Annotated in this window: 48 protein-coding genes and 2 riboswitches (1 of these 50 running past the window's edge); of the genes, 10 read left to right on the forward strand and 38 right to left on the reverse strand. The window is 27.4% G+C overall.

The features are described from left to right. The 4 genes from H8891_RS09765 to hcp all read right to left on the reverse strand — a co-directional run. Positions 1 to 893 (reverse strand): glutamate decarboxylase (locus tag H8891_RS09765; RefSeq protein WP_187006309.1); only part of this gene is annotated, 893 nt, incomplete at its 3' end. Positions 894 to 956: 63 nt separating this feature from the next. Continuing rightward, positions 957 to 2387, reverse strand: coding sequence for a glutamate:gamma-aminobutyrate antiporter (gene gadC, locus H8891_RS09770; RefSeq protein ID WP_187006310.1), 1431 nt, complete (start codon positions 2385 to 2387; stop codon positions 957 to 959). A gap of 256 nt (positions 2388 to 2643) precedes the next feature. Continuing rightward, complete coding sequence (locus H8891_RS09775; protein ID WP_147546630.1) at positions 2644 to 2835, reverse strand: ferredoxin; 192 nt, start codon at positions 2833 to 2835, stop codon at positions 2644 to 2646. Between the two features lie 153 nt (positions 2836 to 2988). After that, positions 2989 to 4647: a hydroxylamine reductase gene (hcp, locus tag H8891_RS09780; protein WP_187006311.1), complete on the reverse strand. Its 1659-nt coding sequence runs from the start codon at positions 4645 to 4647 to the stop codon at positions 2989 to 2991. 211 nt (positions 4648 to 4858) lie between these two features. On the opposite strand from hcp, the gene H8891_RS09785 reads away from it, so the two are divergent. Beyond that, on the forward strand, positions 4859 to 5413 hold the full coding sequence (locus H8891_RS09785) for a hypothetical protein (RefSeq protein ID WP_187006312.1): 555 nt from the start codon (positions 4859 to 4861) through the stop codon (positions 5411 to 5413). A 117-nt stretch (positions 5414 to 5530) separates the two neighbouring features. On the opposite strand, the gene H8891_RS09790 is transcribed toward H8891_RS09785, so the two are convergent. The 6 genes from H8891_RS09790 to H8891_RS09815 all read right to left on the reverse strand — a co-directional run bounded on the left by H8891_RS09790 (position 5531) and on the right by H8891_RS09815 (position 11370). Continuing rightward, entirely contained in the window at positions 5531 to 5716 is a 186-nt protein-coding gene (locus tag H8891_RS09790) for a DUF1858 domain-containing protein (RefSeq protein WP_147546632.1), read from the reverse strand. A 1-nt stretch (position 5717) separates the two neighbouring features. Beyond that, entirely contained in the window at positions 5718 to 6395 is a 678-nt protein-coding gene (locus H8891_RS09795; RefSeq protein WP_187006313.1) for a nitrite/sulfite reductase domain-containing protein, read from the reverse strand. A 6-nt stretch (positions 6396 to 6401) separates the two neighbouring features. Next, the gene (locus tag H8891_RS09800) at positions 6402 to 7046 is read right to left on the reverse strand and encodes a hypothetical protein (protein WP_187006314.1); all 645 of its coding nucleotides are present in this window, start codon (positions 7044 to 7046) and stop codon (positions 6402 to 6404) included. Between the two features lie 185 nt (positions 7047 to 7231). Further along, positions 7232 to 8992, reverse strand: a complete 1761-nt coding sequence (gene dhaK, locus H8891_RS09805) for a dihydroxyacetone kinase subunit DhaK (RefSeq protein ID WP_187006315.1) — start codon at positions 8990 to 8992, stop codon at positions 7232 to 7234. 1 nt (position 8993) lies between these two features. Next, the gene (locus H8891_RS09810) at positions 8994 to 10130 is read right to left on the reverse strand and encodes a glycerol dehydrogenase (RefSeq protein WP_147546640.1); all 1137 of its coding nucleotides are present in this window, start codon (positions 10128 to 10130) and stop codon (positions 8994 to 8996) included. Positions 10131 to 10335: 205 nt separating this feature from the next. Beyond that, complete coding sequence (locus H8891_RS09815) at positions 10336 to 11370, reverse strand: PocR ligand-binding domain-containing protein (RefSeq protein ID WP_187006316.1); 1035 nt, start codon at positions 11368 to 11370, stop codon at positions 10336 to 10338. A 205-nt stretch (positions 11371 to 11575) separates the two neighbouring features. Here H8891_RS09815 and H8891_RS09820 point away from each other — a divergent pair, with 205 nt between their 5' ends. Beyond that, positions 11576 to 12064: a spore coat protein gene (locus tag H8891_RS09820; protein ID WP_187006317.1), complete on the forward strand. Its 489-nt coding sequence runs from the start codon at positions 11576 to 11578 to the stop codon at positions 12062 to 12064. A 149-nt stretch (positions 12065 to 12213) separates the two neighbouring features. Next, positions 12214 to 12383: riboswitch (Lysine riboswitch) on the forward strand. Positions 12384 to 12528: 145 nt separating this feature from the next. After that, positions 12529 to 14001, forward strand: coding sequence for an amino acid permease (locus H8891_RS09825; protein ID WP_187006318.1), 1473 nt, complete (start codon positions 12529 to 12531; stop codon positions 13999 to 14001). Between the two features lie 233 nt (positions 14002 to 14234). Here H8891_RS09825 and H8891_RS09830 read toward each other — a convergent pair whose 3' ends face one another. The 6 genes from H8891_RS09830 to H8891_RS09855 form a co-directional block, all read right to left on the reverse strand. Beyond that, positions 14235 to 15065, reverse strand: a complete 831-nt coding sequence (locus H8891_RS09830; protein WP_187006319.1) for an aldo/keto reductase — start codon at positions 15063 to 15065, stop codon at positions 14235 to 14237. A 291-nt stretch (positions 15066 to 15356) separates the two neighbouring features. Continuing rightward, positions 15357 to 16832 (reverse strand): basic amino acid/polyamine antiporter, encoded by a 1476-nt coding sequence (locus tag H8891_RS09835; protein ID WP_147546651.1) that lies wholly within the window; start codon positions 16830 to 16832, stop codon positions 15357 to 15359. A 94-nt stretch (positions 16833 to 16926) separates the two neighbouring features. Continuing rightward, positions 16927 to 17889: a histidine decarboxylase, pyruvoyl type gene (gene hdcA, locus H8891_RS09840; protein WP_187006320.1), complete on the reverse strand. Its 963-nt coding sequence runs from the start codon at positions 17887 to 17889 to the stop codon at positions 16927 to 16929. A 218-nt stretch (positions 17890 to 18107) separates the two neighbouring features. Further along, the gene (locus H8891_RS09845) at positions 18108 to 18827 is read right to left on the reverse strand and encodes a DUF434 domain-containing protein (protein WP_187006321.1); all 720 of its coding nucleotides are present in this window, start codon (positions 18825 to 18827) and stop codon (positions 18108 to 18110) included. A 265-nt stretch (positions 18828 to 19092) separates the two neighbouring features. Continuing rightward, positions 19093 to 20214: a DUF975 family protein gene (locus H8891_RS09850; RefSeq protein WP_187006322.1), complete on the reverse strand. Its 1122-nt coding sequence runs from the start codon at positions 20212 to 20214 to the stop codon at positions 19093 to 19095. A 289-nt stretch (positions 20215 to 20503) separates the two neighbouring features. Further along, positions 20504 to 21412, reverse strand: a complete 909-nt coding sequence (locus H8891_RS09855; RefSeq protein WP_187006323.1) for an SDR family oxidoreductase — start codon at positions 21410 to 21412, stop codon at positions 20504 to 20506. A 220-nt stretch (positions 21413 to 21632) separates the two neighbouring features. On the opposite strand from H8891_RS09855, the gene H8891_RS09860 reads away from it, so the two are divergent. Together H8891_RS09860 and H8891_RS09865 are read left to right on the forward strand one after the other, a co-directional pair. Then, positions 21633 to 22523 carry a TetR/AcrR family transcriptional regulator gene (locus H8891_RS09860; protein WP_187006324.1) on the forward strand — a complete coding sequence of 297 codons (891 nt, stop codon included), beginning with the start codon at positions 21633 to 21635 and terminating at the stop codon, positions 22521 to 22523. Further along, entirely contained in the window at positions 22513 to 23934 is a 1422-nt protein-coding gene (locus H8891_RS09865) for an MDR family MFS transporter (protein ID WP_330604974.1), read from the forward strand. Before H8891_RS09860 ends, H8891_RS09865 begins: the two co-directional genes overlap by 11 nt. Before the next feature lie 113 nt (positions 23935 to 24047). On the opposite strand, the gene H8891_RS09870 is transcribed toward H8891_RS09865, so the two are convergent. Beyond that, on the reverse strand, positions 24048 to 24974 hold the full coding sequence (locus H8891_RS09870; RefSeq protein ID WP_187006325.1) for a chemotaxis protein: 927 nt from the start codon (positions 24972 to 24974) through the stop codon (positions 24048 to 24050). Between the two features lie 193 nt (positions 24975 to 25167). Then, positions 25168 to 26352 (reverse strand): hypothetical protein, encoded by a 1185-nt coding sequence (locus tag H8891_RS09875; RefSeq protein WP_187006326.1) that lies wholly within the window; start codon positions 26350 to 26352, stop codon positions 25168 to 25170. A 211-nt stretch (positions 26353 to 26563) separates the two neighbouring features. Here H8891_RS09875 and H8891_RS09880 point away from each other — a divergent pair, with 211 nt between their 5' ends. After that, positions 26564 to 27421 (forward strand): patatin-like phospholipase family protein, encoded by an 858-nt coding sequence (locus H8891_RS09880; protein ID WP_187006327.1) that lies wholly within the window; start codon positions 26564 to 26566, stop codon positions 27419 to 27421. Positions 27422 to 27529: 108 nt separating this feature from the next. On the opposite strand, the gene H8891_RS09885 is transcribed toward H8891_RS09880, so the two are convergent. Together H8891_RS09885 and H8891_RS09890 are read right to left on the reverse strand one after the other, a co-directional pair. After that, entirely contained in the window at positions 27530 to 29596 is a 2067-nt protein-coding gene (locus H8891_RS09885) for a methyl-accepting chemotaxis protein (RefSeq protein ID WP_187006328.1), read from the reverse strand. 237 nt (positions 29597 to 29833) lie between these two features. Beyond that, positions 29834 to 29912, reverse strand: a riboswitch (cyclic di-GMP riboswitch). A 316-nt stretch (positions 29913 to 30228) separates the two neighbouring features. Beyond that, a complete protein-coding gene (locus H8891_RS09890; protein ID WP_187006329.1) occupies positions 30229 to 31701 on the reverse strand; it encodes a protein adenylyltransferase SelO in 1473 nt (490 codons plus the stop codon). A 327-nt stretch (positions 31702 to 32028) separates the two neighbouring features. Here H8891_RS09890 and H8891_RS09895 point away from each other — a divergent pair, with 327 nt between their 5' ends. The 3 genes from H8891_RS09895 (at position 32029) to H8891_RS09905 (ending at position 35218) form a co-directional block, all read left to right on the forward strand. Next, on the forward strand, positions 32029 to 33948 hold the full coding sequence (locus H8891_RS09895; protein WP_187006330.1) for an OPT family oligopeptide transporter: 1920 nt from the start codon (positions 32029 to 32031) through the stop codon (positions 33946 to 33948). Beyond that, entirely contained in the window at positions 33941 to 34279 is a 339-nt protein-coding gene (locus H8891_RS09900) for a PqqD family protein (RefSeq protein WP_187006331.1), read from the forward strand. The genes H8891_RS09895 and H8891_RS09900 overlap by 8 nt, the downstream gene beginning before the upstream one ends. Positions 34280 to 34456: 177 nt before the next feature. Continuing rightward, positions 34457 to 35218: a SagB/ThcOx family dehydrogenase gene (locus H8891_RS09905; RefSeq protein WP_187006332.1), complete on the forward strand. Its 762-nt coding sequence runs from the start codon at positions 34457 to 34459 to the stop codon at positions 35216 to 35218. A 229-nt stretch (positions 35219 to 35447) separates the two neighbouring features. On the opposite strand, the gene H8891_RS09910 is transcribed toward H8891_RS09905, so the two are convergent. The 18 genes from H8891_RS09910 to H8891_RS09995 all read right to left on the reverse strand — a co-directional run bounded on the left by H8891_RS09910 (position 35448) and on the right by H8891_RS09995 (position 57427). Then, positions 35448 to 37958, reverse strand: a complete 2511-nt coding sequence (locus H8891_RS09910) for an ABC transporter permease (protein WP_187006333.1) — start codon at positions 37956 to 37958, stop codon at positions 35448 to 35450. Further along, positions 37958 to 38638: an ABC transporter ATP-binding protein gene (locus H8891_RS09915; protein ID WP_187006334.1), complete on the reverse strand. Its 681-nt coding sequence runs from the start codon at positions 38636 to 38638 to the stop codon at positions 37958 to 37960. Before H8891_RS09915 ends, H8891_RS09910 begins: the two co-directional genes overlap by 1 nt. A gap of 110 nt (positions 38639 to 38748) precedes the next feature. Continuing rightward, positions 38749 to 39780, reverse strand: coding sequence for a sensor histidine kinase (locus tag H8891_RS09920; protein WP_187006335.1), 1032 nt, complete (start codon positions 39778 to 39780; stop codon positions 38749 to 38751). Next, complete coding sequence (locus H8891_RS09925; protein WP_187006336.1) at positions 39773 to 40471, reverse strand: response regulator transcription factor; 699 nt, start codon at positions 40469 to 40471, stop codon at positions 39773 to 39775. The genes H8891_RS09920 and H8891_RS09925 overlap by 8 nt, the downstream gene beginning before the upstream one ends. A 402-nt stretch (positions 40472 to 40873) precedes the next feature. After that, positions 40874 to 42253, reverse strand: a complete 1380-nt coding sequence (locus tag H8891_RS09930) for an MATE family efflux transporter (RefSeq protein WP_187006337.1) — start codon at positions 42251 to 42253, stop codon at positions 40874 to 40876. A gap of 81 nt (positions 42254 to 42334) precedes the next feature. Next, on the reverse strand, positions 42335 to 42778 hold the full coding sequence (locus tag H8891_RS09935; RefSeq protein WP_187006338.1) for a MarR family winged helix-turn-helix transcriptional regulator: 444 nt from the start codon (positions 42776 to 42778) through the stop codon (positions 42335 to 42337). 208 nt (positions 42779 to 42986) lie between these two features. Further along, positions 42987 to 43397, reverse strand: a complete 411-nt coding sequence (locus tag H8891_RS09940; protein WP_147546697.1) for a peptide deformylase — start codon at positions 43395 to 43397, stop codon at positions 42987 to 42989. 248 nt (positions 43398 to 43645) lie between these two features. Continuing rightward, positions 43646 to 44077 carry a DUF3221 domain-containing protein gene (locus H8891_RS09945; RefSeq protein WP_187006339.1) on the reverse strand — a complete coding sequence of 144 codons (432 nt, stop codon included), beginning with the start codon at positions 44075 to 44077 and terminating at the stop codon, positions 43646 to 43648. A 99-nt stretch (positions 44078 to 44176) separates the two neighbouring features. Next, on the reverse strand, positions 44177 to 44842 hold the full coding sequence (locus H8891_RS09950; RefSeq protein ID WP_187006340.1) for a hypothetical protein: 666 nt from the start codon (positions 44840 to 44842) through the stop codon (positions 44177 to 44179). Continuing rightward, positions 44832 to 45305: an RNA polymerase sigma factor gene (locus tag H8891_RS09955; RefSeq protein WP_187006341.1), complete on the reverse strand. Its 474-nt coding sequence runs from the start codon at positions 45303 to 45305 to the stop codon at positions 44832 to 44834. Before H8891_RS09955 ends, H8891_RS09950 begins: the two co-directional genes overlap by 11 nt. 371 nt (positions 45306 to 45676) lie before the next feature. Then, positions 45677 to 47047, reverse strand: coding sequence for a hypothetical protein (locus tag H8891_RS09960; protein ID WP_187006342.1), 1371 nt, complete (start codon positions 47045 to 47047; stop codon positions 45677 to 45679). A gap of 124 nt (positions 47048 to 47171) precedes the next feature. Next, positions 47172 to 49013 (reverse strand): CDP-glycerol glycerophosphotransferase family protein, encoded by a 1842-nt coding sequence (locus H8891_RS09965; RefSeq protein ID WP_187006343.1) that lies wholly within the window; start codon positions 49011 to 49013, stop codon positions 47172 to 47174. Between the two features lie 232 nt (positions 49014 to 49245). Beyond that, positions 49246 to 49812: a hypothetical protein gene (locus tag H8891_RS09970; RefSeq protein ID WP_187006344.1), complete on the reverse strand. Its 567-nt coding sequence runs from the start codon at positions 49810 to 49812 to the stop codon at positions 49246 to 49248. A gap of 237 nt (positions 49813 to 50049) precedes the next feature. Next, complete coding sequence (glpT, locus tag H8891_RS09975) at positions 50050 to 51378, reverse strand: glycerol-3-phosphate transporter (RefSeq protein WP_187006345.1); 1329 nt, start codon at positions 51376 to 51378, stop codon at positions 50050 to 50052. 637 nt (positions 51379 to 52015) lie between these two features. After that, positions 52016 to 53620 (reverse strand): VapE domain-containing protein, encoded by a 1605-nt coding sequence (locus H8891_RS09980; RefSeq protein WP_187006346.1) that lies wholly within the window; start codon positions 53618 to 53620, stop codon positions 52016 to 52018. Between the two features lie 18 nt (positions 53621 to 53638). Further along, complete coding sequence (locus H8891_RS09985) at positions 53639 to 53839, reverse strand: helix-turn-helix domain-containing protein (RefSeq protein WP_187006347.1); 201 nt, start codon at positions 53837 to 53839, stop codon at positions 53639 to 53641. Between the two features lie 244 nt (positions 53840 to 54083). Next, complete coding sequence (locus H8891_RS09990) at positions 54084 to 55520, reverse strand: 6-phospho-beta-glucosidase (protein WP_187006348.1); 1437 nt, start codon at positions 55518 to 55520, stop codon at positions 54084 to 54086. Positions 55521 to 55552: 32 nt separating this feature from the next. Continuing rightward, positions 55553 to 57427 (reverse strand): beta-glucoside-specific PTS transporter subunit IIABC, encoded by a 1875-nt coding sequence (locus H8891_RS09995; RefSeq protein WP_187006349.1) that lies wholly within the window; start codon positions 57425 to 57427, stop codon positions 55553 to 55555. A 197-nt stretch (positions 57428 to 57624) separates the two neighbouring features. Between H8891_RS09995 and H8891_RS10000 the strand changes: the two genes are divergently transcribed. After that, on the forward strand, positions 57625 to 57671 hold the 5' end (the start) of the coding sequence (locus tag H8891_RS10000; RefSeq protein ID WP_187006350.1) for a GntR family transcriptional regulator. Its footprint extends 661 nt past the window's final position; only the first 47 of its 708 coding nucleotides appear in the window; it begins with the start codon at positions 57625 to 57627; the stop codon falls past the right edge of the window.

Here is a 57671-nt window from a genome sequence, read left to right on the forward strand (position 1 = left end):
TTTGGTAAGTACTCTTCGTCTTTCCATATTACCCATCCTATACCTGGGTAAACTAATCCGTATTTATGTCCTGATGTACTTATTGATACTACATTTTTTAATCTAAAATCCCATTCCATCTCTGGATTTATAAATGGTGTAAATAGCCCACCTGATGCAGCATCAACATGTATTGGTACTGTTATTTTAGCTGTTTTATTGTATTCTTCAAGTAATGCATCTAATGCTTTTATATCATCAAATTTTCCTGTATATGTTATACCTTGTAATGCTACAACACCTATTGTGTAATCATCTACATAATCTAAAACTTTGTCTATATTCAAGCTCATATGTTCTTCGTCCATTGGAACTAAACGCATTTCTATATCCCAGTATACACAGAATTTTTCCCAACAAACTTGAAATCCTGAAGATACTACTAAGTTTGGTTTTCTACTTGTAACGTCCATTCCTAATTTTTTTGCTCTATTTCTCCATCTGAATTTCATAGCCATACCACCAAGCATACATGCTTCTGATGATCCTACTGTTGATGTTCCTATATAATTTAAATCTTTTGGTGCATGCCATAAATCAGCTATCATATTAACACATCTATTTTCCATTTCTGTTGTTTGTGGATATTCTGATTTATCTATTGCATTTTTTTCTAATGTTTCTGCCATAAGCTTAGTTGCTTCATCTTCCATATATGTTTGACAGAATGTACATAAGTTAAGTCTTGCATTTCCTTCGTTCATTAATTCATCTTTTATTAATCTGTAAGCTACATTTGGTGCAATAGAATCTTTCCCTAATACATCTTTAGGTACACTAGAGCCAGATTCTGTTGTCCCAAATATTGGCGTATTGTATTTATCTCCTAGTCTATCTTGTTTTCCGAATAACATTTTTAAAGCCTCCTATTATATTTGAATATATTAATTTTTTAAAATTAGATAATAAATTAAAAATTATTTAGTTGCTTTTACATCTCTTTTTTTAGATGTAATAGCATATATTACAAATGGTATTAATACTGTTATAATAAAACTTATAATTAATATAGTTAAATATTCATGTGCACTTTTGCTATTTAATTCACTTGGAGGAACAAAAGAAATAGCTAATGCAAATATTGAAGTTAAGAAACCACATGCTGCTACTATTAATTTAAATGTTTTTCCTCCTGGTACGTGATAAGCACGTTTTAAATTACCTTTTTTAAGTACTAATATAAAATATCCTATGAAGAATAATAAGTATCCAACTAAGTATATAACAACTGTTAATGATATAGCTGTAAGGAATGATACGTTATTTCCTCCACCACCGAAAGTAAGTACTGCTGCCCATATTGTAACTATTATACCTTGTACGAAAACTAAGTTAATAGGAACATTATGTTCATTTGTTTTTGTTAGAGATTTAGGTAAAATACCTTTTTGAGCTGCTGCATACATACCTCTTGAAGGTCCTACAACCCATGCACTAACTTCACCCATTACTCCTAGTGCTAATAATATAGCAATTAATTTTACAAGCCATGTACCATTAGGTGCAAAATGTAAAACTAAAGCTTTAAATGTTTCAACAACTCCTGCACTTAAACTTAATTTACTTTGTGGAACTACAGCTGCAACAGTTAAACCACCTATAGTATTTAAAATTATTGCTAACACAACTAATATAATCATAGCTAATGGATAGTTCTTGTGAGCATCCTGTAACTCATTTACATGTGAAGCTGATGCTTCAACACCCATATAAGCAAGTATAAATGAAACAAAAACAACTAATGTATCTACTTTTGAAAAATCAGGTACAAAGTATTTTGCTCCTATTTTTACGTCTACAGGATTTCCTTGTACTATATAAGCTATTGATAATGCAAATAAAATTATTGCTGGTATTAATATCCCAAATATAAATCCAGCTTTTGCTATTTTAGCTGTATTTTTAGTACCACCTAATTGTGAAAATGTTAATGCCCAAAATATTACTAATACTCCAATAAATTTTATAAAAGGAACATTGTTTAATGAATTCCAATTAAATATGTATGAAACACAACCTAGTATAAAATAAATCATTGTAACAAATCCAACTGTTATTTGAAACCATTGGAAGAATATCGCTGCAAAACCAAATTTTTCTCCTAATGTGTTTCCAACCCATGCAAATATACCTCCTTCTTGCCAGCCTTCAACTGTAGCCATTTCTGCGGCACATAAAGCAACTGGTAAGAACCATAATATACCCCCAAGTAAAAGGAAGAATACTAAATGGAATCCTGAAGTTGCGAATGTAGGGTATTCGTAAACTGTCATAACCATTGATGCGGTCATTGCAAAGAACGCAAATAAAGTAAGCGAATTCTTTTTAGCCGCTTGTACCTCTTTCATCTTAATCATCTCCTGTATATTTAATTTTATAATATTAATTATGCTACCCCTAGAATAATTGATATTACTTATGTTTATGTTATCTAGATACCCAGTATTATTAGGTTAAAACTTATAGAAAAAATGTTGTAAAAGTCTAAAAATTCTCTTTAGACAGATAATATAATTATGTATTTTTATAAATTTAATAGCTTAATCTTATAAATAAAAAAGAACTAATCTTAATTTTAAGATTAGTTCTTTTTTATTTATAAGATTATTCATGTATGCTTATAGCATCTACTGGACAAGCATCTCTTCCTTCTTGAGCTTCTTCAAGCTTATCTTCAGGTATATCTCCTTCTATTGCAACTGATTTACCATCATCATCCATACTATATATTTCTGGTGATATACTAGCACAAGCTTCACACCCTATACAAGTTTCTTTATCCACAAAAGCTTTCATAACTACCTCCTGATTGTTTTAAAATATTATTGTAACAAGAAAAGAACTAAACTATCTATCTTTCAATTTATGTTCTACTCTTGTATTAAACTATAAAAAATTATCTGGATTTAAAATAAATTTTTATCCAGTTTTAAATACCATATCTATACTTTAATTTATAGGAACCTCTAAGCATGATGCTAAATCTTTTTCAGGTGTGCTTATAGGCTTTATATTAAATCTATCAATTAAATATTGAAGTACATTTGGACTTAAAAAAGCAGGTAATGAAGGTCCAAGATATATTCCTTTTATATCTAGTGATAATAAAGCTAATAAATCAGCTACTGCTTTTTGTTCGTACCAAGATAATATTATAGAAAGTGGTAAGCTATTTACATCAGTGTCAAATGCATCTGCTAAGGCCAATGCTATCCTTACTGCTGAATATGCATCATTACATTGACCAACATCAAGTAACCTTGGAAGTCCTGCAACCTCACCAAATTCTAATTTATTAAATCTATATTTACCACATGCTAATGTAAGTATTATACAATCCTCAGGTACTTTCTTTGCAAACTCAGTATAATAATTTCTTCCTGGTCTTGCTCCATCACATCCACCTATTAAGAAGAAATGTCTTAGCTTTCCTGACTTAATTGCATCTATTATAGCAGGTGCATTACTTAAAGTTGCATTATGTCCAAATCCAACTAGTATTTCATGTGGTTCTTGATCTTCTTTAAATCCACCAAGCTCTAATGCTTTATTGATTATTTCACTAAAGTCTTTTTGACCATCTTCAGTTTTTCCTATATATTTGACTCCATCCCATCCAACTACACTAGTTGTAAATATTCTATCTTTATATGAATCTCTAGGTTTCATTAAACAATTAGTTGTCATTAATATACACCCAGGTATGTTGTCAAATTCTTTTTGCTGATCTTGCCATGCTCCTCCAAAGTTTCCTACTAAATGAGGATATTTATTCAGCTCTGGATATCCATGACAAGGTATCATCTCACCATGAGTGTATATATTTATACCTTTTCCTTCAGTTTGTTTAAGTAACATTTCTAAATCTTTTAAGTCATGTCCTGATACTACTATAAATGGGCCTTTTTTTACATTGACATTTACTTTATGAGGAGAAGGGTTATTATATGTAGTTGTGTTTGCTTCATCTAATTTTTGCATAACAGCAACACTCATATCTCCTGTTCTCATAGTCCATGTTATTAAATCTTCAACTGTTAATTTATCATCTGTAGTAGCTGCTAATGCTCTAAAGTAAAATTCATCTACTTGATCATTATAATATCCTAATTCTCTAGCTTGATGTCCATATGCTGAGATTCCTTTAAGACCATATATTATTGTTTGTCTTAATGAACGTATATCCGCATCTAGTTCTTGATCATACATTATTCCAGCCTTTTTAGCATCTTCTAACATTTGATTTCTAGTATTACTTAAATTATATGTAGCTTGATCACAGCAAACTTTATTTGCCTTTACTTTACTTCTTAAATTTTGTTTTATTTCTTGAGATTTTCTAAGCATATTCTCATGAACATCACCATCGAAGTTAACATTAGTTAAAGTTGTAAACAGACTATTTTCAACAAAGCTAACTATATCTTTGTCTATTTTCTCGCCTTTTTCTATAAGTTCTTTTGCATAACAACTAATTCCTTTTACTTGATATATTAGTAAGTCCTGAAGTGCAGCTATCTCTGGACTTTTTCCACAAACACCTATTTTAGTACAACCTTTACCTCCTAATGTTTGTTCACATTGATAACAAAACATTGGATAATCCATTATTTCATCCTCCCTGTATTAATTTGTTATTATTATTTCCAAAATTAATATAAATTATTTCTGAATATGGATTTAATTATAAATTTTCATATTTCATCTCTTTAATTATATTGTGCCCGTTATAAAACACTTTATTCGTAACTTAGGTTACTTACAAATAATGTTATTATTTCTATTATTATAAGTATAGAATTAAAAAGGAGTGGTAAGAATGCAAAATAATAACAATCAATTAACAAAAAGTGTAGAATTAGAAGAACAATTATGTAACTTTACAATTGAATATACTATTATTCAATTAAAAAAACTTATAACAAAAGCTTCAGAAGAAGAAAGAAATTTTGATGAAAATCTAATAAAAGATTTAAAAGAGATAACTTTCTCATATAATTATATTGATGAAGTTGAAGAACTTGAATTAGACTTCCCTCTTCACAATAAAAAACAAGATTTAACAGAATTTCTAAATAAAATAAAAGATTCTAAAAATCTAACTCAAAAAGAACGTTACTTAGCCCAAGTATATGATGCTTATTCTAATTATTGTGATAAATGTGGAAGTAGATATGATTATCTAAATCATGAGGAATTAAGAAAATATTTATTAACTAAAATTTTATCTTTTGATAATATTGATAATTCATCTGTGATATCTAATGAAATAAGTTCAGTAGTAAATGTATGGATTTCAACTTTAAATAATTTTAATCCTAATAATAAAAATAATCTTTCTGATGAATTTCAAAAAGAATTGGCTAATTTATAATATTTAAAATATGTATATTTTCTTATTTATAACTAATCTATAATTATAGATAATAAAATTTACATATTAAAAAATGCCTTAACTAACTTTAAAGTTAGTTAAGGCATTTTCTATTTTTTAATTTTCATTTAATTTTTTTAAAACTTCTTCTAAATCTAATCCATGTATTTCACAAGCTTGCTCTAATTTTTCCATTTGTGCTGATGGGCATCCTATACATCCCATTCCATAGCTCATAAGTATTTGAGCTGCATCAGGTCTCATTTTTATTATATCTGCTATTATTGTATCTTTAGTTATCATATTATAAACACTCCTTTAAATTTGATATTTTAAGTACATCTTCTCTAAATTTCTCTATTTTAATTCTGTCTACAAAGTCTCCAAGTTTTTCACCCATTTGTCCATATTCATTATAATAATCTAGTATTACTTTTACTAAGTTATAAGCTTCTTCTTCACTTAAACCCTTAGTTACTATATCTGAACTTCTCGGGTAAAATCCAGCACTACCTCCTACTGTTACAAAAAACTTTCCATCTATATCTACTATTACTCCAATATCTTTAGAATATACACTAGTACATGCATTTCTACATCCTGCTACACCGATTTTGGTTCTATTTGGCAATATCATACCATGAAAATTCTTGCTTATTTTCATTCCTATTCCTATAGTAGGATATTTTGAACGTTTACAAAAGTTAGCTGGACAAATCTCTACATTTTTAACTGAATTTTGGTTTTTAACAGCAGGCTCCATCCCTAACTCATCCCATATACTCTCTAAATCTTCTTGTTTTAAATTAGTTATAAGTATTCTTTGACCTGATGTTAATTTAATTACCCCTTTATATTTCTTAGCCACTTCAGCTATCTTTATAAGAGTTTCTGGAAGTACAAACCCACCTGGTATATGAGGAGTTATAGCATAAGTTCTTTTACCATCTTTAATTTTTTGTAGATTTCCATAATTACTCATATAACTTTATCCCTTTCTTATTGTATTAATAGTTATTTTACCATTTATTTGCTTTTCGTATATATATTTTATTTCTAAGTTTTCTATGAACGTATTTACCCATAAATCTCTAAGTTGGCTCATATAATCTAAATTTGCTTTTCCTAATTCATAATTAGCTTTGTGTATACATCCTTCTTGTTCATAAACTATATAGCTTTCATTTCTTTCAGTAACAGAATTTGCTCTATCACAAGGCATACCTGATAATATATAATTATTTAAAGATATATAGACATCTTCTGGTGAATCAATTTTATTATTTTCATATTCTGCACATCTTTTTGCTTGATTAACATATGCACTTTGTGTTATTTCTTCACTTTCATCTTTAAAGATCTCATAATACTTAGTTATTATATATGAACTTCTACTTTCTACCTCTTTTATTTTTTGCTGTAGCCATCCATGTATATTATTAGTATCTATTAAATCTTCTAAAGGTTTTTTAGGTATATAGTTTCCATATAACCTAATAGATTCTTCTTTTACCTCTTTAGCTTCATCTTTATATTTATCTATGTGTAATTTTATTATATCTTTTTCTAAATCTTGTGCTAACATAATTTTATTAAAAAGCCATGTGTGTATTGGTGCTAAAAATTTACTCATTTGATTTTCTTCCTTTCATCTTTTTAATAACCTTATTATAACCTTTAACTAAAGTTAAGTATGTAACATACGTTATAGATTTTAAATTTTTTAAATATTAAGTGTAATTTATATATATAAAAAAGAGTTACTCAACTTTTTTTATTTATTGAGTAACTCTTTCTAATTTGAAATTTATGAGATATCTATTTTAAGTTATTTGCTATTTCTGTAAATATAACACCTAATCCATATGCTCCTGCATCTGGATATCCTAAACTTCTATCGCCTACAGTTCCTGCACGCCCCATACGTGCTACTATGTTCTCAGTTGCTTTTGCACCTCCAACAGCTTTTTTAGCTCCCTTTTCAAAAGCTACCTTGAAACTATCATTTTCATTTGCACTTAATTTCCATGAATCTGCACATGGAACTAATGCATCTATTAAAGTCTTATCTCCAACTACAGCTCCACGACTAAAAGATCTCTCTCCTGTAGATTGAATTCCATTAACTGCTGATTGCATCATATTTGCAAAATCTGAAACTGTAAGTTCCATTTTTTCTCCTGTGGATTTCCCTGCTGCTCTAAATGCAGATCCCCATATTGGGCCTGATGCTCCACCACAGTGTTCCATGATTACCATAGAGCATTCATTTAAAAATTCACCTATATTTAAATTTTTATGTGAAATTATATTTTTCCACTCTCTTTTTAATTGTTTAAATCCTTTTGCTACACTCATACCAAAGTCCCCATCTCCTGCATGAGAATCTAACTCACAAAATGGAACTTCATTTTTTATAATAACTTCACTCATTTTATCTACAATATACATCATATTTTGTAAAGTTAATTTATTATCTTCAATTTTTGAAAAACTTTCATTAGTTTCGACTTCAAAAGATACTTCTTTAGAGTTTTTATCACATTCATCTATATCTACATATTCTACAGTATCAACAGGTCCTGAAACTTTAAAAGCTGGTGCTTCACTTATTTCAGATAATAAATCTTTTAATTGTTCATCTACTTTCATTATAGATACAGATGCTCCAGCCATATCTATACTAGTCATATAGTTTCCAACAAAAGTTCTATATATCTTAACATTTCTTTTATTTAACTCACGAGAAACTGAATTGTTTAGTAAATATAATTCTTGTAGTGGAGTTGCTCCAAATCCATTAATCATTAAAGCAACTTCTTCTTGTTTTTTACCATCTATATTCATATCTTTTAATAAAGCATTTACCATTTTAATTGCTAATTCATCTGCTGAAGCTATTTTTTCTCTTCTTATTCCTGGTTCTCCATGTATTCCAACTCCAAATTCTATCTCATCTTCACCTAATTCAAAAGTTGGAGTACCTTTTGCGGGAACAGTGCATGATGTAAGTGCAAATCCTATACTTCTAACACTATTTGCTGCTTTTTCAGCAATAGTTTTAACTTCTTCTAAAGACATTCCTCTTTGTGCAGCTGCCCCAGCTATTTTATGTACTAATACAGTTCCTGCAACACCACGTCTTCCTACAGTATATAAACTATCTTCAACAGCTATATCATCATCTACTTTTACATAATCAACCTTAATACCATCTTCACTTGCTAAATAAGCAGCATTTTTAAAGTTCATCATATCTCCACTATAATTTTTTATAATTAATAATGTTCCCTTATCACTTGCTGTAGCTTTTATAGCTTGATAAATTTGTATTTGAGATGGTGAAGCAAATACATCTCCACAAACAGCAGCATCTAGCATCCCTTTTCCTACAAATCCTGCATGTGCGGGTTCATGTCCACTTCCTCCACCACTTATTAAACTAACTTTATTTTTATTTATATCTTTTTTCTTTATTACTTTATATTTTTTTATAAATTCAAGTTCTGGATGTGCCATAGCTATTCCATTACACATCTCCATAACTATATTTTCTGGTTTATTTATTATCTTTTTCATATTACATACCTCTGTTGTTTTTATATGTTTTTCCTATTTTGTCAGCTGTAATAATAGCTGCAGCTACAGATTCTATATCTATTGGAAATGGCATAGCATATATTGATTCCTCTGGAATACAAGCTTTTTCTGCAACAGCAATAGCTTCTTCTTCGGTAATACTATCTACTCCTATATCTTCCAAACATACAGGTAATCCTATTTCTAAGCAGAAATCTAATACTTGATTTATTTCTTCTGTTGGAGCATTTTCTAACACTAATTGTGCTATTGTACCAAATGCAACCTTTTCCCCATGGAAATACTTATGTGTTCCTTCTAACATAGTTAATCCGTCATGAATTGCATGAGCTGCTGCTAATCCTCCACTTTCAAATCCAAGTCCTGATAAAAGTATGTTTGTTTCTATAATATTTTCTAGCGCTTGAGTTACTAAATTACATTCACATGACTGCTTTGCTTTTACTCCATCTTTTAATAAAGTTTCATAGCATAATTTAGCAAGTGCTAATGCTGCATTAGTTCCAATAGCTGTTTCACATTTACCTTCTCTAACACCACAAGGTAATCCTGCATTTACTTTTGTAAATGAGCTTGATGTAGCCCTTGCTTCAAAATATGTTGATAATGCATCTCCCATTCCTGAAACTAAGAAACGAGTAGGAGCTTTTGCTATAACTGTAGTATCAACAAGTACTACACTAGGACTTTGTTTGAAATATGCATAATCATCAAATTCTCCTTCTGGTGTGTATAATACTGCTGAATGACTTGTTGGAGCATCTGTGGCAGCTATAGTTGGAACTATAATTAAATTTTCACCTTGTGCAACACACTTAGCAGTATCTATTGCTTTACCACCACCAAGACCTATTGTACAAGCACATTTATTGTTCTTAGCTATTTCTTGTAATCTAGCTACTTCTTGTCTTGAACATTCTCCTTTGAAGTTACTTTCTACAAAATTTATATTAAATTTTTTTGCAGTTGCATCTAATTTATTTTTAACACGTTGTATATCATCTTTATGAGCAATTAATAAAGCTGAGTCCCCAAATACTTTTACAAAATAACCTAAATTTAATAATTCATCTTGTCCCTGTACATATTTTGTAGGGCATATAAATGCTTTTCTCATCTTAATCTCTCCTTCACATTTTATTAAATGTTATTATTTTTTAAGTTATTTTCATTGTAATATCGTTTTCACAAAATTACATTGGACTCATATGTTAAAAAGTTACGATTTAAAACCGTAATTTTTTGACCTAAATTTGTATAATTGTATTTTTGATACTTTTCGTAATTTTTTTAACGATATAATAGTGTTAAACTAATTATATTTATTTTCTAAATTGTTTTCTATAAGAAAATGGTGTAACTCCCTCATACTTTTTAAATATTTTTATAAAATATCCAGCTTCACTAAAACCAAGTTCCTCACTTATTTCATTAATAGGCATATCGGTTTCTTCTAAAATACTTTTCGCCCATTTAATTTTTAACTTTGATATATAACTTGAGAAATTTTCTCCTATCTCTTTTGAAAATAACCGGCTAAAATAACTAGGACTTACGTGGCATAAGTTTGCCATCTTTTCCATAGATATATTTTCACTTTTATTTTTATAAATATATTCTATTGCTGGCCTTAAAGTTTTGCTTACAGAGATTTTATCAAAATCGTTATCTTGATTTTCTGTAATATAGCTATTTATAATAGCATTAGATATCTCTTTTTGTACATTTTTGATATTTTTTATACTATATCCTTTAAACATTTTAGAATTTATTTCCGATTCATTTTTTATGGATTTTTCATACATTTCCAAAATTAAGTTTTTGTCTAGCGCTTCTTCAACTATGTAATTAGATAAGTAAAATAACATATTAGAAATATTTTTTACTTCACTATAAGATAAAACTGGCAATTCTTCATAATATTCTTTTAATACTTCTGTATTATATTCATCTAATGACTTATGTGATATATTTAATATTTGTTCTAAATCATCGCAAGAGTTAGAATCTGACAATTTTACTTGACCTGCCATAATAGCTCCAATATATTTACCATCTATTATAATAGGAATTGCAACATCAACTATATTGTAATGACATAAATATATATACGGTTTGTTTAATCGTACTGCTTCTAATCCTCCTCTTGAATCACACTTTTGACAATGTTTTGCTAGATTTGAGTTAGCTCTTACCCTTTCACAAAATTTATGACAGCCACTGTGCTTCGTAACTGGATTTCCTTTATAATCTACAATAACAATTGCCATTTTAGTAACTATAGAAAGATAATCTTGAAGATTATTCCACTTTTTAGAATCTATTATTTTATTTAAACTTAAGCTTTCATTTCTCACTTTTTATACTCCTTTAAAAGTAATTTTTCTAACTTAATATATAATAATTTTAACACATATAATTTTTATAAGATAAAAATTATATACTAATTATCTTAATTGTATATAAAATGTATATTAAGTTTCTATTTTTATTTGTATATTTACTATATGTTTTTGAATAATATCTCATTTATGATACAAAATAACGTTGGAGGTGTATTTTATGTTAAATTTAACTACTAAAGAAAGAATGTTATTAGAAGATGAAAAAAGTCATGAAGAATTATGTGTTCAAAAATATAAGGATTATGCTCAAAAAGCTTCTTGTTCTGAGCTAAAAAATTTATTTAATCAACTTGCTCAAAAAGAACAACAACACTTGGATTCTATAAATCAATTGTTAAGTGGTACTGTACCTAACGTAAATCAAGGTCAAAGCCAAGGAAATCAAAATTCAAATAGTCAAACTAATTCAGCTATGCCTAACCTTAATTCACAAGCGTCTCAAGGTATGCCATTTAATCAACATGATAAAATGCTGTGTCAAGACACACTTAGTACAGAAAAATATATATCATCTACATATGATACAGCTATATTTGAATTTAAAGATAAAAATGTAAGACAAGTTTTAAACCATATTCAAAAAGAAGAACAAGAACATGGTGAAAAAATTTATAATTATATGAGTCAACACAATATGTACAACTAGTTTTTTAATAATTATTACTCCTAAAAAATCATGACTATTTGATTTAATATAGTTGATATTAAATATCTGAAAATAATTAACTTTATAACTATAATTTTTAATATTGACTTATTTTAAATTTTATTTATAATTGAATACAACAAGTAGATAACTGAGATAGAGGCGCGAAACTTAAGATTAGTATTATGGAGGTAAGCTCGATGAAGTAATATGAAAGGAAATTTCGCCGAAGTAAATAGTTAATAGCTTTAATACTATTTACTGGGCTTATATAGAATATATATAAGACTGTCACATTTTGTGGAGAGCTATTTTCAATGAAAACATACGATAACCTCGTACTTTTTGTATGATCTTTTTGTATTTATGTCATGGGTATAGTCTCATGACTTTTTTATTGGTAAAAATATTTTTATTATCTTAGTTACTTATTTATAATTGACACCATAAGGAGGATAATTTAAATGAGTGAACAAAATCACGAATTAAAAAGAGGATTAAAGGCAAGACACTTAAACATGATAGCTTTAGGTGGTTCTATAGGAACAGGTATATTTCTTGCAATGGGAGATACGCTTCATCAAGCAGGACCTGGAGGAGCATTATTAGCTTATGGTCTAATAGGAGTAATGGTTTATTTTTTAATAACTAGCTTAGGTGAAATGGCAACTTATATGCCTATATCTGGTTCATTTAGTTCTTATGCAACTAAGTTTATAGATCCAGCACTTGGCTTTGCACTTGGATGGAACTATTGGTACAACTGGGCTATAACAATAGCTGCTGAAATGGTTGCAGGTTCTTTAGTTATGAAATACTGGTTCCCTCATGTTCCAGGATTTTATTGGAGTATATTATTTTTATTTATAATTGTTGGATTAAACTTTTTATCATCAAAAGCTTATGGAGAATCTGAATATTGGTTTGCTGGAATAAAAGTACTTACTGTAATTATATTTTTAGTAATAGGAGTACTAATGATTCTTGGAATAATGGGTTCAGATGAAATAGGCTTTCATAATTATTTTATAGCTGATGGACCATTTCATGGTGGAGCTAAATCTATATTTGCAATATTTTTAGTTGCTGGTTTTTCATTCCAAGGTACAGAACTTATAGGAGTTGCTGCTGGTGAAAGTGAGAATCCTGAAAAAACTATACCAAAGGCTATAAAATCAATATTTTGGAGAATATTAATATTTTATTTAGGAACTATAGTAGTTTTAGGTGCTATAATACCTTTTACACAAGCAGGAGTTTCAGAAAGTCCATTTACTATGGTTTTTGAAAAAGCTGGAATAGCTGGTGCTGCTTCTCTTATGAATGCAGTTATATTAACTTCTGTATTATCTGCTGGTAACTCTGGTATGTATGCATCAAGTAGAATGCTTCACTCTATGGCAAAAGAAGGACTTGCTCCTAAGATGTTTGCAAAAACTAATAAAAGGGGCGTTCCTGTAAATGCTTTAGTTTTAACTACTATAATAGCTTCTGCATGTTTCTTAACAGGTATATTTGCAGAAAGTACTGTTTATGTTTGGCTAGTTGCTGCATCTGGTCTTGCAGGATTTATTGCATGGGTTGGTATAGCAGTTTGTCATTATAGATTTAGAAAAGCGTATATTCATCAAGGTCATGATTTAAAAGAATTAAAATATAAAGCTAAATGGTATCCTTTTGGACCTATCCTAGCACTTTTAATGTGTCTTATAATAATAATTGGTCAAGGTTATTCCTGTATAAAGCCATCAGGTATCGATTGGAAAGGTTTAGTAGCTTCTTATATAGGTATTCCTTTATTCTTCGCTTTATATATATATTATAAGATTAAACATAAAACTAAAGTTATTCCTTTAGATAAAGTAGATTTAACTTATGTTGAATCTAGAGAAAAAGCTTCTGAAATCATAGAAAAAGACATTCAAGAATTAAACTAAATATATAAAAAATAAAAAGATATTTTCATTAAATATATGAAAATATCTTTTTTGTATTTTTAATTTATTTTAAATTTCATATTTTATTTATTACACAATAAATTGTTATCACTCCAACTTATCATTTAATATTATTCCTTTTTTTATTAATATATCTAATTAATGTATTAATATTTTTTACTATGTAATTTAATTTTTTGTAACTATTCAAATCTTATTTATAAAATAAATTATTATTTAAAATCCAAATAAGTTGTATTTTCTGGTACACCTGATACATGTTCGTCTTTATTTAATTTATTTATTAAATTCATATCTTCATCTGAAATTTCAAAATCAAATATATCTAGATTTGATTTAATTCTTTCTATATTTGACGACTTTGGTATTGGAATTATTCCATTTTGCAAATGCCATCTTAAAGTTATTTGAGGTATACTTTTATTATATTTATCAGATAATTTTATCATAATTGGATCTGAAAATATCCTCCCTCTCATTATTGGTCCCCAAGCAACAACCTGTATATTATTATCCTTACAATAAGAAATTATATTCTTTTGTGTACAATATGGATGTACTTCAATTTGGTTAACCATAGGCATTATATTTGCAGTCTTCTTTAGTTCTTCTATATGTCCCTCTTTGAAATTACAAACACCAATTGCTTTCACCTTTCCCATTTTATATAAATCCTCAAAAGCTCTCCAAGTTTCACTATTTAACTTGTTTGGCCAATGTACTAAATATAAATCCAGATAATCTACTCCAAGTTTTTTTATTGAATCATTAAATGATTTCATAGTATTTTCATAACCATGATTATCATTCCATAATTTTGTAACTAAAAATATATCTTCTCTATTTATCTTACTTTCTTTTATCCCTAAGCCTACAGCTTCCTCATTTTTATAAAAAGCTGCTGTATCAATTTGCCTATATCCCATTTTAATAGCATTTTTAACTGAATTTATCGTATCATCATAATCCCCTAATTTGTATGTTCCAAATCCAATTGATGGAATTTTTACTCCATTTGATAATGTTTTATACATATCGTTCATACTTAATTCTCTCCCCTTGAATTTTTAATATCTATAATTTTACACAAATAATTTTAGCATTTTATATTTTAAAATGTAACTTCTATCTTTAGTATATATTTTTTATTTTTGGAAATATATACCCTAAAATTATTTTAGGAGTTAGTAAGTATTTAAAGAAATTATGATAGTCACAATAGATGTAATAGTTGTTAAACTTATTTTAGATGTTATTAGATACTTCTTCAATAAAATAAAAAATAGAGAGATTAACTTTAGTTAACCCCTCTATTTTTAATATACTTATTTAAATTACATAAATTTAAATAAGTATATTAACCCGATTACTCCAAGCACTATTAGCCCTATAGCAACATATCTTTCTATCTTAGTAAACTCAGGTTCATTAGGTGCTGTTTCTTTTCTTGCTTTTTTAAATACTGGAATACCTATTGCATAAATAACAAGTGATATTAATAAATATTCAAGTCCAGCTGCATAAAGTAACCATAATCCATATATAGTACCTAATATGGAAGTAACAAACGCATATTTACGACTTGCAAATATTTTTTTAGGATAAGTATCCTCTTTTGATGATATTTTATATAGGTATAAAGTTGAAGCTATATAACAAGGTAGAGCCATGACACTTGTTATACTCAACATCATATTCCAAGCATTTCCTGTAAAATGAACACATATTAATATTATTTGCATTACGATTGTAGATGCAAGTAATGAAAATGCTGGTGCTTCATTTTTGTTTTCTTTAGTAAATATTTTAGGGAATGTTCCACCTTTAGCTGCTGCAAATGGAAGTTCAGAAAGCATAACTGTCCATATAAGCCATGAGCTTAATATAGCTATTATTACACCAACATTCATTATTATGCTACCCCATTTACCAATTACAGTCATTAATACGGCTGCTGTTGATGGTGGAGCCATTTTTGATACAGTTCCTTGAGGAACTACACCAAGTGGTAATAATGAAAGTGCTGTGTATAATAAAAGACATATTAAAAATCCTAAAAATGTTGCTTTACCAACATCTTTTTGAGATTTAGCCCTTCCTGATACAACAACTGCACCTTCTATACCTGTAAATACCCATAAAGTTACAAGCATAGTACTCTTAACCTGAGGTAATAATCCGCCTAAAGAACTATCATGAACTGATGCTACAGTTTTTAATCCCCAGAAGTCAGTAAAAAATAGTGAAGCTTTAAATGATATAGCTATTACTAATAAGAATATAGCTAATGGAACTAATTTCCCAATTGTCCCTATAATATTTAAAAATGAAGCTTGTTTAACTCCAGATAAAACTGCAAAATATATAATCCAAAGTACTATTGATCCACATATAATTGATAACCAGTTATTCCCACCTGTAAAATATGACGGAAAGAAATAGTTAAGTGAATCCATCAATAATACTGCATATCCTACATTGGCAAAAGAGTTACAAATCCAATACCCCCATGCCATTAAAAAACCTGTAAATTTACCAAATCCTAGCTCTCCATATGCATATATACCAGTTGTTACATCTGGTTTTGCAGCTGCAAGTACTCTAAATGTGTTTGCAATAAACCACATACCGATACCAGTTATAATCCATGCAATTAAAATCGCACCTGCAGATGCATGTTGAGCCATATTTTGTGGTAGATTATAAACTCCACCACCTAGCATAGCACTTATTACTACGCCTGCTAAAGCAACTACACCAAGCTTTTTAGTGCTATTATTATCAGTTTTACTACTGCTTTTATCGCTCATAATAGCCCTCCTAAATTTCATTTAATTTTATGAAACATATTAGCTTTAAGTGCATTTTGCTATTTAAACTTTTAACAAAATGTACTTAAAAATCTTACTTTTGAGTACACTCTGTTAATGGTTTAAAATTCATTTCATCTATCCATTCATTAAGTGTTAATGTATTTAAGCTAGGGAATCCACTTTCAGGCACTGCATCTCTTGCAAGAGTTACATAAGGTGCACAAGTTAATGCATTTCCTATTTCCCCTGGTTTCATTATTGTATAAGCAAATCCGACGTAAGTTCTATCGAAAACTACATGTGAATCTCTACCGCACTCTTTAACTGACCAAGCTACTGCTTTTCTATGTTTTTCTAAGAATTTTCTTAAATCTTCTTCATTATCATTTTTTGTCCAAAGTCCCGCATCTTCTATGAATAAATCCGCACAATTATCTCTATCGTTTGATAATGAAATTGCTATAAATGACCATACTCCGTAAGCTTCACCATCTTTTAACGGTCTATCTTCTTTTGGTCTATAAGATGTAACACTTTTATTTGCACATATTACATGAGCTCCTGGAGCTGTTGTAAAACGTCTATTTTTTTCTGTACCAAATAATTCAATACCTGCTTCTAATAGAGGTTTTGCATCATATACTTTAAGTGGTGTTCCATCATATTGTTCAACATAAAATAATGGTTCCTCTTTTTCATCTGCTATCGCTTCATGAGTCGCTAAATCATATCCCCATACTTGACCTGCTATACCACAGAAAGATGAAGCAGTAAGCATATTTATTTGTCCGACATAAGCATCATTTATTTCCGCTCTATCATATGAAACTATACCATCTAATAAAAAGTCATCAGTTTTTTTCACTGTACCAACAGAAACTGTAAGTACTGAAACATATCCGTTACCATAAGCACCTGGCATTCCGTATCCATCACAATAACGATTGTATGGACTTATAGCTGTCTTATCAACTTTTGCCGCCCTTACCCTTCTTACTTTCTTATGCCCCACACCTATAGTTCTATTCCTTTGTTCTTCAAGATTTTTATTCATCTCAAACACCTCCTTAAGTTTTTATACAGCAATTATCTGTACATTTATTTTTATACCCTTGACTAAATAAAGATAACAGAAAACGTTTATTTCTATATATTTAGAAATATTGAAAATCTGCATTAATCATTATGTTAATTAATTTTTTCAATATATTAAGTTTTGTTAATTTAATTAATAAATCTAAAATGAAATAAATAAAAAAAAGGATTAAGTTATTAACTTAGTCCTTCTAAATCAATTATGTTAGCATCTTTTATATATTCTTCAATTATACTTCTAGCCAAATTAAAATAACTTTCACATTTATCAATTATAACTGCATCACTGCTAACTACTCTTCCCAATTTTTCTAAAACAACATCTGCATTATTTACTAGCTCAACTTTTGTATCAATATCACAGTATTTAGCATAATCAAGTATTTTATACTTTAAATTTCCTGAATTAGATACTGGTTCATCTAAGTAAAATTTTATTTCTTTACAATTATGTTTTTTTAAAAACTTCCCAATTAACTTTAGCGCTTCATCGGTTTTATCAATAATTTTATAAGTGCCTCTAAGACCTGCTAAATCTCTAATATTTCCATCACTACCTATAATTAATGTTCCTCCAGATAATGCAACTTCAAGAGTTATTATTAAATTAAATCCATCTATGTATATAGGACCTTTGCTTATGTTATCTATAGAAAGCTTTTTTGAACTTCTTATTAATTTATTTTTATAACAACATATTGATCTTTTTAACGCATCTCTTTGTCTTTTTGAAAATTGATATTTATCTCCTACAAAATTTACTACTTGTTCTATTTTGTATTCTCTATTTATTAACCATTCGATTTCTTCTTTAGCTTTTTTTAAACGTATTAGTTCTTTATCAGAAAACCATCTTGTATCATTTTCGTCAAATCCTCTTTTAGATACTTTACTCATATTATACTTCACCACCGAATTATGTATATATATCTTAGTTTTGCACTTATTATATTATTTCTATTTTACAAAATTGTATGATAAATCTATTATTTAAATATTTATTTTTATATAAATTAGTCTTACGTTAATTAATTTCCATATTTTATTAACATAAGGATCAATTTCTTTTACATATATAAAACAAAAAACTCTATGATCAAAGTATTTAAATACTTTGATCATAGAGTTTTTATTTATATACTAATTATTTAAAAATATTAATTTACTTTAGCGCATTTCCTTTTATATCATATCTCCCTAAAATTGTATTATGATTATCTACTTTTTCTTTTGAATCATATGGTTCACAACTTATACCTAAAACTTTATTGCCATCAGTTATTATATATAAAACTGTTGAATCTGTATTATTGTATTTTTTTAAATTTAATGGATGATTTTTTACTATTACAGTATATTTAGTTAAATAATCCTCGTTATTTATATTGAAAGTCTTACGTTCCTTATCTGTTATGTAATAATCAGTTTCTTCATCTGAACTTATAAGTTTTAAATTATTTTCATTTAATACATTTTTAATTACTTTCGGTGTTGCTAATTCATTTTTTATACTTTCTTCTACTACTGTATATCCACATAGTAATATACCTATTAAAATTCCTATAAATAAACTTTTATTTTTTGATTTTTTATAATTATTTAATTTATCTTCTTTTATGTATTTATAAAAATTAGCATATGACATTTGCATGTACGGACCAACCCAAATATATGCTATCCCAAATGTAAATGCTACTAAAAGTATCCATCCAATAAAACTTAATGTAAATATTAAGTAATCCAATATATGTCCTTTTATCATATCTATTGATTTTTTGATTGAATCTAAAATACTAATATCCTTTTTGTCTGCAATTATAAATTCTGTTTGAGAAAATATAGCAAAGAAGAATATACTTGCTATTCCTGTTATGATAGACATAAAGGATATAGCTACAAAGCTACTATCTAATAAAATTATTGGAACTAATGCAAGAGGTATTGTAAGTATAAAAGCTATAACATATTGAATTAACATAGAACCATATGCTTGATATAATCTATCAAATCCTTTTAATATATCTTTGACTTTTACCTTCTCTCCTTTCATACAGTCCAAGGATATAATATTTAATCCTATCACTAAGGGTGTTTCTACAAGAATTATAATACTGTTTATTAAAATACAGATTTTATAAGATGTTACTATATATTCACTTAAAATTTGAGGAATTAAAGCTATTAACCCAACTATTACAGTAGCTATAGTCATTGCATTTTTATTTGTGTTTAGTTGTTTTCTCGCATCTTCTTTTATCTTTACCCTAGTTTCACTGTCTATCATTTCGTATCCTCCTATTAAAATATCCAATTAATTGTTATTTTAATAACAATTATATGTAAATTAAAACCTTATATTATGAATTTACCACTAAATAAACATTCTTAAACAGAAGCAATTTAAGTTATTTGCTTTTGTTACACACAATAAACTAGATTATTAAAATTTTATAATCCTATATTTAATTTATATACTAAAAATAAAAAAGAAGTAATTATATACAATAATTACTTCTTTTTGCTAGAAACAATATTAATCTATAAATTTTTTATTAAACTATATATTATTTAATTTAAGAACCTACTATAGTTCCACCATTAGGATGAAGAACTTGACCTGACATATATCTAGAATCATCACTTGCTAAAAATACATAGCTAGTAGCAACTTCAAATGGTTGCCCTGCCCTATTCATAGGAACTTTACTTGTTCCACTACCAAAAGTTTCTACCTGCTCAGCAGAAAAAGAAGATGGAATTAATGGAGTCCAAATTGGACCTGGGGCAACTCCATTTACTCTTATGCCTTTATCTACTAATGATTGAGAAAGTGATCTAGTAAAAGCTAGTATTGCTCCTTTAGTTGCACTGTAATCTATAAGTAGTGGCTCTCCTTGATATGCTGTAATAGAAGTTGTGTTAATTATAGATGATCCTTTTTTCAAATATGGGAGTACTGCTTTTGTCATATAAAAAAAAGGATATACATTAGTTTTAAAAGTAGTATCTAATTGTTCTGATGTAATATCTAGTATACTATTTTGAACAAACTGTACTGCATGATTATTAACTAATATATCAATTTTTCCAAAGCATTCTATAGCTTTTTCAACAACTGTCTTAGACATTTCTTCATCTCTTAAATCTCCAGGTACTAATAAACATTTTCTGCCTAAACATTCTACATAAGCTTTAGTTTCATTTGCATCTTTGTCTTCACAAAGATGTGAAATAACAACATCTGCACCTTCTTTAGCAAATGCATAAGCTACAGCCCTTCCAATTCCACTATCTCCTCCCGTAATAATTGCAACTTTATCTTGTAATTTACAACTTCCTTTATAAGAAGGATTATCAGATATAGGTCTTGGCATCATAATATACTCAAATCCAGGTTGGCAATTTTGATGTTGAGGTGGAAATGATACTTTTACTTTTTCACATTTTTCCTTTGTAGTTATACTTTTATAAACTGGATACATAAAACACCACCCTTAATTATTAATTAATGAATTAAAACTTAACTCAATACAAATTGTATTAATTAATAATATTACTTATGACATAGCTAAGATAATATTTTTTTATACTTTTCAGTACTTATATAAAAATTGACATCAATAAAAAAATCAAATATAATCTAATCTAGTACTTTGTAGTATCGTTTAGTAATTTATAGTACTTATAATAAAGAGGTGAATTATGACTAATAAAAAAGAAGTTATTATACAAGTTGCACAAAAATATTTTAATGATCACGGTGTTAGGTACACATCAATAGATGATATTGTTAAAGAATGTAAAATATCTAAATCTACATTTTATAAATATTTTCCAACAAAAGAAGATTTAGTTTTAGAAATTTTAGATTACTTAGATAAAAACTTTTCTAATTCATCTGTGTTAATAGATACAGATGATACAAAGGCTCCTATTGAAAAGTTAAAAGAAAAAATAAAACTTGTATTGGACTATTTAAAATGTAATCAATCTTTTAATTCTCATATTTTAGGAGAGTTTTCAGAAATTAAAGGAATACCTATATTAAAGATAAAAAGTAAAATAAAATCTAATATTATAAATTCCTATAAAACCCCTTTGATATTAGTTTATGGGGAAGATATAAACCCTTTTTTATGGGAGTTAATATTTGTTATTGATAGTATAGTTCATGAATTTAATCTTGTTATGAAAATAAATAAAAGAAATATTAGTGTAGACTATATATTTGAATTTATAAATAAACAAATAAATTTAAATATAGAAAATTTAAAACAAAACAAAAGTACTATAAATAAAAATATATTCTATTCTATAGATGAGATTGGTGAAAGTAATTATAAAGATTCTATAAAAGATGCATTTTTAAATGTACTTTATTCTATAAAAGAGTGCATTAAATTAGATAAAAATGAAAAATTATCTGAAGCAGTTGTAAAAATAGAAGAAGAATTTAATTTAGGCAATTATAATTCATTAACTATGGATGCTATGATAGCATACTTAGAAAAACAAGAATCTATAAAAGAATATACAAAAAAATTAAACAGATTAACATCAAAATTAGGAGATGACATAAGAAGTGGAGAATAAAAAAGCAAGAAATTTAATAGTTTTGGTACTAATGCTAGGTTCCTTTTTAACGGGGCTTGCTCAAACTGTACTAACTTCAGCACTACCAAGTATTATGCATGACTTTTCTGTAACTGCAGATACAGCTCAGTGGTTAACATCAGTTTATATGCTAGTTTTAGGTGTAATGATTCCTGCAACAGCATATTTAATAAGTAATTTTCCCACTAGAAAATTATATATAAGCGCTATGTCACTATTTTTTATAGGATGTGCAATATCTATATTTACTAAAAACTTTTCATTATTAATTGTATCTAGAATTTCTCAAGCTATGGGTGCAGGAATAATTATGCAGTTGGTTCAAGTTTCAATGATAAGCCTATATCCTAAAGAAGAAAGAGGTACTGCTATGGGTATATATGGTTTTGTAGTTGGAGTTGCTCCAGCGATTGGACCAACAGCATCTGGATATGTAATTGATAACTTTGGCTGGAGAATATTATTTTATATATTAGGATTTATTGCAATATTAGATATTATATTTGCACACTTTACCTTAAAAAATGTTACAGAAACTAAAAAGTCTAAACTTGAATTCATATCATTAATATTATCAACGTTCGGATTTGGAGGATTATTAATCGGAGTTTCAAATATTGGAGCTTATAGCATATCAAATCCTTTAACATATATACCAATAACAGTTGGAATTATATCACTTATATTATTTATAATAAGACAATTTAAAGTAAACTCACCTCTTTTAAACCTTAGAGTACTTAAAAGTAAGCAACTTGTAATATCAGTTATAATACTAATGATTTTATATGCATCATTTACATCTGCAACTATGATTTTATCCTTATATATACAATCAACAAGAAAGATGTCAGCTATGATTCCAGGATTAGTTATGCTTCCAGGTTCAATACTTATGTCTTTATTAAGTCCAATATCAGGACGTATACTTGATAAACATGGGGTAAGAATCTTAGCTATATCAGGATTTGTATGCTTAGCAATAGGAACATTTTCATTTTCAAATTTAAGTGAAACAACATCAATTTTAATGTTAACTATTATGTATTCATTTAGAATGCTAGGAATAACACTTTTACTAATGCCAATTACAACTTGGGGGCTTAATTCACTTAAGTCATCAGAAATAGCAGATGGTAGTGCTATTGGTTCAACACTTAGACAAGTTGCGGGAGCAATAGGTTCATCGGTATTTATTTCTATAATGACAAGTGTTACAAAGCATAGTCTAAGTAATTCTAAAGTAATTTCGGACATAGCCGGTATGGATGCAGCTTTTAGATCTGCAACTATATTAGTATTAGTTGGATTAGTAATATCATTAATATATGTAAAAGATAAAAAAATAAAATCTAAAAAAGTAGATAATGAAAATTTAATATTAGAATAAAATAAAAAAAGGATATATACTCACATTATGTAACTGTGGATATATATCCTTTTTTATTTATTAATTTAATCTTTTAATAAAAATTTAATTTCATAAACTTCATTTTTAAAACTTTATTTTTCCGTTAACCTATCAATAATACTAACAAGATTAGCTATCTCTGGTTTAGTTATTTGTTCATCTGCACCAAGTGCTTTACCTTTAACATGTATTTCTTCACTTATTAAAGAAGAGAATAAAATTACTGGTATTTGCTTAAGAACACTATCTTCTTTAACAAGTTTTGTTAATCTATGACCATCCATTAACGGCATTTCAATATCTGATACTATACAAGAAACATGTGCTTCAATTGGATCACCTGAAGTTTTAGCTTCTAATAAATAATCCCATGCCTCTTGTCCATTATCTGCTTTAACAGTATTTACATATCCTGCTTTATGTAGACACTCAGTGATTAATTTTGAAAGTAACATTGAGTCTTCTACTATTAAAATAGTTTTATCACTATTTTTACGCTCACCTAATTTTTGTATAGATTCAAATTGAATACTAGATTCAGGACTGATTTCTGCAACAATTTTTTCAAAATCTAAAATAGTTATAAGCTTATCTTTATATTTCGCAATACCTGTTGCAACACCTTCATCTCCTCCATAAATAACTCTATCTGGTTTATTTATGGCCTCCCATGAAACTCTGTGAATACCAACTACTGCATCAACATGAAATGCAATGTTTAACTTATTAAAGTGAGTAACGATAAATATATCCTTACTTGAATCATTACCTTTAGGAATATTTAAATATTTTCCTAAATCTATTACAGTGATAATTTCATCTCTTGATTTAAATACTCCTTCTACATCATCATGTGCATTTGGCATTTTTTTAATCTCTTGTGCCATCATAATTTCACGAACTTTTGCTACATTTATACCAAATGATTCACCTGAAATTGTAAATTCCATAATTTCAAGTTCATTAGTTCCGGATTCCAAAAGTATTTTTGTTTGACTTGTATTTTCTGAAAATCCCATACTCAACCTCCTATATAAAAAATAATTCTCAAAATAGTATTACTCATGCTTATATACGGATTTTATTTGTAATTCTAGAGGTTTCTTTGTAATTAGTTATCTTTGTATACATTTGTTTATTCGCTAATATTTTCCAATCATAATAAGTATAATATATGTTAATTTCATAAATAATTAAATCATTTTATATTATTTAAATTATATATAAAATAATAATTATTATTACTATAACCATTAATATTCCAGTTAAGTTATCCACTAATGCTCCTGGATTTAAATATACATATGGGTTTATATTAAATAACTTGTTATTTTCTTTCTCATTTTTTACGGATTCTATTGCTAACATTTTAAATTTCAATTGTATTGGCGATATTATACCTTTTTTAAACATTTCCTCCAGATTGTCAATTGCTTTAGATGTTACTTGTTGTTTTTCTTCATCTGTTTTGCAATTTTTTATTTGTTCTTTTAAATATTTACTTTCTTTCAATGATTGCTCTGCTAGTTGTTTTATTTCAGGGTACTTCTCAATTATAAATTTTTGTTCACTAGCTGTTAGTTTTTCTCCTTTTACCATTTTTGTAGCTATTCTCTCTGCTTTTTTACTTTCTAAATTAATTTTTTGAGAGAACTTTTCAACTTCTTCTACTACTGCCATTTTTATTTTTACTTGTACTTTTGATAATAATCCTTTTTTATCCATTACTTTTATATTGTCAATCGCTTTTGATATTACCTGTTGTCTTTCTTCTTCTGTTTTACAATTTTTTATTTGTTCTTTTAAGACTTTAACTTCTTTTTTAGACTGCTGTGCAAATTGTTTTACCTCAGGATATTTTTCAGTTATAAATTTTTGTTCATTAGGAGTTAATTTTTCTCCTTTGATTATTTTTGTAGCTATTATTTCTGATTTTTTGCTTTCTAAATTAATTTTTTGAGAGAACTTTTCAACTTCTTTTACTGCTGCCATTTTTATTTTTACTTGTACTTCTGATAATAATCCTTTCTTGTCCATTGCTTTTATATTGTTAATTGCTTTTGATATTACTTGTTGCCTTTCTTCTTCTGTTTTGCAGTTTTTTATTTCTTCTTTTAAATCTTTAATTTCTTTTTTTGATTGTTGTACTAATTTTTTTATATCTGGATATTTTTCAGTTATAAGACGTTGTTCTTTTGGAGTTAGAGGTTCTCCTTTAATCATTTTTATAGCTATTAATTCTACATTTTTTAACTCTTCTTTAATTTTTAGAAAAAAATCTTTAACATCTATGTCTTCAACCTTACTTTGTGTAGGTATTTCTTCATTATTAGGTTTTGTGGGTAGTTTTATGTATGGATTCATATTATATGAATTTTTATTTATATTATTAATCATTTTTTATTTGCTCCTCAAGTGAAGTGTATATCATTATTCCCGCTAATATATATTATCCTTATAGTAATTATACGGTTTAATCGGTTATCTTTTAAGCTTTTAGCCTAATCCTTAAAACTAGACAATATAAATGCCTTGGACTATAATAGTTATAAAACCATAACTATTAATTTTAAATTATATGCATACTTAAAGTGAAGAGAGGATAATTATGAGTAAGATAGGATTAATATTAGAAGGTGGCGGTATGAGGGGAATATATACTGCTGGAGTGTTAGATTTTCTTATAGAAAAAAATATAGAAGTAGATATAACAATTGGAGTGTCAGCTGGAAGCTGTCATGCTTCTTCTTATATATCGAAACAATATAAAAGAGCATTCAATGCTACTATCGACTATATAAATGATAAAAAATATTTAAGCTTTGGTAATTTAATTAAAACAGGCTCAATATTTGGTATGGATTTTATATTTAATACAATTCCTAATGAATTAAATATTTATGATTATGATGCTTTTAGTAAATCTAAAACTAAATTTGTAGTAGTTGCTACAAATTGTGAAACAGGCAAACCTGAATATTTTGAACTTACAGATTTAAATAAAGAAATTATTTATATGCAAGCATCTTGTTCTATACCTGTGTTTGCAAATATAGTTGAAATTGATAATTATAAATTAGTTGATGGTGGAGTTACTGATTCAATTCCTATAGAATATGCTTTAAATCAAGGTTATAAAAAAAATATAGTTGTTTTAACAAGAGATATAACTTATAGAAAAGGAAAACAAAAATTTATTTCTATTGTAAAAAGAAAGTATAAAAAGTATCCTAAACTTGTTAAAGCTATTGAGTCTAGACATATTAACTATAATAAAAGTCTTGATTTAGTAAATAAATTATCTCAAAGTGGCGACGTTCTTGTAATTAGACCGAAAAAACCTGTTAAAGTTAGTCAAATAGAAAAAAATATTGATAAGCTTACTGCATTATATAAAGATGGTTATAATGATGCAAAAGAACTATCTGATAAGATTTTAGATTTTATAAATAAAGCTGAAAACTAAAAAAGCCAGATAAAGATCTTATAGTGAATACAATGTTTATATGTATTTCTTATAAGATTTTTATCTAGCAATATATTTTTTTATATTAAATTAATTAAAGATTCTTATCTAAAATTCTTCATTGTCAAATATCATCTTGCCATCAAAGTATTTAGCTCGTTCATCTTTTAAATTAAATTTCTCAAGAAGTTCTTTTAACATTTGTGCCTGACTTGATAACTCTTCACTTGCAGCAGCACTTTCTTCAGCAGTTGCTGAATTAGTTTGTACAACTACAGATATTTGTTCAACTCCAATATTTATTTGATTGATATTTTGTGCTTGTTCATTACTTGCATCTGCAATTTCTTGTATAACTTCTGCTGACTTTTTAGCACCATCAACAACTTCTTCAAGAGATTTTGCTGTTTCTGAAACAATTATAGTTCCATTTTCTATTGCTTTAAGTGATTTTTCAATTAACTCAGCTGTATCTTTTGCACTTTGTGCAGATTTTGCAGCAAGATTTCTAACTTCATCAGCAACAACAGCAAATCCTTTACCAGCTTCTCCTGCACGTGCTGCTTCTACAGCCGCATTAAGTGCTAAAATATTTGTTTGGAATGCTATATCATCAATATTTTTTATTATATTTCCAATTTCATTTGATGTATTGCTAATTTCATCCATTGCAGCAATCATTTCTTGCATTTGCTCTTTTCCTTTATCCGTTGCAATACTTGAACTTACAGATATTTCTTTTGCTCTTTCAGCATTTTGTGCAGTTTCTTTTATTTGCACTGAAATTTCATTTATAGTTGCTGAAAGTTCTTGAATTGAACTTGCTTGTTCTGTAGCACCTTGAGAAAGTACTTGAGCACCTTCTGCTAACTGATTTGAACCGATTGCAACTTGTTCTCCAGAAGTATTTATTTGTTCTAAAGTACTATTTAAATCATTTACAATTTTATTTACAGCTATTAACATTGGCTCAAAATCATTTACAAATAAATCACTTAATTTATCATCATCTACATCAATATCTAAATTACCATTGCTAATTTCAGTTAATATATTTGTTAATGTATTTATCATTTCCCTAAAATCATTAACTATTTTATTTGTTGCATCTGCTACTAGACCTATCTCATTTTCTTCATCTATAACTGGTAGTTCTGAGTTTAAATCGCCCTCAGCTAGTTTCTTTAATCGTTCACTACATTCCTTTAATGGATTTCCTATTTTACTAGCAAACTTTATTGCTCCAATAAATGCTACAACAGTAAATATTATAGATATTACAGCTGTTATTGTAATTGAAGTATACATTTGTCCAAGGAAATCATCTTTATTTACCATTACACCTACACCCCAATTATGGCTATTTTTTACTGGAGCATATCCTAAAATCCAACCTTGTCCTTCTAAATCTACATTAGCATATCCTGTTTTTCCTGAAATAAGCTTTTCATCTGCTTGTGCAACGTCTTTTAAATCTGGATTTGTTGCTGATTCTTTTATAGTATTTTCCTTACCAATAAGACTAGTATCCATATCAGCAATTGTTGTTCCTTCATTATCTATAAGGTAAGCATAACTATTTTCACTTATTTTTATATTCTTAATAATTTCAGTTAAGAAATCTTTATCTGCATCAAAAGTTACAACCCCTACTATCTTACTGCCTTGTACTCCATTTTCCCAAATAGGTGCTGAAACTACAAGTGTAAGATTTCCTGTTACTTTACTAACAACAGGGCTACCCATATATGCCTTTCCTTGCATAGAAATTTTAAAATAATCTCTACTAGAATAATCATTTCCACTAAATAAATCTTTACCATTTGCATCTATAATTTGACCTAATGATAATCCATATAGCTTTTCTTGTCTAGTTATTATGCTTTTCTTTTCCTCTACACTTACCTTAGGATCTGAAATTTCCTTTATAATACCTGTTTGAATTGCTGCATTTTTTAGGTTTGTAATTTTTTGCGAAGCGGTTGCTGCTGCTTGTTTAGTTGTTTCTACTACTGTATTTGATAAAATAGTATTAGATGTTTTATAGTTTAAATAACTTGTAATTGCCCCTAAACATAAACAACAAATAACTGAAAAACATACAATTATTAAAGTAAGTTGAGTTTTTATACTTTTAGTTTTGTCTTTACTTTTTTGTCTTAATTTAAATTTCATTTTTTTATCTCCCGTTATTATATCTTTATACGTTAATTTTTTATCATAATATTCAGCAAAATTAACACTTCAAGGCTTATTTATTTCTAGCCTAAATGTAAAGCTACTTATGTTTTGTGATTATCCATAATAAACCTCCTTAATTAAAGCCTTATAATTTTTAAAATCCACTTACATAACACAAAAATAAAAGAGCATCAACATAGACCCGTCAACACTCTTCTTTTAAAAGACAATTTATGCAACTGGCTGACTTTTGAAAAAAGCCCCTATAGCTTTGCGTCGCCGAATCACTCCGGGTTTGCTAATTAAATTAAATTTTATTTTAGATTTAAATACACATTCATATTAGCATAAATGTTATTTTTTGTAAATAATTTAAAACCTTTGCCTGTTACTTGAAAAATTTAATAGTAAAGCATTTTTAAATTATCATAAAAAAGTAAATCTGTAATATTGTTTAATATAAAAAGGTATTGATTTTACAATCAATACCTTTTCTTAGGTATCAATAATTGAAACAATTCATAAAAATAATCTCTACGATTAAATTTAGTATATATCTAAATAATTATTAACATAAGTTTTACACTTATAATTTTTATCGAGAACACCTTAATTTACACAAAATCTTATGTCCCACAGAAAGTTCTATAAGGACAACTTGACGGTTTTGGTAACTGTGAATACTCTTCTTGATCTTTCGAGTGATCATATGGTCTTGAAATTACATCAAGAAGTTTTATAATTACACTAAAATCACCTTTATCCCCAGCTTCTATTGCTTCTTCTACTCTATGATTTCTTGGAATTACTGCTGGATTAGAATTTTTCATCAATTGGTGCACTTGTTCCTTTGATTGAGGTTGTCTTTTAAGTCTTTCTTGCCATAGCTTATACCAACTATCAAATTCTTTACTACTAAACATACCTTTATCTTTATTTTTATCAAATGTTAAATTAATAAAAGTATTAGTGAAATCTTCACTATGTTTTTCCATTATACTAAGTAAATCTTCAATTATAGCTTTATCTTGTTCTTCTTCATTAAATAATCCAAGTTTTTTTCTCATATTAGATAACCAATTTAAATAATATAACTCAGAAAAATTAGAAATAGCATCTTGTGCTATTTTTATAGCATCTTCTTGATTTTCATGTAATAAAGGCAATAATGTTTCAGCAAATCTACATAAATTCCACTCAGCCATAATAGGTTGATTTTTATAAGCATATCGACCTGTAGTGTCAATTGAACTAAATACGGTATTTGGGTTGTAATTATCCATAAAAGCACACGGACCATAATCAATAGTTTCTCCACTAATAGTCATATTGTCAGTATTCATAACACCATGAATAAATCCAACAGTTTGCCATTTAGCAACAAGAATAGCATGAGCTTTTATTACTTCTTTAAGTAAATTTAGATATTTATTATCATCGTCTTTTATATGTGGATAATGTCTTTTTATTGTATAATCAGCTAATTTTTTTACTTCATCTACTCCTAAAAATCTTGCTGCATATTCAAATGTAGCAAATCTAATATGGCTAGAAGCTACACGAGTTAAAATTGCCCCTTCTTTTATACTTTCACGAATTACAGATTCCCCAGTTTTAACTACTGCCAAACTACGAGTAGTTGGTATACCAAGACCATGCATAGCTTCACTTATTATATATTCACGAAGCATAGGTCCAAGCACTGCTCTTCCATCTCCTCCACGAGAGTATGGAGTTTTACCAGAACCTTTAAGCTGAATATCATATCTATCTTTTGACGGTGTTATTTGCTCACCTATTAATAATGCTCTTCCATCCCCTAGCATTGTAAAGTGTCCAAACTGATGACCAGCATAAGCTTGAGCAATAAATGCTCCTTCTTCTATAGTTTCATTACCTGCAAGTATTGACACTCCATCATGACTTTTTAAAGCATCACTATTTAATCCAAGAGATTTAGCTAAGCTTTCATTTAAAATAACTAATTTCGGTGAGCTAACTTTATTTAAATTAATTTTGCTATAAAATGCTTTGGGCAAGGTAATATAGCTATTGTCTAAGTTCCATCCCATCTTTATAATTTCTTTTTTATTAGTCATTTTTTCTCCTTATATATTCCATAATTTTAAGTGTGATGTTTCTACTCTTATTTAATATACCCTTGTTAACAATATAAAATAAGTTTATTTTTATTAAAAAACTTATTTATATTTAATTAATGTGCCAATTTTTTTATATAAAATATTGACCTTATTCTACTTATTAAATTTTAATTTTTTCTTTTAATTTTTACATTGCTGTAAAGCCTGTTATTTTCTTGTTTTTTATAATCATTTTTTATCTTTATTGCTATTTAAATTTTAAAATAGGACATCCTACTTCGGTGCTACAATATAAATATCTAAATAAAAAAGGGGGATATCTAGATGAATAAAAAATTGCCTAAAGGTGCATATGGGGGAGTATCTGGCAAAGATTATGTTCCTTATATAACCGATAAATCAAAAACAGGTGGCAATATAGCAGTACTTATTATAGGTCTTGTATTGGCATCAGTATTTGCAGCTTCTACTGCATATTCAGGTATGAAAGCAGGACTTACAGTTGCTGCCGGTATTCCTGGTGCAATAATAGGTTCAGCTTTTGTAAGTATGTTTGCAAAGCATAAAGGTATACTTGGTAAGAACTTAATTCAAGGTATGTCAAGTGGTGGAGAATCAGTTGCTAGTGGACTTATATTTGTATTACCTTCTGTTATTTTAATTGGTAGTCAAATTTCATTCATTGAAGGAGTTGCAGTTGGTGTTGGTGGTGTTTTATTTGGTATTGGTGTAGCATCACTTGTTCACAACTATTTAATCATTGAAGAACATGGTAAACTTGTTTATCCTGAATCAATGGCTATATCTGAAACATTAGTTGCTTCAGATAGTGGTGGAGATTCTATAAAGTATATGGGTATTGGCTTTGGTATTGGTGGAATCATAACTGTTTTAACTAGTTCATTTTTAAATTTAACAAATAATGTAATTAGCTTTATAGGTAGTAAAAGTTACAAATGGAAATTTGATATGGAGGTTAATCCTCTTTTATTAGGAATTGGATTCATTGTTGGTATTGAAATTGCTTTAACAATGTTTGCTGGTTCTGTATTATCAGTATTTGGTATTACACCTTTAATAGGATACTTTACTGATTTAGCTAAAGACGGTGTTATGGTATGGAATGACCCTTCAATGCCAATAAATGAAATGACTGTTCAAGCAATATCTAGTAGTTATGTTAAATACATAGGCGCTGGTATGATGCTTTGCGGTGGTATAATAGGTGCTATAAAACTTATACCAACTATAATAGCTTCAGTAAAAGAAACAGCTAAAGCAAGAGCTACTGCTACTAAAGGTGATGGTTCTTCCGCTCAAATATTAATATTATTAGGTGGAATGGTTGTTGGATTTATAGCTTCATTTATAGTTTCTAATAGTTTTATGATGGCTATAGTAGGTGCTATATTATCATTAGTATTATCTTTATTATTTGTTATAGTTGCTGGACGTTTAACAGGAACTATAGGAACATCTAATTTACCTGTATCTGGTATGACTATCGCATCTTTAGTTATAGTTACACTAATATTTGTTTTAATGGGATGGAAATCACCAGAAGATAATAAATCTTTACTTTTACTTGGTTCATTCATAGTTGTTTCTATCGCAATAGCTGGTGGATACAGTCAATCTCAAAAAGTAACATATATAATAGGTGGTAGTAAAAATGAAATGCAACGCTATTTTACATTAGCAAGTATTGTTGGTGTTGTAGTTGTTGTTGGAACTATGATATTATTATCAGACCAACTTAGAATAACTGGTGATAACCCACCATTTGCACTACCTCAAGCTAACTTAATGTCAACATTAACATCAGGTATAATGTCAGGTGAATTACCTTGGGTTATGATTATAGTTGGAGTATTTATGGCAGTTGTTTTATACTTATTAAATTTACCTATAATGACTATTGCTATAGGATTTTATTTACCAGTTGCGACAACTTCTATAATATTAGTTGGAGCATTAATTCGTGTATTAGTTGAAAAAACTGCTAAAAATGATAAAGAAAAAGAAGTTAAAGTTTCTAATGGTATAAGTCTATCTTCTGGTTTAGTTGCTGGTGGATCTATACTTGGACTTATAGGAATAATATGTCAAGTTACAGGATTAGTTGGAGGTAATACACCTAGTGGCTTTGCCGCAGGTAATGGAATGGCTATAATCTTATTAGCTGTTTTAGTAATACTGACTACTATACCTATTGTTAAATCTAAGGTGAAACATAATGAATAATACTGATGTTTTAAATTTAGTTTTTAAAATTAATGATAAAGTAAATTTTGAAGTTAATAATGATTTAGTTACTATAATCGAAAGGCAAGATCATTTTATACAGAAGTTTTTTAGGAAGTTAAAGTTTAAAATTCCTATGTATAAAAAAATTGAACTTGATAAGTACAGTAGCTTTGTGTTTTTACAAATAGATGGTAAAAAAACTGTTGAGGACATAGGTTGTAGTTTAGAAAATACTTACGGTGAGGATTCTCATCCTCTTTATGAAAGATTATTAGTTTTTTTAAATCATATCGAGGTTAATTGTAAGTATATTGAAAAGGTAAGTTAATGAGTTATTAAATTAATATTAAAATTTAAGGGATTATAACTATAATGTTATAGTCCCTTTTTTAGTTTTTTAATAATAAATACTTAAAACATTTTTTAAACTACACCTTCTTATCTCATATTTGTATATATGATATAATGAATATAAAAAATTATACATTTTAATAAGGAGACATCTATGGATAAAATTGCACAAAACAGAGAATTTTTTAAAGCTGATTTCGAAATATTAAAGCAGATAAAAACGGATAAACAAAAAGGAATCCCTGCTCCAACTTTTCAAAAGGAGTATGATTCAAATTCTGATTTAATAGAATTACCTCCTATAAGCAAAGACATTTTAGTTAAACCTAACGTATTAGATTGTATAAATGATAGAAGAAGTATAAGAAAATATAGTGATGAAAAAATAAATTTATCTGAACTTTCATACTTACTTTGGGCTACTCAAGGAATACAAACTGTAAAAGATAAATCAAGCGCATTAAGAACAGTACCTTCTGCTGGTTGTACTCATCCTTTTGAAACATATTTAATAATAAATAATGTTGAAGGATTAGAGTGTGGAGTTTATAGATATTTACCACTAGAGCATAAACTTATATTTATGAAAACTTTAAATAATATAGATGATGAAATAGATAAAGCAACTCCAAATCAACCTTTTGTTCAAAATTTTGTTTCTAAAAGTGCTGTTGTATTTGCTTGGAGCTGTATTCCATATAGAAGTGAACATAAATTTAGCATAACTGCTCATAAAAAAATACTTATAGATATTGGTCATGTTTGTCAAAATCTTTATATAGCATCAGAATCTCTTAACTATGGAACTTGTGCTATTGGAATTTATGACCAAGATATAATTGATAATATGCTAAATTTAGATGGCGAAAATGAATTTGTAATTTATATGGCGTGTGTAGGAAAAAAATTAAAATAAAGTTATTTAAATTTTAATATAAATACAATGATTTGTATTGTTTAAATAAAAATCTCAAAAACATCTTATAAGACATTTTTGAGATTTTTTACTTTAATTTATTTATCTATAATCCTATTTTCATCTATAATGTAAGTAGTTTTAACAACTCCAAACCCTACTTTTTTAATATAGTTTCTTTTCTTGCCATACATCATAAGTTTTTTTATCTCTAAATGAGCATGCTTATTTAGCTATTTCTAAGAGTTTCTATAATTACTTCATTGTTAACTTTTTCAAAGCAAATACTTGGAACAAAAATAGATATTAACAGTAATATAGGTAGTGATAATATTACAGGCATAATTCTAAAAGTATAACTAAATATACTCATTCCACCTGCAATAGTATTAACCAATAAATAAGTAAGTGGCAATCCTATTATAATTACTGCACCTATTGTTATTACTACATAATATATTCCTTCAAGTATAAGCATCTTTTTGATTTGCTTTCTTGTCATACCTATACTATTTAACATAGCCAGTTCATTCTTTCTAGATATAATATTTGTTGATACTACATTAATAAAGTTTAGTATTCCTATAATACCTACTATGGCACTTAGTCCATAACCTACTATTTCATAAATTTTTATAGTTGATTTAAATTCATTTATATAAGTTTGTTTTGATCTATAATCAAGTAATGGATTATCTTTTATTAAAGATTTAATATGATTTTCTACTTCTTGTTCTTTACCATCTTTAACATTAAACATAGCCGTCATTATTGAATTATTTTTTGTTGTAGTTTTAAATTCTTCTGACGGCAAATACCCTGTAAAACATGGAAATCCAATTCCTCTATTTAAGTATGCTGGTTCATTAGTCATTATTGCCATTACTGTATACTCTTTACTTTTACCATTTTCAAAAGGTATTGTCACCTTATCCCCAACCTTTACCAAATTTCCAAGCATAAAGTTTGTATTTGCTATTATATAATCGCCAGATGCAAATTTTTCTTCATCTAGTTTACCTTCAGATATATAATTTTTTAAAAACTTATATATACCTCTATCCACTCCATAGTATTCACTTGAAACCTTTTTTTCTTCTAACATTTCATCTATTGATTCATTTAACCATTCATTTCCTTCTTTATGCTTAGCATCTAAAACTTTTTTTATCTTGTCAGTTAAAGGTATCTTAGTTTGTTTATAATACATTTTATCAATAGAGTTAACTCCATTTAATTTTTCAATGTCTTTAATTACATCTTCAGTAAGGGCATTTGTAGATTCTGGGTCAAACTCCATTCTATAAAAACTCGTATCACCTATTGTAAAATCTGTTCCTATAGATCTTCTCAAGAATTTATCTATATCAATACCTGATGCCATTGTATATACTATATTTAAAAGTATTATACTTAATGATAAAGATGCTATTACTATAAATGTTTTTTTCTTATTTCTAAAAATATTAGATAAAGCCATGTTATTTAATTTTGCACCACTTGAAGTTTTCTTTATTTTGCGTTTTATGTTTTCATTTACTCCAGTGTATCTTATGGCTTCTACCGGCGATACTTTTGATGCTATTTTAGCTGGTTTATATACACTTATTAATACTGTTATTATTGAAAATACTGTTGCAAATATAAATATAATAGGATTTGATGATAGCTTAGTATGAGTTACATTTACTGTTTTCATTATAAGTGGAGTTACCATAGAACCTATAGCATATCCTAAAATTAAACCTATTGGTATTGCTATTAAACATAGTCTTAATGCTTGTTTTATTATTATCTTTTTAATTTGTTTTTTAGTTGTTCCTATAGTTTTTAATTGACCGTAAAACTTTATATCCCTAACTATTGATATATAGAATATGTTATATATTATTAAATATCCTGTAAACATTATAAGAAGTATTAATCCAATTGCTCCAAATACTGTCCCTAAATCTAAAGTCTTACCTCCCATATATGCCCAATTTACTCCATAATTTATTTCATTTTCATTGTATCCACTATCCTTTATTACTTTTTGTAGTTTCTTTTCTATGTTCATAGAATTAGAAAAATTCACATCTAATATTATAGTTCCTATAAAATTATTATCTTTTTTAAGTTTTTCTTGATCTATATTCCCTAATACATCTTTTATAAAATTTTTTGAAACATATGCAGAACTTGCGCTAATTACTTTGTCACCTTCAAATATACCACTTACTTTAAATTCATTAGTATATTCTTTATCACCTATTTTATAAGTTAATTTTATATTTTGATTAAGGTCATAAGGAAGACCTAATAAGTCTAAAGTTAAAGTATCTACTAATATTTCATTTTTCTTAGTTGGAATATCTCCCTTTATAGGTGTTGAAAAAGTTGTTTTTATATAATTTTTATCACCATATTTTATTTCAACCTGTCTTTTTGCAAGTTCTTTATTTTCAGCTATTGCTAGAGGCACTGCTATTCCTTTATATTTTATAAGCTTATTGTCTTTTATTTTATTGTATTGTTCTACTGTTAAATATTTAAAACTACCGTGAGTACTTCCCCCTACCATACGCATAGTACTGTATTCATTAGATTTTAACATTCCCATACCTATTGTAAATAAACTAGTAAAAAGTAAGGTTGTAAGTACTATAGCTATTATAGCAATTTTGTTTCTACTTTTATTTGCTTTAAAACTTTTCTTTGAAAGATTGTTTATAACTAGTGTATTTGTATTTTTTATCATTACTTCTCCACCACCTTAGAAACAATCTTTCCATCTTCTATTCTTATAATTTTATCTCCCATTTGAGCTATTTCTTCGTTGTGAGTTATCATAACTATTGTCTGATTAAATTTTTTGCTCATTATTTTTAAAAGTCCCATTACATCTTGACTAGTTCTACTGTCTAAATTACCCGTTGGCTCATCTGCAAGTATTATAGATGGTTTACTAGCAAGTGCTCTTGCTATTGCTACTCTTTGTTGTTGTCCTCCTGAAAGATTATTTGGTAAATTATATATTTTATTTTCTAAACCTAAAGATTTTATAACTAAATCTACATGTTTATTATCTATTTTATTTCCATCAAGCTCTATTGGAAGTACTATATTTTCATATACATTTAGTATTGGGATTAAGTTAAATTGTTGAAATACAAACCCTATTTCTCTTCGTCTAAATATCGTTAATTCATCATCACTTAATTTTGATATGTCTTTATTTGCAATTTTAATTTCTCCATTAGTAGGTCTATCAAGGCCTCCTATCATATTAAGCAATGTACTTTTACCACTTCCCGATGTACCTACTATACAAACAAATTCACCTTCATTTATCTCAAGATTTATACCATCTAGTGCTTTTACCAAGTTTTCATCTTTTCCATAATATTTTTTTAAATTTTTAACTTCAACTACTTTCATATCTTCCTCCCTAATTTCTTATTAAATGTAATTTATTTCCTATACCTTTAATATATAAATGAATTGTTACAAACTAGTGTCTCAAATATAACAGCTTTGACACATTTGATTTATGCTGGTAAGAATATTGAAAAAGTTGAGCCTTGATTTATTTTTGATGAAACTTTTATGTATCCACCTTGATGTGATATTATTTGTCTTGTTAAATATAACCCTATACCTACCCCTTCATATTGATTTGTATTTTTACATCTATAAAATCTTTTAAATATATTGTTAATTTCTGATTCTTCTATTCCAATGCCATTATCTGTTATATCTATTCTTTTGAAAATTTCATAAGAAGTTATATTTATGCTTATACTTCCATTTTCATTTGTGTATTTTATTGCATTTTCTAATATATTTACAATTGCTTCTATTGTCCATTTATTATCATAATAACCCTGTGCACTTTTATCTCCATCTACACTTATGCTTATTTGTTTTTTGTCTGCATTTTTATAGACTTCTTTTATTGATGAACTTATTGTATCTATTAATTTAGTTTTATTTTTAGTAGGTTTTATTATTCCATTTTCAAGCCGAGACATTTTTATTAGTGATTGTATCAAGAAGTTTAGTCTGTTTGATTGATTATTTATATCTAGAAGTATATCTTTTGTATACTCATCTAAATTTTCATTCTCAAGTATAAGTTCACTGTATAACATAATGTTTGCAATAGGCGTTTTAGTTTGATGAGATATATCAGCTACTAAGGATTTTATGCTATTTCTTTCTTTTTCTATAGATTTTTTGTTGCTTTCATATATTTTTATGTATTTTAATAGCTTATGCTCTAGTGAAGATAGTATTGTTTCATCATATCTATTTATTATTTCTTCTTTATCTATAGCTTTTGATATCATATTATCAAGTAGATTTACTGTATCTTGTACTTTAAGCTTTATTATATAAATAAATGATAATCCTATAATGACTATAGATAATAAAAATATTATACTAACTAGCTTTACTATTTCTAAATCAATTATATCTATAAAGTATATGAATACTGAAAACAGTGTACATATACTTATAAAAAAAGTTAAATATATAATATATATTTTGTTAAAGGAATGATTTTTTTGTTTACTCATTTTTGTCACCTTCTGAGAAAATATATCCTATTCCGTATACTGTTTTTATATATTTAGGTTTTGATTTATTATCTTCTATTTTTTCTCTTAATCTTTTTATATTTACTGTAAGGGCATTTTCCTCTACAAACTCACTATCATTGTCCCATACATTGTCTATTAATTGTTCACGAGTTAACACTCGTCCTTTATTTTTTATTAGCATTTTTAATAGCTTTTGTTCTGTTTTGCTTAAATTTATTTTGTTATTATCTTTAGTAAATTCCATTTTGTCAAAGTCTAAAATTAGATTATCTACAGTTATTTTATTATTTGTATTTTTATTTTCTAATCGTCTTAAAGCTACCATAACTCTTGCACGTAAAACCATTAAGCTAAATGGTTTTGTTATATAATCATCTGCACCTAATTCTAATCCTGTTACTATGTCCAATTCCATATCACAAGCAGTTAGAAATATTATGGGTATTGTTGATTTTCCTCTTATTTCTTTACAAAAATCAAATCCATTTCCATCAGGAAGATTTACATCTAGTATTATTAAATCTATTTTTTCTTTTTTTAATATGTTTCTTGAATCTTCTAATGTAAATGCCTGTTTTATATTTATGTCATTTTGCCTAAGTGTTAACATTATGCCTTTGTTTAGAGTTATATCGTCTTCTATTATTAAAATAGTTTTATTCCCCATTAATTCCCTCCATTAATTCCCATACTTTTTTATTATGTCAAATACATTATTGTATATTTTTAGATTTATTCAATTAAATAGTAGCTATGTACTTATATAAAGTCAATAAATGTATTATTTTAGCTTTCAAGCATTTAAAATCTTAATTTATTGATTCAAATAATTTTTAAAATTTTTTAGAAATATTTTAAATAAAAAAGTTGAGTCAAAGCGTATTAATAAATACTTTGACTCAACTCTTATATTTTTAACTAACACCCTCTATTGTTTCACTATACCCTCTTTTTTGGGTATTAGACTTTTAAACTAAAGTGTTTTTATACATATCAACTTTTTAAATTAACCTTTATAAAAAATCAATTTAGTTGTCTAGATAGGTTTAATTTATTAAAATTAAATATTTTACTGCTCCTGTACTTGATAAGTTATATCTATTGGAGTATCTTCTTTTGATAACTTCTTTGATAAAATTATAAAGTAAATTACACATAATATAATTTGCACAAATGTAGACATTGGTGTTGCAAGACCTACTTTAAATAACGATACTGGTAGTATTTTACTCATCATATATGATACTGGTATTCTTACCCCAAAGGCACCTATTATTCCTTGTATCATTACAAAAGTTGTTTTTCCACATCCATTAAAGTAACCTACCATACAGAACATAATTGCAGTTAAAAGACAATCTATTCCGTATGCTTTCATATATTGCCAAGATGCTAAAACTACATCTTTATCCTTAGAAAACATTCCTGCAAGTAAGTTTCCATGGAAGAATGTAATATAAAACATAAAAACTCCACAACATAAAGAAGCTGAAATTGCATAAACAAGAACTTTTCTTGCTCTATGGTATTTTTTAGCTCCATAGTTTTGTGCAACAAATGCAGATACTGCTTGAGAAAAAGATGATGGTATAAGCATTATAAATCCAACAAGTTTTTCTGCAACACCAATTCCTGCTGATGGAATTACTCCCATTGAATTACCTATCATCATAATTACAAGGAAAGATAAATGTACAAGTCCATCTTGTAGGGCTATTGGTGTTCCGTATTTAATTATCTTTGATGTTATACCTTTATGGAATTTTATACTTTGTCTAGAAAATTCAAAAGGAAGCCCACGCTTTTTAATAATTATTATAGACAGTATGACACTAATTGCTTGAGCCATTATAGTAGCCAACGCTGCCCCCATAGCAGCCATTTTAAATATTCCAACAAATATTAAGTCTCCTATAATATTTGTAACACATGCAATTCCTACTGTAATAAGAGGAGTTTTTGAATCACCTAATCCTCTAAATACTCCTCCTATAATATTATAAGCAACTATAAAAACAGAACCTGCAGAACAAATTCTTATATATATTACAGTGCTATCAAAGGCTTCTTTTGGAGCATGCATAAAAGTTGAAATATTTGAAGCAAAACTAACGATTAAAACAGTAATAACTAAAGCTATAATAGCAAATATTAAAATACCACTTCCTACAACATTTCCAGCTTCCTTTGACTTTCCTTCCCCAAGTTTTTGACCTATTAATATAGTAAGACCCATAGTTAATCCTGTAATTATTACAGTTATAGTCATCATCACTTGACTACCTGTTGAAACGGCAGAAACATCTGCAGCATGGCCAAATTGCCCTACTATAAGTAAATCAACTGCACCATACATAGTTTGTAAAAATAATGCAAGTAATATGGGTATTGCAAATTTTAATAAAGGTGAAAATATCTTCCCCTCTGTAAAGTTAGATACTTTTGACATATATCATCCTCCTATTTTTTATTTTTGTTTTGGACAAAACAATATTTATATAAATATAACCGTTATTGAAGCTTAAAACGGTTATTCTAAATTATTTCTTATTTTATCAAGTACACTTTGAAATACTTTTATTTCTTCTTGAGTTATATTCTCTGATAACTTATTCTCGATTGAATCGATTGCAGTAGAAATTTTTTCATAAATTTTTATAGATTTTTGAGTTAAAATTATCTTCTTTAGACGTGCATCCTCCGTAACAGGTACTCTTTCTATTAAATCACTCTTTTCCATATTATTTAGCATTAAGCTAATAGATGAACGCTTTAAATCAAATTCTCTCTCTAAATCTTTTTGGAATATTTCTTTGTCTTTGCCTTCATTAGAAATAAAATCGATTACATAAGCTTGTGACACAGTTAAGTTATCATCAATTGCACTAATTACAGAAGCATCCATCTTCCTTGAAATTATATGGTGAATTTTACTAATATCAAGACCTAGTTTAAGCTTATTTTTATTTTTCATGGAAACACCTCCATATAAAAATTTGTTTTGTACTAAACTATATTATCTACTATTACTATTTATGTCAATAGAATCCTTTTACTTTTATTGTTAATAAAATAAAAAAATTACCACACCTGTTGATGTGGTAATTTCAATGCTTTAAAGGTTATGTGCCTCGGTAATTGTCGGATATGAATTTATGTAATAATACCCATAATATTATTTATTAGATTATTATGCCTTCGAAATGATCTACTTCATGCTGGATAATCTGAGCAGTAAATCCTGTAAATATTTGTTTATGTTTCTTGAAATTTTTATCTAGATATTCTACCTCTATTGTTTCATATCTTGTTGTTTTTCTAAAACCTTCTAAAGATAAACAGCTTTCTTCTGCCTCATAAGGCTTTTCTTTTTTTAATATAACTGGATTTACCATAGGAACTATGATATTACCTACGCTAAATACCAATATACGTTTTTTTACTCCTATCATATTTGCTGCCATGCCTACACAATGATCTAAGTTTGCTCTTAATGTATCTATTAAATCATTAATAACTTCTACATCCTCTTTAGTTGCAGGTTCTGATTTTTGTTCTAAAAATAATACATCCTTTACAATATTTCTTATCATTTTTGTCCAACCTTTCTAATTTCTTTATCTGAATTAATTTAATTTATAATCTTATTGTATACTTTAAAATTATACCTAACTATTATTAGAATTAATATATTTTAATATAGCAGTTTATTAGATAATCTACCACTGGATTATTATAATTACTTCAATTTTATTTGATTTCAGATTTGGCAAAAAAATTAAGTAAAAATGCTTATAATAAGTACTTTTACTCAACTAGATTTTTTAATTATTTAATTTTTTTAATCAATAATATTAATACTATATGCATTAGCTGTTACAGGATAAGATCTTCCTTCTGGCCCTTGAAATACAACTTCTATCTTTTGTCCTATTTTTAAATCTGAAACTTTAAGATTAGAGCTTGAATTACCTTTTTTAATTATAGTATCTTTACCTACAAGAACATCTGCTATATCATAGCTAGTATCTTTTTCTAAATTTCCTTCTACCCTTACAGATGTTACTTCTTTATCTATGCCTATACCCTTAATTATTCCTCTGATTGCAATATCATTAACATTAACATCTCCATTAACTTCTGATATATCCTTATGCTCTCCATTTGAATTTACATCATTTTTAGTTATCGATGATTTATTATTTGCAAATACAAGAATTCCACTTACTGAAATTAATCCAACTGTTAATAATGCTATAATTTGCTTTTTCATAATATATTCCTCCCACTTATTATTTTTTATTTGTTTGTTGTCCATTCATATATAAATACAATTTAAAATTGTAAATTGTTGCATTAAATTTTATTTTTATTAATTTTTATTAAAATCTTTTATATTTTTTAATTCTTCATCTATAATTTTTATCACTTCAAATGATACAGTATAGTATTTTTCATTTATACAAGCAATTTTTAAGTCTAAGTTAATTTTTATAGAACTTGTTAAACCATCTTTCGTTATAAAACTTAAAGTTATAATCTTTCCTGTGTCTTTAAAATTGTCATAACTTTCAGGGTTAAAATCTTTTTCTTTAGCATCTTGTAAAAGATTTAATAAATTATTTATAGATTTTTCATTTGTTATTTCTTTAAACACATTAGTATTTTCATTATTTTTAATTTCTACTTTTGTGGTGTTATCTTTTAAAATTTCAAATTCAAAATTGTTAAATTCATTATTTTCGATAATTGCTCTGCTTCGTGAAATTGATGTATTTAAATGTTCATTTGACATTGATAGATTTTGCATATTATCTACCTTATTTTCATTATATAAAAACAATCCACATATAAGTACTAAACTTGCCGCTAAAGTAGATAATGATTTTTTATGATTTAAATATATAATATTAAACTTACTTTTTTTACTTTCTTTATTAGTATTTAAATCCTTATATACATTTTCATAAATACGAGATTTCATCGACTCATCTACTTTTATCTTATCAAATACTTTTTTTATCTCATTATCCTTCATTGATATAATCACTCCCTAAACTAATTTTTAGTAATTTCCTTCCTCTATGTAGGTTTGAACGCACAGTAGATGGCTTCATATCTAATATTTGGGCAATCTCTTCTGTACTGTATCCTTCATAGTAAAAAAGATAAATACTCATTTTATATTTATGAGGTAATTCTAATATTTCTTGTAAAATATCATAATCTTTTTCTTCTTGATAAAAATGAGATAAATCTTCTGAGCATACTATTTTCTTAAACCATGAACTTTTTAAGATATTTTTACATATATTAGTTGCTGTTTTTATGAACCAATTTTTCTCATGCTTAATGTTTTCAAATTCTGGATTATACTTTAGATATCTAATAAAAGTATCTTGTGTAGCTTCTTCTGCATCATCTATTTTTTTAAGATACAGTACACATATTTTAAATACTGTATCAACTTGCCGATTATACACTTCTTCAAAATTAACCATATTAAAACCTCCTTGTAATTATAAATACAACTTGGATTAATGTATTGTTGCAATTATTTTTTAATTTATTAAATATTTTTATTTCTCTTTTAGATATGTTAATTCTTGAATTACATCTAAACTCAGATAGTGCACTTTATAGATATGCATTTAAAAATCATTCTATTTAAATTCACATACATATAAATAAAAGGTATTGACCAATTAGTCAATACCTTTTTGTGTATCTCAATGTTTTAGACAAATCACAAGAATAATACACACATTGATTAAACAATCGAAAATATATATTTTTACCCTATGTTTATATCAAGTTTTTTACATAACAATATTTAATAATTCTAAAATTATGCTATTAGATATATTATTTTTTAATTTAAAATTTTATCTAACTCATGTGTTATCTTAATAGCTCCTGATTCACCTATGTGATCAAAATCTATAAAATCATCTTCTTCAAATATATCCATTTTTGAAAAATCAATTAATTTAACTTCATATTTTTCTTTTATACCATCTATAATTTTATAAAATTCGTCTTCATATGTTTTATTTATAAACTTGCTATAATATTTAGTAATTGGAAATACAACTATTACAGGTTCTACACCTTTATCTTTTAAAAAGCTTATAAACTCATTAAATATACAATTATATTCCTTTTTAGTTTCAGTATATTTAGATAAGTCATTATGTTGATTAGCTCTAGATTCACCTAGTCTATATTTTTCATCTTCACTAATACTACTTAACTTAACTCCTTGTAAAATACTAATCATTTCTCTACTTTGATTTTTATTGAAATATCCATTATTTTCTCTATATATTAAATCTATAAAATGATTATGTAAGAATTCTAGATTGAATATATAATCTATTAAATCATTTTTTAATACTTTTCTTAGGTTTAAAAATTCTATAGTATCCACTTTTTCTGAGTTGTGTTTATCTTTTAATATAGGATAATATAGGCATTTAACCATATTAACAGAATATTCACTTTTACATTTAGATAAATCATGATTTACTAGATAATATCCAGCTCCTATAATACATCTTTTTACATTTTCATTGTTATTTATAGCTTCTTTTGCTAGTTTGTAAGAATAGTATAAATCTTGACTAGATATAGATAAATTTACAGATTTATTTGATAAAAGTTTTACATCTATACCTGTTAATGGATAAGAGTTACCTACCACTAACGTATTTATATTTTCACATTTACACTTTTCTAGAGTTTTTGATAAATAATTATAATCATAATTTGCAGAATATATGTTTTCACTTACTTCAAATATAGAATTCATTAACTTATCGTAATATAATACATCATTAAAATATAAGTTAAAATCTAAATCACTATATATAGTTTCTTCACTTACTATCAATATGTTAACTTGATCATTTTTTAGTTCATTATTTAAACGTATGTACTCATTAATGTTATCTATATATATAACTTTTTTATTTGTACATTTATCTATTATATTATATTTGTCTCTTCCGCAAAAATATAAATTAACTTCTATATTATTAATATCTTTTTTAAAATTAGATAAGGCTTTAATTAAATTATCTATTCTATTTTTTTGATTTACACATAAGTCTATACTTTCACTATTAAAATTTTCTATTATATTTACTACTTCATCTGCTAATTTATTAAATGACTCTAAGTACTCATAATAAAGATTATTTTGTATAAAATCAGCTATAGAATTGATCATCTCTATTTCCATATCTGTACTAATATTATCTTAATTTAATATCCTTATAATCCTATCAATGCTATTTTTCCCATTTATATATTTATATAAATTATATTTATTATTCATAGTCTCCTATTACTCCCCTACATTTTTGTTATAAATTACTTAATACACGATCTATGCTATCCCATACTCTAATACTTGATTTATTATCTTTATGATAATAAAAAATATCTCTAATAGTATTACGTTCTTTTTTATAATAATTATTATCATTAATACATTTAATTATTTCTTCAGATAACCTTTCTTGTTCCTGTACCTTAGGTCCAGCTGCCCAGAAATCATAAGGCTGTAAAATTATTCCTCTTTCTTCTTCATATATTTCCATATCTGTATTTACAAATATCGTATGCTTATCCATAAATAAGAAATCTCCATATATACTTGAGTAATCAGTAATTAAAATATCAGCTGCATTTAAAACTTCATATAAATCTAAATCTTTATCTTCTAAATCTTTATTAGATATAAATATCATATTATCTAGATTTCTATTCTTTGCTTTTTTCGTAACACTTCTTTCTTCTCCGTGATGTACCTTTGATATACAAATTATATTATTATCTATTAAGAATTGATTAAATTTTTCATAATCAAAGTTTTTTATTTTTATAGCATCATTAAGTTCTCTTGAACCATTTGATACCCCTGAGTTATCATGTACATAAAATGTTGGCATATTAAATATAACTTTTTTATTTTCTAAAGATATTCCTAATAATTTTTCTAAATTTCTTTTTCCATCAGATAACATAACAAGATCCGTTCTAGGATTTCCTGTTATTTCATATTTATCTTCTGGTACAGCTGCAAATGCACTTGTTAATAACATACACATTTTAGATGGAGTAAATATTTTATCTATATTTTTATATTCTTCTGGGGTAAACGCAAATTCCTTATTTTTCTTATCCATTAATCCACACCCTTTAAAGCCTACCTCTCCATGACCTACCTCAATATTATAAGTAAGTTTTGGATAAAAATTACAAAATGTATTAAATCCTGAAACCGTAATAGATGATATAAGAGGTACTTTAACTATATTTTCTATATCGCAAACATCAGTGCCTTTAATAATATTTAACTTATACTTATCTTTATATTGTTGTGGCATATACTTTATTAATGCATATACATTTGAGTCAGCTGCATTAAATCTATTTAATGTTACTGTTCTTTTGTAATCTTCATTTCTTAACCCTGTCATAATTTCATTATCTATATCAATAAGTTTAAATTTCCCGTCATAAGAAAGTAATACAAAACATTTATTTACTCCCTTTGATGCTATGTTTTTTATTACATTTATATAGTTCATATCATAAGGAACTATTACATCAAAATCTGAATAATTATAATTGCATATAAAATCGTCTATACCTATAATTTCTTTGTTTGTAACAATACAATCATCTTTTACATACGCCCAGTTACATGCTATATTATTTTCATATAAACTTTGTATATATTCTTTGCTTATATTGTTATAATGGCTAGCTAAATACTTTATTAAGCTAGCATTATCTTTGTCTATATAAATATTAGTTTTAGCCTCATTTAATAATTCTATATAATTTTTTGATGCTTTTTCATATTTATATAAATTATTTATATCATTTATATAATTTATATCATCAATGTATCTTAAAGATATACTAGCGTTTAAAACCGACTTTAATTTTTCTCCTGTAATCAGGTATGTGTATATTAAATTGAAATATGCATCTATATAGTCACACTTAATATCAATTGAAGTTTTATAACAACTTATTGCTGCTTCATATTCTTTTATTTGTGAACACAAAATACCTCTTAAATTCCAATACTTAGCATTGTTTAAATATTGTCTTTCATTTTGAATTATGCATTCATAAGCATTTTCTATATCATTTTTTTTAATTAAATCTTCTATCTTATTTATAATTTCCATATAATCAATTCTCCATCGTATAATAATTTGTATAAATTAGGCTTTATGTTTAACCTTTTCATACATTGCATTTTTATCTCTTAAAATCTAATTCATACTTAAATATATACGGTTTTTTTTTCTTATATTTTAATTTTTTATATAAATTTATTTTTTGAAAAATTTAATTAATAAATAATAAGAGGCATCTCAAGTATTATATATTACTTGGATGCCTCTTATTAAATTCAATCTAAAATGCGCATTCTATAAGATTAATATTTCTATATTCTACAGCCATTGGTACAAATCTAATTCTACCAGATTCGCAAGCTATTCTAAATCCTTGAATACTTCTTCTATCAGCTCTATCTACTGCCATAAAGAAGTTAGAAGGTGTAAAACCTCTTCTCATTACTATTCTAACTATCGCCACTCTCCTACAGTTATTTATAGTAAATTGCCCACCACCAGGTGATATAAAAGGTTGAGCTGATTGATCTCCACCAGGTAATGTAAAAGTAGTAGCAGGTTGCACACCACTAGGTGATGTAAAAGATTCAGCAGATTGATCACCACTAGGTGATGTAAAAGGTTGATTGTTATCTCCTTCTAAATAGTCATCATAATCATCACTATCATCATAATCGTCATAATCATCATTATCTCCAAGAGGCATAGCAGGCTCAAATAAGCTAGCCACTTCTAAGTATTCATTTTTAATATCCACATCAGGATTTGCATTTTGTAATTCTCTAAGATATAAAGCTACAAACTTATAATAATTATCCCAATAGTCTTGCCAATAATTTCTTTCCATTGTTGATTCTCCTTTTTCTGATATAAATAGTGTTCTCTATATCATATGTAAATATTGGAGAATAGTTCTTATTTATACTAAATAATTTATTTTAAAAATTCCATATATACTATTTACTTCTAACCTAACAATAAAAAATAAATATATTATAAAATAATAAACATTGTAAAATTATATATACAATTCCTAAAATAAATAAAAATTATTGTTTATTTATTATATGTACTATATATTTCATTAAGCATTAGCTTTCTCTTTTGTATTATGAGTATTCCAAGTAAATGATAAAAATACTATTGCTAAGATTGAAGATATTATTAACATTATAAATCCTCCATCCCAATTAAATTTATCAACTACCATACCCATTGCAACCTCAGCTAAAACCTGTCCTCCCATATACCCAAATAAACCTGTAAATCCTGCCGCAGTACCAGCTGCTTTTTTAGGTACAAGATCTAGTGCACTTACTCCTATTAACATAACAGGTCCATAAATTAATGCTCCTATTGATGCCAATGCACAATTTATAGCAAGAGGACTTGTACTTTTCCAATACACCATTGTTGCTATAGCTACTCCAACCATACATATTATACCCATTGGAGCACGTCTACCATTGAATATATGGTCACTAATCCATCCAACTATAATAGTTCCAGGTATAGCTGCATATTCAAATAGTGCAAATGCTATAGAAGAATCTTTTGGGTTGAAATTTCTAACTTCTTGAAGATATGTAGGAACCCAATTTATAACACCATATCTAACTAAATATACAAAAACGTTTGCCAAAGCTATACACCATAAAAATTTATTATTTAATACATACTTAAATAAAATTTCCTTAGCAGTAAGTTCTTCTTCAGCATTTATACCCTTAACTTCATACTCTGGATAATCATTTTTAAATTCTTCAATTGGGGGTAATCCAACAGACTGTGGAGTATCTCTTGCAAATATAGTATATACTACTCCACCTACAATTGCTATTATTGCTGGTAAATAAAAAATACCTTTCCATGTTCCAAATAATGATACCCCAATTAATGCAATTGTAGCTATAAATCCTCCACCTATATTATGTGCAGTATTCCAAATAGACATTTTTACACCACGCTCACTATCTGAAAACCAGTGAGTCATTATCCTACCACATGGAGGCCATCCCATTCCTTGAAACCATCCATTTAATAACATTAAAATAAACATAAAAGCAATATTATTTGCATTTGGTAAAAATAAATTTACTATACCAGATAATATAAGACCTATTGCTAAGAAATATCTTGGATTAGATCTATCTGATACATTTCCCATTACAAACTTACTAATACCATAGGATAATCCTAAAGCTGATGCAACAAGTCCTATCTCAACTTTTGTAAATCCCTGTTGTATAAGATAGACCTTTGATAAGGCAAAATTACTTCTTACAAAATAGTATAAAAGATATCCTACATAAATACTTATAAATATCTGGATACGATATCTTTTATACGTTGGAGCTATTTCTTCTTCTGGTAACCTTTTCATAAATGGTGCTGGCTTTAAAATTTTTAACATCAAAGACCCTCCTTTTACGCTAAAAAAGAGCCAAGCTAAGCCTCTATTAGTACTGTTAACTAATATTTTTAAGGCTTGTGCTTGACTCCAATTCTCTAACGCACGTTGTATTGTATTTTATCTAAACTTTTTGTCTCTTATATAAAGATTAGCATATGATACTTCACTTTTCAACATTTTTCAACAAATAAACCTATTAACACTTCTACTAAATTTATTTAATTGTCAATATAAACTCTATAGTTATTTTTTCATTTTGTATATTATTTAGATAAATTTTACCCAAAATTAAAGTTTTGTCTATTTATTTATATTTAATATATACAGATTCATTTTGTGATGTTTTAGTTTTTTAACTTAAGGCTATTTATATCTAGCTTTTATTAAGTACAGCAAGTACACAATAAATAAATTTAACTATAATAATATATTTTTATCAAAATACTCTTATAGTTTATTTAATCTAGTGTCTATGGTGGGTATAATTCTTAAACCTGTTGTTTTTTCTATATTTTAAAGTAGTTCATCAAAAATAAATTTAGTGTACTTTGGCGTACTTTTAGTGTACTTTCCAAAGTATTTTTAAATAAAGTTTTAACTTAATATATAAAAGGTACAGCATTTACTGTACCTAAAATCAACTAATGGACATTATATATTTATATGGTGGGGTGTTATAACCTCTTTTATTACCAACCTTTTTATACTTAGCACCATAACTTTCTAATGTAGCTCTTAAACCTTTACTAGATTTTAAACGTAGTCTATTTGCTATTTCGGTAGAAGACTTCCAATTCCACATAATTTTATCAGCATCCCAATCAAACTCCATATTAATGCCTAGTTCCAATTGATTCATAACCTTAAAATCAGCATTGCTAGTATTTAACCTTTCTATTTGACTTTGATTTAAATAGGTAGTTTCCATATTTTCTTCTTTTAAATACATTACCTCTCCCCATAATTTATCTATATCAATTTTGTCTATCAAATCAAAATCTATCTTTTCAATAGGAATTACCCAATACCTTCTGTTTCCTGATTCATCTTTTAAAAATTCTTCATTATTAACTGTTGCATAAAAGGATGTTTTTCTTGGATATTTAATAGGTACTAATCCATAAGGTCTTCTAAATTCATCCATTTGCTCAGTTATAAAAGCTTTTAACTTTGCTAAGTCTTTTTTAAGAGTTGAATCTAACTCACCTAGTTCACATACCCAATATTTTATACATTGATAAACTTTATCCTTATCACTTGGGTCTAGTTCTAGTCCTGTTTTAACATACATAGGTATTAGTTTTCTTATTAATCTTGTTTTACCTATACCTTGCTTTCCTTGCAATGTTAATATTCCTTCTATGTTAGTGTTTCCATCATTAAATACAATGTTAGCTGTATTTAATAACCACTTCCTTATTAATAATTTTTTTAACTCTTGGTCATAATCACGTCTAGTGATAAGTGCATCACATAACATTTGTATGTATTTGCTTTCCCCATCAAATTCCATATAGCAATTTCTTAGATAATCTACTACTGGATTATATGAATTGTTGTAAGCTATACGATGTATGAAAGATTGTATTGTATTTAGACTTAGGGAAAATCCATATTTATTGCAAAGTGAATGTATATCTACTAACTGACTTTCTAGATTTGTTCCTTCTAGTCCAGTTATTTCAATATCTTTAACTATTTCGTTGTAAACTACATTTATATTATTGTGTTTTAATAGTACATCTAAGTTGTCCCATATTTTTTGAGGTCTATTTTTAGAATCTAAGTAAGGAAAGTTTATATGATAATTTTGATTTATTTCTTTTTCTTGCTTACAGCTTAGTTCAAAGGCTTTGTCTAAGTTTTTTTCTTGTATAGCTTCTTTTACTTGATTGTTGTAATATTCATTGATTTTAGTTTTGTTTACTGAATTTAGTCTGATAGTTCTTTTTGTAGGTAATGTTAGTGGTCTGTTTAATATTTCGTAGGCTTTTTTTAAAGCTTCTATAAAGTTTATTTTTTCTACTCTTTTTATAAAGTCAATTATATCTCCACCTACTCCACATCCAAAGCATTTGTAAAAAGCTCCATTTCCTTTGTCTGCTATTTGAAGGCTTGGTGATTTATCGTTGTGAAATGGACATTTCATTTTGTTTTTTCTTAGTTGGCTTGGATAGTAGTAGTTTATTACTGTTTCTAAATCTCTAATATTTTTTATTTCCTCTATATATTGTTTATACATTTTATCCCCCCTATTCTTTTATAGCGTTATATCTTTTACTTCTATATCTAAGGCTTTAGCTATTTTGTAGATTGTTTCTATTCTTGGTGTTCCTGTTTGATTTATTAGTCTTGATACTGTTGATTTTCCTAGGTTGCTTTTCTTTGCTAGTTTTGTTATTGAGTAGCCTTTTTTTAGCATGTGAAATTTTATTAGTTTTGTGTTGGGTTTGTAGTTCATCATTTCCTCCTATTTTGTTTCGTTTTGTCTTATGAGGTCATGATAGCACTTGGGGATGTAAATTTTCAAATAAAGTATTTGAGAAAAATATTTGAAGAAATTATTTAACTAATTTTAAATTGAGATTGAGAGTAAAATAAAAAAGATATTAGTAATTACTAATATCTTTTTTTATATTTAATAGTGGATACGATTCATAACAATCATGCCCACTATTTTTGTGGTACTAACAATTTTTATTATCCTATAATTTTTCTCCACAAGAATCAATCACATCTTTATACCAGAAATAAGAATCTTTACGTAATCTCTTCATAGTACCATTACCTTCATTATCACGATCAACATATATCATACCGTATCTCTTTTTCATTTCTCCAGTAGTGAAAGATACTAAATCTATTATTCCCCATGGAGTATACCCCATTAATTCTACACCATCATAGTTTACTGCTTCCTTCATTTCTTCTATGTGTTTACTTAAGTAATCTATACGATAAACATCGTGTATTTCTTCATTTTCTTCAACTGTATCTATTGCCCCAAATCCATTTTCAACTATGAATAATGGAAGTTCATATCTATCATATAGACGGTTTAAAGTGTATCTTAAACCAACTGGGTCAATTGGCCACCCCCAGTCACTAGATTTTATATATGGGTTAGGTACTGAGTTTGATAATGCTCCGTTAACAGAATCTGAATTATCATTATTTACATCAGATTTTACAACAGTAGACATGTAGTAACTAAATCCTATATAGTCTACCGTTCCAGCCTTTAATATTTCGGCATCTCCTTCTTCCATTCCTATATCATAGCCTTGTCTTTCAAATTCTTTTAATGCATATCTTGGATAATGTCCACGTACGTGCACATCTGGGAAGAAGAATCTTTGACGCATTGCTTCTTCTGCTGCCATTATATCCTCTGGGTTACAAGAGTATGGATATATAGGTACATGAGAAACCATACATCCTATTTTAAATTCAGAATTTATTTTACGACCTATTATTACTGCCTTTGCACTTGCTAATAATTCATTATGTGCAACCTTGTATAATATAGCCTTTGGATCTTCTCCTGGCTCAACTGTTACTCCTGAGTTTGTCCAAAAGAATAATGGATTATCCGTATCCATTTGATTGTTTATCTCATTGAAAGTCATCCAGTACTTAACTTTATCCTTGTATCTCTTGAAACAAACCTCTGCAAAGTTAGCAAATAAATCTACTACTTTACGGTTTCTAAATCCGCCATATTCCTTAGCTATATGTAGCGGTATTTCAAAATGAGATAAAGTTATAACAGGCTCTATATTATACTTTAATAATTCGTCAAATAAATCATCATAGAATTTTAAACCTTCTTCATTTGGAACTAATTCATCCCCCTTAGGGAATATTCTTGTCCATGCTATAGAAGTTCTTAAGCACTTAATTCCCATTCCAGCAAGTAATGCTATGTCTTCTTTATATCTACTATAAAAATCTATTGCTTCATGATTTGGATAGAATTTGTCTGGCATAACTGTTTCAGTTATTTCTCTAGGTACACCATGTGCACCTGCAGTCATTACATCTACAACGCTAGGACCTTTTCCTCCTGCGTTCCATCCACCTTCAAATTGATGAGCAGCAAATGCTCCTCCCCATAAAAAATCTTTTGGTAATTGATTCATAGTTATCCTCCCGCGTAAATATTTCTTTACGTTTACTTCTCTTTAATATTAATTATTGATTTTCCAAACTCTACTTCTTCATCTATGTATAATGCACATCCTTCATAGATATCACTATTAGTTATTACTACTGGTGTAACTAATGAATATCCTGCTTTTTCTATTTTCTTTATATCAAATTCTAAAAGTAAATCTCCTTCTTTTACTGTTGAATTAGCTTCTGTTTTCATATTGAATCCTGCTCCGTTCATTTTTACGGTATCCATGCCTACATGGATTAATAATTCTACACCTTCTTCAGAACGTAAACCTATTGCATGTTTAGTATCAGCTACAAATTCTACACTTCCATTAAATGGAGCGTACACTTTATTATCCTTTGGCTCTATAGCTATACCTTTACCCATAGCTCCTGATGAAAATACTGGATCTTTTATATTTTCAAGCGCTATTACTTTACCTGTTATTGGATTTTTTATTTCTTTTTCTACTTTTTTTAAACTTTGTGATGAAACTTCAACTTTCGCTTCTTTTTTTTCTTTTTCACCGATACCTATTATTTGGACAATTATTATTGCTCCGAAGAATGCTATAGCTGATCCTAATAACATACCTATTATTGAACTTGGATTATCAGCACTAATAGCATTAACTATTGTTAACATCCCTGGAAGTCCAGCATATACATAGTATGCAGTATTAAATAACGACGCTACTACTGCACCTACTGCCCCTGCTATACATCCAGCTATAAATGGTTTCTTAAGCTTTAAGTTTACCCCATATATTGCCGGCTCTGTAATACCGAATATACCTGTAATACCTGCAGATAATGCTATGTTCTTTGTTGCCATACTTCTAGATTTTATAAATACCCCTACAACAGCTCCTACCTGTGCTATAACTGCCATTGTTTGGAATGCTTGGAATGTATCCATACCATTCATCTCGAAATTTGCTATATTCATTGGTGTAACTCCCCAATGCACTCCAAATATTACTACTATTTGCCATAATCCACCTATAACTGCAGCTGCAACTGTTGGTGCTGCATTATACAAGTAGTTGTATCCATTTGCTATAGCTGTAGCTACTCTATCTGATAAAGGCCCTATCATGATTATAGTGAGAGGAACCATAATTACCATACATAAAAATGGTGTAAATAATGGCTTAACAGCATCCGGTAATTTCTTTTCTATAAACTTTTCTACATAAGATAATAACCATACTAAAAATAATGGAGGTAAAACTGATGACGTATATGTTGTTTCAGCTAAACCAATTCCTAAAAATGTTACTGTTTCTCCACCAGCTATCCTTGATGCTATCTCTGCCCAACTTGGACTTACAAGTGCTGCACAACATGCTACTGCAATATATGGATTACATTTAAAATGCTTTGATGCTGTAATAGCTATGAATATTGGTAAAAATGTAAATGGTGTCCAAGACATAAAGCTTAATACTTCATATGTTCCTGTACTTGCAAAAGATGGGTTTAGCATATTTATTAATATTAAACACCCTTGTAAAATACCTGCTGCAGCTAATACATATATAAATGGTGCAAATACAGCAGACATAGTTGCAATTACTCTATTTAATATACTTGTTTTTTGTTCCTCATCATCATTTGAAGCCTCTAAATTAGTTAAACTTGATAATTTATCAAATACTTTTCCTACATGCATTCCTATAACGACTTGGAACTGGCCTCCAGTTTCTACCACTGTTATAACACCAGTAAGCTCTGAAACTTTTTTATTTGCATCTTTAGGAGTTTCTTTTAAAACTAGTCTAAGTCTAGTTGCACATCTTGATGCTTTAATAATATTTTCTTTTCCTCCAACAGCTGCTAATATATCTACCGCTAACTTTTCATAGTCACGAATACTATTTGACATAATATTTCCTCCTAAATCATTCTTTTTATAAAAATACCTCGTATACAATCATATTATATATTCATATTATAATTATACCGGTACAATTCTGTCAATATCTTTTGAAAACATTTTCTTATACTCCCATCACCTTGGTTTTGTTTATCATTTATGCTATACTTAGTGATGAAATAATTTGACTAGTAAAGGGTGTAAAAATGCTGAAATATCAACAAATAGCTAATAATATAGAAAAATATATTTA

This window comes from Paeniclostridium hominis (genome assembly GCF_014306135.1).
GTDB lineage: Bacteria > Bacillota > Clostridia > Peptostreptococcales > Peptostreptococcaceae > Paraclostridium > Paraclostridium hominis.

Bases quoted from the DNA above. Each gene is read 5' to 3' on its own strand.
- H8891_RS09895 (WP_187006330.1), top strand. From the start codon at position 32,029: ATGAATAAAAAATTGCCTAAAGGTGCATATGGGGGAGTATCTGGCAAA.
- H8891_RS09775 (WP_147546630.1), bottom strand. From the start codon at position 2,835: ATGAAAGCTTTTGTGGATAAAGAAACTTGTATAGGGTGTGAAGCTTGT.
- gadC (WP_187006310.1), bottom strand. From the start codon at position 2,387: ATGAAAGAGGTACAAGCGGCTAAAAAGAATTCGCTTACTTTATTTGCG.
- H8891_RS09830 (WP_187006319.1), bottom strand. From the start codon at position 15,065: ATGAACGATATGTATAAAACATTATCAAATGGAGTAAAAATTCCATCA.
- H8891_RS09875 (WP_187006326.1), bottom strand. From the start codon at position 26,352: ATGATTAATAATATAAATAAAAATTCATATAATATGAATCCATACATA.
- H8891_RS09970 (WP_187006344.1), bottom strand. From the start codon at position 49,812: ATGGAAAGAAATTATTGGCAAGACTATTGGGATAATTATTATAAGTTT.
- H8891_RS09790 (WP_147546632.1), bottom strand. From the start codon at position 5,716: ATGATAACTAAAGATACAATAATAGCAGATATAATAAAAATGAGACCT.
- H8891_RS09925 (WP_187006336.1), bottom strand. From the start codon at position 40,471: ATGGGGAATAAAACTATTTTAATAATAGAAGACGATATAACTCTAAAC.
- H8891_RS09885 (WP_187006328.1), bottom strand. From the start codon at position 29,596: ATGAAATTTAAATTAAGACAAAAAAGTAAAGACAAAACTAAAAGTATA.
- H8891_RS09795 (WP_187006313.1), bottom strand. From the start codon at position 6,395: ATGAGTAATTATGGAAATCTACAAAAAATTAAAGATGGTAAAAGAACT.
- H8891_RS09900 (WP_187006331.1), top strand. From the start codon at position 33,941: ATGAATAATACTGATGTTTTAAATTTAGTTTTTAAAATTAATGATAAA.
- H8891_RS09850 (WP_187006322.1), bottom strand. From the start codon at position 20,214: ATGATAGACAGTGAAACTAGGGTAAAGATAAAAGAAGATGCGAGAAAA.
- hdcA (WP_187006320.1), bottom strand. From the start codon at position 17,889: ATGAATAAAAATCTTGAAGAACAAAGGAATAGAACTATAGGTGTGGGG.
- H8891_RS09935 (WP_187006338.1), bottom strand. From the start codon at position 42,778: ATGAAAAATAAAAATAAGCTTAAACTAGGTCTTGATATTAGTAAAATT.
- H8891_RS09810 (WP_147546640.1), bottom strand. From the start codon at position 10,130: ATGAGAAAAGCATTTATATGCCCTACAAAATATGTACAGGGACAAGAT.
- H8891_RS09980 (WP_187006346.1), bottom strand. From the start codon at position 53,620: ATGTATAAACAATATATAGAGGAAATAAAAAATATTAGAGATTTAGAA.
- H8891_RS09880 (WP_187006327.1), top strand. From the start codon at position 26,564: ATGAGTAAGATAGGATTAATATTAGAAGGTGGCGGTATGAGGGGAATA.
- H8891_RS09945 (WP_187006339.1), bottom strand. From the start codon at position 44,077: ATGAAAAAGCAAATTATAGCATTATTAACAGTTGGATTAATTTCAGTA.
- glpT (WP_187006345.1), bottom strand. From the start codon at position 51,378: ATGTTAAAAATTTTAAAGCCAGCACCATTTATGAAAAGGTTACCAGAA.
- H8891_RS09825 (WP_187006318.1), top strand. From the start codon at position 12,529: ATGAGTGAACAAAATCACGAATTAAAAAGAGGATTAAAGGCAAGACAC.
- hcp (WP_187006311.1), bottom strand. From the start codon at position 4,647: ATGGATTATCCAATGTTTTGTTATCAATGTGAACAAACATTAGGAGGT.
- H8891_RS09905 (WP_187006332.1), top strand. From the start codon at position 34,457: ATGGATAAAATTGCACAAAACAGAGAATTTTTTAAAGCTGATTTCGAA.
- H8891_RS09915 (WP_187006334.1), bottom strand. From the start codon at position 38,638: ATGAAAGTAGTTGAAGTTAAAAATTTAAAAAAATATTATGGAAAAGAT.
- H8891_RS09800 (WP_187006314.1), bottom strand. From the start codon at position 7,046: ATGAGTAAATTTTTAGCACCAATACACACATGGCTTTTTAATAAAATT.
- H8891_RS09955 (WP_187006341.1), bottom strand. From the start codon at position 45,305: ATGGTTAATTTTGAAGAAGTGTATAATCGGCAAGTTGATACAGTATTT.
- H8891_RS09855 (WP_187006323.1), bottom strand. From the start codon at position 21,412: ATGTATCCAGTTTATAAAAGTATAACTACAAAGGAAAAATGTGAAAAA.
- H8891_RS09890 (WP_187006329.1), bottom strand. From the start codon at position 31,701: ATGACTAATAAAAAAGAAATTATAAAGATGGGATGGAACTTAGACAAT.
- H8891_RS09995 (WP_187006349.1), bottom strand. From the start codon at position 57,427: ATGTCAAATAGTATTCGTGACTATGAAAAGTTAGCGGTAGATATATTA.
- H8891_RS09960 (WP_187006342.1), bottom strand. From the start codon at position 47,047: ATGGAAATAGAGATGATCAATTCTATAGCTGATTTTATACAAAATAAT.
- H8891_RS09990 (WP_187006348.1), bottom strand. From the start codon at position 55,520: ATGAATCAATTACCAAAAGATTTTTTATGGGGAGGAGCATTTGCTGCT.
- dhaK (WP_187006315.1), bottom strand. From the start codon at position 8,992: ATGAAAAAGATAATAAATAAACCAGAAAATATAGTTATGGAGATGTGT.
- H8891_RS09835 (WP_147546651.1), bottom strand. From the start codon at position 16,832: ATGAGCGATAAAAGCAGTAGTAAAACTGATAATAATAGCACTAAAAAG.
- H8891_RS09965 (WP_187006343.1), bottom strand. From the start codon at position 49,013: ATGGAAATTATAAATAAGATAGAAGATTTAATTAAAAAAAATGATATA.
- H8891_RS09950 (WP_187006340.1), bottom strand. From the start codon at position 44,842: ATGAAGGATAATGAGATAAAAAAAGTATTTGATAAGATAAAAGTAGAT.
- H8891_RS09785 (WP_187006312.1), top strand. From the start codon at position 4,859: ATGCAAAATAATAACAATCAATTAACAAAAAGTGTAGAATTAGAAGAA.
- H8891_RS09860 (WP_187006324.1), top strand. From the start codon at position 21,633: ATGACTAATAAAAAAGAAGTTATTATACAAGTTGCACAAAAATATTTT.
- H8891_RS09930 (WP_187006337.1), bottom strand. From the start codon at position 42,253: ATGTCAAAAGTATCTAACTTTACAGAGGGGAAGATATTTTCACCTTTA.
- H8891_RS09820 (WP_187006317.1), top strand. From the start codon at position 11,576: ATGTTAAATTTAACTACTAAAGAAAGAATGTTATTAGAAGATGAAAAA.
- H8891_RS09920 (WP_187006335.1), bottom strand. From the start codon at position 39,780: ATGAGTAAACAAAAAAATCATTCCTTTAACAAAATATATATTATATAT.
- H8891_RS09985 (WP_187006347.1), bottom strand. From the start codon at position 53,839: ATGAACTACAAACCCAACACAAAACTAATAAAATTTCACATGCTAAAA.
- H8891_RS09845 (WP_187006321.1), bottom strand. From the start codon at position 18,827: ATGAGTAAAGTATCTAAAAGAGGATTTGACGAAAATGATACAAGATGG.
- H8891_RS09940 (WP_147546697.1), bottom strand. From the start codon at position 43,397: ATGATAAGAAATATTGTAAAGGATGTATTATTTTTAGAACAAAAATCA.
- H8891_RS09910 (WP_187006333.1), bottom strand. From the start codon at position 37,958: ATGATAAAAAATACAAATACACTAGTTATAAACAATCTTTCAAAGAAA.
- H8891_RS09870 (WP_187006325.1), bottom strand. From the start codon at position 24,974: ATGGGATTTTCAGAAAATACAAGTCAAACAAAAATACTTTTGGAATCC.